This is a genomic window from Amycolatopsis jejuensis (assembly GCF_000717335.1).
Lineage (GTDB): Bacteria > Actinomycetota > Actinomycetes > Mycobacteriales > Pseudonocardiaceae > Amycolatopsis > Amycolatopsis jejuensis.
In genome coordinates this window covers 282,091-339,761 of sequence record NZ_JNYZ01000020.1, presented here as the reverse complement: position 1 = coordinate 339,761, position 57,671 = coordinate 282,091, and the positions used below count along the sequence as shown (strand labels likewise).

At 69.9% G+C, this 57,671-nt stretch carries 48 protein-coding genes (1 of these 48 running past the window's edge); 26 read left to right on the top strand and 22 right to left on the bottom strand.

Annotation, left to right across the window (positions count from 1 at the left end):
* Positions 1 to 475 precede the first annotated feature (475 nt).
* Positions 476 to 1,678, bottom strand: coding sequence for a sensor histidine kinase (locus OO71_RS27600; RefSeq protein ID WP_162186113.1), 1,203 nt, complete (start codon positions 1,676 to 1,678; stop codon positions 476 to 478).
* Between the two features lie 338 nt (positions 1,679 to 2,016).
* Complete coding sequence (locus OO71_RS27595) at positions 2,017 to 2,865, bottom strand: SCO6745 family protein (protein WP_033292759.1); 849 nt, start codon at positions 2,863 to 2,865, stop codon at positions 2,017 to 2,019.
* Between the two features lie 64 nt (positions 2,866 to 2,929).
* Here OO71_RS27595 and OO71_RS27590 point away from each other — a divergent pair, with 64 nt between their 5' ends.
* A complete protein-coding gene (locus OO71_RS27590; protein WP_211260617.1) occupies positions 2,930 to 3,601 on the top strand; it encodes a GntR family transcriptional regulator in 672 nt (223 codons plus the stop codon).
* 141 nt (positions 3,602 to 3,742) lie between these two features.
* On the opposite strand, the gene pgl is transcribed toward OO71_RS27590, so the two are convergent.
* Genes pgl through tkt form a run of 6 tightly spaced genes read right to left on the bottom strand, consistent with a single transcriptional unit; the run spans position 3,743 to position 11,852 of the window.
* A complete protein-coding gene (gene pgl / locus OO71_RS27585) occupies positions 3,743 to 4,516 on the bottom strand; it encodes a 6-phosphogluconolactonase (protein ID WP_033292757.1) in 774 nt (257 codons plus the stop codon).
* Positions 4,513 to 5,466, bottom strand: coding sequence for a glucose-6-phosphate dehydrogenase assembly protein OpcA (opcA, locus tag OO71_RS27580; RefSeq protein ID WP_033292756.1), 954 nt, complete (start codon positions 5,464 to 5,466; stop codon positions 4,513 to 4,515). The genes pgl and opcA overlap by 4 nt, the downstream gene beginning before the upstream one ends.
* Positions 5,463 to 6,989: a glucose-6-phosphate dehydrogenase gene (zwf, locus tag OO71_RS27575; protein ID WP_033292755.1), complete on the bottom strand. Its 1,527-nt coding sequence runs from the start codon at positions 6,987 to 6,989 to the stop codon at positions 5,463 to 5,465. Before zwf ends, opcA begins: the two co-directional genes overlap by 4 nt.
* Positions 6,986 to 8,608 carry a glucose-6-phosphate isomerase gene (locus tag OO71_RS27570; RefSeq protein ID WP_033292754.1) on the bottom strand — a complete coding sequence of 541 codons (1,623 nt, stop codon included), beginning with the start codon at positions 8,606 to 8,608 and terminating at the stop codon, positions 6,986 to 6,988. The genes zwf and OO71_RS27570 overlap by 4 nt, the downstream gene beginning before the upstream one ends.
* Positions 8,609 to 8,618: 10 nt before the next feature.
* Positions 8,619 to 9,743 (bottom strand): transaldolase, encoded by a 1,125-nt coding sequence (tal, locus tag OO71_RS27565; RefSeq protein ID WP_033292753.1) that lies wholly within the window; start codon positions 9,741 to 9,743, stop codon positions 8,619 to 8,621.
* Between the two features lie 12 nt (positions 9,744 to 9,755).
* Complete coding sequence (tkt, locus tag OO71_RS27560) at positions 9,756 to 11,852, bottom strand: transketolase (protein ID WP_033292752.1); 2,097 nt, start codon at positions 11,850 to 11,852, stop codon at positions 9,756 to 9,758.
* Positions 11,853 to 12,212: 360 nt separating this feature from the next.
* Between tkt and OO71_RS27555 the strand changes: the two genes are divergently transcribed.
* Positions 12,213 to 13,193, top strand: a complete 981-nt coding sequence (locus OO71_RS27555; RefSeq protein ID WP_033292751.1) for a heme o synthase — start codon at positions 12,213 to 12,215, stop codon at positions 13,191 to 13,193.
* Between the two features lie 9 nt (positions 13,194 to 13,202).
* Positions 13,203 to 15,437: a HelD family protein gene (locus tag OO71_RS27550; RefSeq protein ID WP_033292750.1), complete on the top strand. Its 2,235-nt coding sequence runs from the start codon at positions 13,203 to 13,205 to the stop codon at positions 15,435 to 15,437.
* Positions 15,438 to 15,533: 96 nt separating this feature from the next.
* On the opposite strand, the gene OO71_RS27545 is transcribed toward OO71_RS27550, so the two are convergent.
* Positions 15,534 to 16,499 (bottom strand): quinone oxidoreductase family protein, encoded by a 966-nt coding sequence (locus OO71_RS27545; protein WP_033292749.1) that lies wholly within the window; start codon positions 16,497 to 16,499, stop codon positions 15,534 to 15,536.
* 121 nt (positions 16,500 to 16,620) lie between these two features.
* Between OO71_RS27545 and OO71_RS27540 the strand changes: the two genes are divergently transcribed.
* Both OO71_RS27540 and OO71_RS27535 read left to right on the top strand, forming a co-directional pair.
* On the top strand, positions 16,621 to 16,896 hold the full coding sequence (locus OO71_RS27540; RefSeq protein WP_211260616.1) for a hypothetical protein: 276 nt from the start codon (positions 16,621 to 16,623) through the stop codon (positions 16,894 to 16,896).
* Positions 16,893 to 17,759 (top strand): ATP-grasp domain-containing protein, encoded by an 867-nt coding sequence (locus tag OO71_RS27535; RefSeq protein ID WP_033292747.1) that lies wholly within the window; start codon positions 16,893 to 16,895, stop codon positions 17,757 to 17,759. The genes OO71_RS27540 and OO71_RS27535 overlap by 4 nt, the downstream gene beginning before the upstream one ends.
* Here the strand turns inward: OO71_RS27535 and OO71_RS27530 are convergent.
* The gene (locus OO71_RS27530) at positions 17,756 to 19,165 is read right to left on the bottom strand and encodes a DHA2 family efflux MFS transporter permease subunit (protein ID WP_051792365.1); all 1,410 of its coding nucleotides are present in this window, start codon (positions 19,163 to 19,165) and stop codon (positions 17,756 to 17,758) included. The genes OO71_RS27535 and OO71_RS27530 overlap by 4 nt on opposite strands.
* 52 nt (positions 19,166 to 19,217) lie before the next feature.
* Between OO71_RS27530 and OO71_RS27525 the strand changes: the two genes are divergently transcribed.
* The gene (locus OO71_RS27525; protein ID WP_033292746.1) at positions 19,218 to 19,916 is read left to right on the top strand and encodes a TetR/AcrR family transcriptional regulator; all 699 of its coding nucleotides are present in this window, start codon (positions 19,218 to 19,220) and stop codon (positions 19,914 to 19,916) included.
* Here the strand turns inward: OO71_RS27525 and OO71_RS27520 are convergent.
* The 6 genes from OO71_RS27520 to mptB form a co-directional block, all read right to left on the bottom strand.
* The gene (locus tag OO71_RS27520; protein ID WP_033292745.1) at positions 19,897 to 20,835 is read right to left on the bottom strand and encodes an acyl-CoA desaturase; all 939 of its coding nucleotides are present in this window, start codon (positions 20,833 to 20,835) and stop codon (positions 19,897 to 19,899) included. The genes OO71_RS27525 and OO71_RS27520 overlap by 20 nt on opposite strands.
* A gap of 96 nt (positions 20,836 to 20,931) precedes the next feature.
* Positions 20,932 to 21,903 (bottom strand): COX15/CtaA family protein, encoded by a 972-nt coding sequence (locus tag OO71_RS27515; RefSeq protein ID WP_033292744.1) that lies wholly within the window; start codon positions 21,901 to 21,903, stop codon positions 20,932 to 20,934.
* Between the two features lie 336 nt (positions 21,904 to 22,239).
* On the bottom strand, positions 22,240 to 23,109 hold the full coding sequence (locus OO71_RS27510) for an isocitrate lyase/PEP mutase family protein (protein WP_033292743.1): 870 nt from the start codon (positions 23,107 to 23,109) through the stop codon (positions 22,240 to 22,242).
* Between the two features lie 377 nt (positions 23,110 to 23,486).
* Positions 23,487 to 24,275, bottom strand: coding sequence for an ABC transporter permease (locus tag OO71_RS27505; RefSeq protein WP_033292742.1), 789 nt, complete (start codon positions 24,273 to 24,275; stop codon positions 23,487 to 23,489).
* Positions 24,272 to 25,198 (bottom strand): ABC transporter ATP-binding protein, encoded by a 927-nt coding sequence (locus tag OO71_RS27500; RefSeq protein ID WP_033292741.1) that lies wholly within the window; start codon positions 25,196 to 25,198, stop codon positions 24,272 to 24,274. Before OO71_RS27500 ends, OO71_RS27505 begins: the two co-directional genes overlap by 4 nt.
* A gap of 6 nt (positions 25,199 to 25,204) precedes the next feature.
* A complete protein-coding gene (mptB, locus tag OO71_RS27495) occupies positions 25,205 to 26,812 on the bottom strand; it encodes a polyprenol phosphomannose-dependent alpha 1,6 mannosyltransferase MptB (RefSeq protein ID WP_033292853.1) in 1,608 nt (535 codons plus the stop codon).
* Positions 26,813 to 27,431: 619 nt separating this feature from the next.
* On the opposite strand from mptB, the gene OO71_RS27490 reads away from it, so the two are divergent.
* The 10 genes from OO71_RS27490 (at position 27,432) to lepB (ending at position 35,623) form a co-directional block, all read left to right on the top strand.
* On the top strand, positions 27,432 to 28,277 hold the full coding sequence (locus OO71_RS27490; RefSeq protein ID WP_033292740.1) for a helix-turn-helix transcriptional regulator: 846 nt from the start codon (positions 27,432 to 27,434) through the stop codon (positions 28,275 to 28,277).
* A complete protein-coding gene (sufB, locus tag OO71_RS27485; protein WP_033292739.1) occupies positions 28,274 to 29,722 on the top strand; it encodes a Fe-S cluster assembly protein SufB in 1,449 nt (482 codons plus the stop codon). The genes OO71_RS27490 and sufB overlap by 4 nt, the downstream gene beginning before the upstream one ends.
* A complete protein-coding gene (sufD, locus tag OO71_RS27480) occupies positions 29,723 to 30,895 on the top strand; it encodes a Fe-S cluster assembly protein SufD (RefSeq protein ID WP_033292738.1) in 1,173 nt (390 codons plus the stop codon).
* Between the two features lie 35 nt (positions 30,896 to 30,930).
* Positions 30,931 to 31,701, top strand: a complete 771-nt coding sequence (gene sufC, locus OO71_RS27475) for a Fe-S cluster assembly ATPase SufC (RefSeq protein ID WP_033292737.1) — start codon at positions 30,931 to 30,933, stop codon at positions 31,699 to 31,701.
* Between the two features lie 45 nt (positions 31,702 to 31,746).
* Positions 31,747 to 33,045, top strand: a complete 1,299-nt coding sequence (locus tag OO71_RS27470; RefSeq protein ID WP_033292736.1) for a cysteine desulfurase — start codon at positions 31,747 to 31,749, stop codon at positions 33,043 to 33,045.
* Positions 33,045 to 33,494, top strand: coding sequence for a Fe-S cluster assembly sulfur transfer protein SufU (gene sufU / locus OO71_RS27465; protein WP_033292735.1), 450 nt, complete (start codon positions 33,045 to 33,047; stop codon positions 33,492 to 33,494). Before OO71_RS27470 ends, sufU begins: the two co-directional genes overlap by 1 nt.
* Positions 33,491 to 33,883, top strand: coding sequence for a metal-sulfur cluster assembly factor (locus OO71_RS27460; RefSeq protein WP_033292734.1), 393 nt, complete (start codon positions 33,491 to 33,493; stop codon positions 33,881 to 33,883). Before sufU ends, OO71_RS27460 begins: the two co-directional genes overlap by 4 nt.
* Before the next feature lie 118 nt (positions 33,884 to 34,001).
* Positions 34,002 to 34,406, top strand: coding sequence for a hypothetical protein (locus OO71_RS27455; protein WP_051792377.1), 405 nt, complete (start codon positions 34,002 to 34,004; stop codon positions 34,404 to 34,406).
* Positions 34,403 to 34,738: a YnfA family protein gene (locus tag OO71_RS27450; RefSeq protein ID WP_033292733.1), complete on the top strand. Its 336-nt coding sequence runs from the start codon at positions 34,403 to 34,405 to the stop codon at positions 34,736 to 34,738. Before OO71_RS27455 ends, OO71_RS27450 begins: the two co-directional genes overlap by 4 nt.
* Positions 34,739 to 34,834: 96 nt before the next feature.
* Positions 34,835 to 35,623: a signal peptidase I gene (lepB, locus tag OO71_RS27445; protein WP_051792363.1), complete on the top strand. Its 789-nt coding sequence runs from the start codon at positions 34,835 to 34,837 to the stop codon at positions 35,621 to 35,623.
* Here the strand turns inward: lepB and OO71_RS27440 are convergent.
* Positions 35,547 to 37,478 carry an ABC1 kinase family protein gene (locus OO71_RS27440; RefSeq protein ID WP_033292850.1) on the bottom strand — a complete coding sequence of 644 codons (1,932 nt, stop codon included), beginning with the start codon at positions 37,476 to 37,478 and terminating at the stop codon, positions 35,547 to 35,549. The genes lepB and OO71_RS27440 overlap by 77 nt on opposite strands.
* A gap of 161 nt (positions 37,479 to 37,639) precedes the next feature.
* On the opposite strand from OO71_RS27440, the gene OO71_RS27435 reads away from it, so the two are divergent.
* Positions 37,640 to 38,170 (top strand): snapalysin family zinc-dependent metalloprotease, encoded by a 531-nt coding sequence (locus tag OO71_RS27435; RefSeq protein WP_033292732.1) that lies wholly within the window; start codon positions 37,640 to 37,642, stop codon positions 38,168 to 38,170.
* Between the two features lie 78 nt (positions 38,171 to 38,248).
* Here OO71_RS27435 and OO71_RS27430 read toward each other — a convergent pair whose 3' ends face one another.
* Entirely contained in the window at positions 38,249 to 39,142 is an 894-nt protein-coding gene (locus OO71_RS27430; RefSeq protein ID WP_033292731.1) for an SDR family oxidoreductase, read from the bottom strand.
* 182 nt (positions 39,143 to 39,324) lie between these two features.
* Here OO71_RS27430 and OO71_RS27425 point away from each other — a divergent pair, with 182 nt between their 5' ends.
* Both OO71_RS27425 and OO71_RS27420 read left to right on the top strand, forming a co-directional pair.
* Positions 39,325 to 40,524 carry a sensor histidine kinase gene (locus tag OO71_RS27425; protein ID WP_033292730.1) on the top strand — a complete coding sequence of 400 codons (1,200 nt, stop codon included), beginning with the start codon at positions 39,325 to 39,327 and terminating at the stop codon, positions 40,522 to 40,524.
* Positions 40,521 to 41,168 carry a response regulator gene (locus tag OO71_RS27420; RefSeq protein ID WP_033292849.1) on the top strand — a complete coding sequence of 216 codons (648 nt, stop codon included), beginning with the start codon at positions 40,521 to 40,523 and terminating at the stop codon, positions 41,166 to 41,168. The genes OO71_RS27425 and OO71_RS27420 overlap by 4 nt, the downstream gene beginning before the upstream one ends.
* On the opposite strand, the gene OO71_RS27415 is transcribed toward OO71_RS27420, so the two are convergent.
* Positions 41,152 to 42,831 (bottom strand): GGDEF domain-containing protein, encoded by a 1,680-nt coding sequence (locus tag OO71_RS27415; protein ID WP_033292729.1) that lies wholly within the window; start codon positions 42,829 to 42,831, stop codon positions 41,152 to 41,154. The genes OO71_RS27420 and OO71_RS27415 overlap by 17 nt on opposite strands.
* A 54-nt stretch (positions 42,832 to 42,885) precedes the next feature.
* Positions 42,886 to 44,028, bottom strand: coding sequence for a lycopene cyclase family protein (locus OO71_RS27410; RefSeq protein WP_084145328.1), 1,143 nt, complete (start codon positions 44,026 to 44,028; stop codon positions 42,886 to 42,888).
* Between the two features lie 38 nt (positions 44,029 to 44,066).
* Between OO71_RS27410 and OO71_RS27405 the strand changes: the two genes are divergently transcribed.
* The 4 genes from OO71_RS27405 (at position 44,067) to OO71_RS27390 (ending at position 51,263) form a co-directional block, all read left to right on the top strand.
* On the top strand, positions 44,067 to 45,629 hold the full coding sequence (locus OO71_RS27405) for a deoxyguanosinetriphosphate triphosphohydrolase family protein (protein ID WP_033292728.1): 1,563 nt from the start codon (positions 44,067 to 44,069) through the stop codon (positions 45,627 to 45,629).
* A 536-nt stretch (positions 45,630 to 46,165) separates the two neighbouring features.
* Positions 46,166 to 48,988 carry a S8 family serine peptidase gene (locus OO71_RS27400; protein WP_033292847.1) on the top strand — a complete coding sequence of 941 codons (2,823 nt, stop codon included), beginning with the start codon at positions 46,166 to 46,168 and terminating at the stop codon, positions 48,986 to 48,988.
* A 258-nt stretch (positions 48,989 to 49,246) separates the two neighbouring features.
* Positions 49,247 to 50,875: an ABC-F family ATP-binding cassette domain-containing protein gene (locus tag OO71_RS27395; RefSeq protein ID WP_033292727.1), complete on the top strand. Its 1,629-nt coding sequence runs from the start codon at positions 49,247 to 49,249 to the stop codon at positions 50,873 to 50,875.
* 178 nt (positions 50,876 to 51,053) lie between these two features.
* Positions 51,054 to 51,263, top strand: coding sequence for a helix-turn-helix domain-containing protein (locus tag OO71_RS27390; protein WP_003071237.1), 210 nt, complete (start codon positions 51,054 to 51,056; stop codon positions 51,261 to 51,263).
* Here OO71_RS27390 and OO71_RS27385 read toward each other — a convergent pair.
* Positions 51,250 to 52,560, bottom strand: a complete 1,311-nt coding sequence (locus OO71_RS27385; protein ID WP_211260614.1) for a glycosyltransferase 87 family protein — start codon at positions 52,558 to 52,560, stop codon at positions 51,250 to 51,252. The two genes, OO71_RS27390 and OO71_RS27385, sit on opposite strands and share 14 nt — an antisense overlap.
* Before the next feature lie 248 nt (positions 52,561 to 52,808).
* Here OO71_RS27385 and OO71_RS27380 point away from each other — a divergent pair, with 248 nt between their 5' ends.
* On the top strand, positions 52,809 to 54,674 hold the full coding sequence (locus OO71_RS27380; protein ID WP_033292725.1) for an ABC transporter ATP-binding protein: 1,866 nt from the start codon (positions 52,809 to 52,811) through the stop codon (positions 54,672 to 54,674).
* Positions 54,675 to 54,842: 168 nt separating this feature from the next.
* On the opposite strand, the gene OO71_RS27375 is transcribed toward OO71_RS27380, so the two are convergent.
* On the bottom strand, positions 54,843 to 55,571 hold the full coding sequence (locus OO71_RS27375) for an SIS domain-containing protein (protein ID WP_033292724.1): 729 nt from the start codon (positions 55,569 to 55,571) through the stop codon (positions 54,843 to 54,845).
* 94 nt (positions 55,572 to 55,665) lie between these two features.
* Between OO71_RS27375 and OO71_RS27370 the strand changes: the two genes are divergently transcribed.
* Both OO71_RS27370 and OO71_RS27365 read left to right on the top strand, forming a co-directional pair.
* Positions 55,666 to 56,367, top strand: a complete 702-nt coding sequence (locus OO71_RS27370; RefSeq protein ID WP_033292846.1) for an alpha/beta hydrolase — start codon at positions 55,666 to 55,668, stop codon at positions 56,365 to 56,367.
* An 89-nt stretch (positions 56,368 to 56,456) separates the two neighbouring features.
* Positions 56,457 to 57,671, top strand: the 5' portion of a protein-coding gene (locus OO71_RS27365) for an SAM-dependent methyltransferase (protein ID WP_033292845.1). The gene runs 39 nt beyond the window's last position; 1,215 of the gene's 1,254 nt are visible here — the first part of the coding sequence; the start codon lies at positions 56,457 to 56,459; its stop codon lies off the right edge, out of view.

The following is a 57,671-nucleotide window of genomic DNA, read 5'->3' as shown; positions in this document are numbered from 1 at the left end:
GTGCGGAGGGTTTGGGCCTGGCGCGAGCGGGGGAGGGGCTGGGTGGGTGAATCGGTGTCGCGGAGCTGGTCTGGACCTTTGTGCCGGTGGGGCAGTCGTGGAGTTCGGCGGGGCGGGTGGAGCGGCTGGGCGAGACGGTGCCGCGCAGCTGGTGCTGGCCGGGGAGGCAAGGTGCAGGTGTAACGGTGTCGCGGATCTGGTCTGGACCTATTCGGATGGGGATATTCCAGACGGAATGGCCCGGAGCTGACGGGTCGTCCCATCGGCCGGAAACCGCGGCCGTGCCGGGAAACCCTCAAGACCGGGAAAATCCCCGGAGGCCGGGAAACCCCCAAAGACCGCGGAGATCCCCGGACGCCGGGAAAAGTCCCTGGAAGCCGGGAGAATCCCTGGAGGCTGGGAAGGTCCCTGGAGGCCGCGGAGATCCCCAGCGGCCGGGAAATCCCCGGCGGCCAAGGGAAATACCCAAGAACAGTCAGCGATCCAGTGGATACCGAGCCCGCACGCGGAAGCCGCCGTCTTTTGTGCCGGAGGTTTCGAAGCTTCCGCCCAGGAGGCGGGCTCTCTCGGCCAGTCCGGTGAGTCCGTGGCCGCCTGACGGGAGCGCTTCGGCGGTGCGGCAGGCGCGGGCGTTTTCCACCTCGATGTCCAACGCGCCGCTCGTTGCGTGGATGCGGATGGTCGCCGTGGCGCCTGGGGCGTGTTTGTGGACGTTCGTCAGGCATTCCTGCACCGTGCGGTAGGCCGCGGCGGAGACCTTGCTCGGCAGGGTGTCCGGGAGGTGGTCGACGGTGAGCTGGACCGGGACGTCGGACGTGCGGATCAGGTGGTCCAGCTCGCCGATTCCGGGGCGTGGGCCGTCGTCTTCCGCGCCTGAGCGCAGGACGCTCACCAGTGAGCGCAGTTCCTCCAGCGTTCGCGTCGACAGCTGGCGGATGACCTGCGCCGTCTCCAGCGCCGGACCCTCCTTTGCTTGCGCCTGCAGTGCGCCGGCCTGCATGGCGATCAGCGTGATCTGGTGGGACACCACGTCGTGCATTTCGCGGGCCAGCCGTGCGCGTTCCTCGGCTCGGACGGCGTCTGCGTGGAAACGGCGTTCCCGGTCGCGGCTCGTCGCCAGTTCGCGGAGCTTCGCCGACACCTCGGCACGCGCCCCGACCAGCAGCGCGATCGCGATCGGCATGCCGGCGACCAGGACGCCGTAAATGCCGTCCAGTACGTGTTCGCGCCAGCTGAGCTCGGCGAACTCCGTCAGCGGCCACCGCACGAACCGGGAGGCGAACACCAGCGCCGCGCCGACCCACGTCTGCCAGCTCAGCTGCCTCCGGGTGGCGAGCATGCCGAGAGTGATCATCGACGCGAGCTGTGCCCAGCCTGCCAGGAACCCGGGCACCGCCACGAGCATGGCCAGGAACGGGAACCGCCGCCGCACCACGACCGCGAGGCAGGCGGCGGCCGACAGGTACAGCGAATAGGGCTGCGCTTTCGGCGGGACGACGAGCCAGACGTCCAACACCACCAGCAGCAGGACGACCGCTTCGACGGCGACCGTCGCGACGACCGGCTTGCGGAACACGGAGAACATCCCGGTCAGGCTGAACCGCCTGGCCCGGCGGGCGGTTCCGGTACCGGAGCCGCCCATCGAGATGCCTGGAATCGAGAGTCCCTGAGTGCTCATCGCGGCGACCCCATTCGTCTTGTGGACTTGATGATGAGATGCGCCGGCCACCCGATCGGGACGCGCGGCGGTGAACAAATGTGCGGATGCTAACGAGAACGTGTGTGTTGACAGTAAGTTTCGCCCATGGACGCTTTTCTGGTGTCCTGATCTCCGCAATTACTCCATGTGAGTGACTGGCTGACCAGTGGCATCACCATGTGTCGATCACATCACCTTACGTTCACCATACGGCGGTTCCCACATCCTGGTGAGCCGCTCTTCGGCGCAGTCGACGTTGCTCCGTTTGCCGGACCACTCGGACAGGGGAGACATCACCCGAGCGGGTGGGTCGTCGATCAGTGCAGCCGGTACGTTCCGGCGGCGGCGAACGCCTCGCCGATCGGCTTGATGAGCGACGTGACCCGGCGTGTTCCGGCCTCGCCGATCGGTGCCCACAGGGGCGCGCACCGTTCGTCGGTCTCCGTTTCGATGTCCTCACGGGCTTGTGCGCCCAGGTCGGTCAGGACGCCATCGGGGGTCAGCCAGCCGCGGGTGGCCAGGCGGTTCGTTGCCGCGGCCCATTCGTCGTCGGTCCACATCCGGGTCCGGCGGGCGAGCGGGACCGGCAGGCGGCCCGTCGCGGTGTGGAGGACCAGGCAGTCGCACGGTCCGAGGCGGTGGTCGGCAAGGACGGGAAGGTGCGCGTCGCCGCGCCATTCGCGGATCACGGTGATCTGCTGCCACAGGGCGACCAGCGGGTCCGCCGGGAGCGGGACCGCCGCGTTCGCTGCTGCCAAAGGCTTTCCGGCGTAGTCGGCGTTCGCGACGACCGGGTCCAGCAGCGATCGTGCCTCGGCGATCCGTTCGGCCGGGAGGTGGACCCCGACGCGGTCCATCGCGCGTTCCACTGACGTGAACCGGGCGGCTTGCCATTGCCCGGGCGGCGCGATGTCCCACGCCCCGGCCATGGTCTGGACCGCTCGCGGGCTGAAGTTGTAGAAGGTCGCGAGCACGACCTGCCACGGCACCGCGCCCATCGGAGCCGCCCGGAGGGCGAAGTAGGCGGGCGGGCGCTCGGGGACGCCCAGCCGGGCGGCTTCCTCCGCGGTTTCCGGGACCAGGTAGGTGAAGAGGTGTGCCGCGCTGATGGCGTCGGCTGCCTCGCGGACGGCGGTGACGGCGATGGTTCCAGGGTAATCGGTCATACATCGACGATAGCAAAGATAATCGATGATTTGTCAAATCGTCTATGATGGTGCCATGAAGCAGATGCTGTCCGAGCAGGTCTACGACCAGGTGCGGGACGCGATCATGCGCGGCGAGGTCGAACCGGGGCAGGCGCTCAAGCCGCAGGAGCTGGCGACGCGGTACGAGGTGAGCCTCGCGGTGGTGCGGGAGGCGCTGGTGCGGCTGGTCGGGGAGGGGCTGGCGGAACGGCTGACGAACCGTGGCTTCGCCGTGCCCGCGTTCGCCGACCGGCGGTGGCAGGAGATCATCGAGGCGCGCCGGACGGTCGAGCCTGCGGTGCTGCGGCTGTCGGTCACGCGCGGGGACCTGGAGTGGGAGACGCGGGTCCGCGCGGCCGGGCACCGGCTGGCGCGTACGCCGATGTATGCCCCGGAGGAGGGCACGTACTACTCAGCGGCGTGGGCCGAGGCGCATCGGATGTTCCACCGGACGCTGCTGGACGGGTGCGGGAACCCGGTCCTGCTGGAGACGTTCGACCGGATGTGGGTGGCCAGCGAGGTGGCGCGGCGGTGGTCGGTGCATCCGGCGCATCGGGTGGCCGAGGGGGAGGTGGTCGCCCGGCACCGCGAGCTGGAGGAAGGGGTGCTGGGACGGGATCCGGAGGTGGCGGCGGGGTTGCTGAAGGGGCATTTGGGGGAGACGGCGGCGTTGCTCACTAGTGGTGGCGTGGGTGGGCAGCACCCCGAAGCTTGATTGTGACGACGGTCTGGCTGGGCTTGTCAAGGCGGGAAAGATGCCTTGACAAGCCCAGCCAGACCGTGTGAGGGCTTCGGATCGGGGTGCAGGGCCAGGGCTGGGTGCTGGGTCCGGTGGGTGGCCGGGTCCGGCAAGGGCCTACTCAGCCGGTGGCTGGTAAACCTTGGTCAGCTTGCCTGCGGCATCGCGGTCCAGTAGCCAAAGGGTGCGGCGGTACCCGCGGGCGCCGCTGACCGGGATCTGGGTTTCCGGGGCTCCGGCCAGAGCCTGTGCGACGGCGTCGGCCTTGGCGGTGCCTGCGGTCATCAGCCAGACTTCCCTTGCCCGCCGGATCGCTGGCAGCGTAAGGGAAATCCGCGTCGCCGGGGGTTTGATGCAGTCTCGGACCGCTACCACCGAGCGCTCTTTCTCCTGCACCTCAGCGGTTTCCGGGAAGAGCGACGCGGTGTGGCCCTCGCCGCCGAGGCCCAGCAGCATGATGTCGAACTCCGGTACCTCGGCGCCGGGGCCTGCCGCGTCCGACAGCACCTTTGCATACGCCTCGGCTGCCGCGTCGACGTCGTTGCCGAATTCGCCGTCGGACGCGGGCATTGCGTGCACTCGCTCCGGCGCCAGCGGGACGTGGTCCAGCAGGGCCTCGCGCGCGCCCTTTTCGTTGCGCTCGTCCGAGTCTGCCGGGACGAAACGCTCGTCGCCCCAGTACAAATCCAGCCGGGACCAGTCGATGGCGTCGCGGGCACTCGACGCGCGCAGTTCCTCCAGCACGGCGATTCCGGTGCCGCCGCCGGTGAGGACCACCGACGCCGACCCGCGGGCTGCCTGCACGTCGACGATCCGGGTGACCAGCCGGGCTGCCGCGGCGGCCGCCAGCAGGTCCGGGTTCTCGTAGACGACCACCTCGGTCCGGCTCATGCCTTGCTCTTTTCCGTCGTCTTGCGAGCCGGAGAAGCAGCGATCTTGTGCAGACCGTGCAGCGCCGCCTCGTACACCTCGTCCGGGTCGAGCCTGCGCAGCTCCTCCACGAGACACTCCGGATTGCTGCGCCGCTGCAACGCGATCCGCCGCGTCGGCTGGCCCGGCTGGGTCAGCGTGCCGACCCGCCCGTCCGGCCGCGTCAGCTCCACCGCACCCGAGCGCCGCTCCAGTTTCACCGAGATGATGCCCTGCGCACTCGAACTCTTGACCCGGTGCACCGGCGCCTTCAGGTACTCCGCGAGCCAGCCCGCGAGCAGCTCGGTGGACGGCGAATCGGCCTCCCCGGTCACCGTCGCGCCGGTGATTTTCTCGTGCGGCGGCAGGTCCAGCGCCGACACCAGCTGTGCCCGCCAGCGGGTGAGCCGGGTCCAGGCCAGGTCGGTGTCACCCTCCACATAGGACTTCGCGCGCGTGGTGAGCGCCCGTACCGGGTTCTTCTCGGCCGCCGAATCGGTGATCCGCCGTTGTGCCAGCTGACCCAGTGGGTCCTCCGCGGGCGCCTTCGGGCCGATCCCGGGCCACCAGGTGACGATCGGCGCGTCCGGCAGCAGCAGCGGGACCACCGCGCTCTGCCCTTGCGCTGCCAGCGGACCGTACAGCCGCAGCACGATGACCTCGCTTGCACCGGCGTCACCGCCGACGCGGATCTGGCCGTCGATGCGCGGGGCGGCCGTGCGCGCGCCCTTCGCCACCACGATCACCCGCGACGGGTGCTCGCGGCTCGCGTCGTTCGCGGCCTCGATGGCCTCTTCGAGCTTGGCGTCGTCGTCCGCGACGATCACCAGCGTGAGCACGCGGCCCAGCGCGACCTGGCCGCCCTGCTCGCGGATCTCCACCAGTTTCTTGTTCAACGCCGACGTCGTGGTGGACGGCAGGTCGATGATCACGGACGCCTCCAGTGCCTGCCGGTCCGTTCCAGCATCTCGTCGGCCGACTTGGGACCCCAGCTACCCGGCGGATACTGCTCCGGCGCGGTCCCGAGTTTGGCCCAATGGTTGAGCACCGGGTCGAGGATTTCCCACGACAGCTCGACTTCCTCGTTCACCGGGAACAGCGACGGCTCGCCGAGGAGCACGTCCAGGATCAGCCGCTCGTACGCCTCCGGTGAGGATTCCGTGAACGCGTGGCCGTACCCGAAGTCCATCGTGACGTCGCGGACCTCCATCGTGGTCCCCGGCACCTTCGACCCGAACCGCAGCGTGATGCCCTCGTCCGGCTGCACGCGGATGACCAGCGCGTTCTGGCCCAGCTCCTCGGTGGAGGTGGAGTCGAACGGCAAGTGCGGCGCCCGCTTGAACACCACTGCGATCTCGGTGACCCGGCGGCCCAGCCGTTTGCCGGTGCGCAGGTAGAACGGCACCCCGGCCCAGCGGCGGTTCTGCACCTCCAGCGTCACCGCGGCGTACGTCTCCGTGCGCGAGTCCTTCGCGAAGCCCGCTTCCTGCAACAGGCCCGGCACCTTCGTTCCGCCCTGCCAGCCGCCGTCGTACTGCCCGCGCGCGGTGGTCTGGTCGAACGGCTTGACCGGCTGGGTCGCCGCCAGCACCTTCGCCTTCTCCGACCGCAGCGCCTTCGGCTCGAACGACAGCGGCTCGTCCATCGCGGTGAAGGCAAGCAGCTGGAGCAGGTGGTTCTGGATGACGTCGCGGGCGGCGCCGATCCCGTCGTAGTACCCCGCGCGGCCGCCGAGGCCGATGTCCTCGGCCATGGTGATCTGCACGTGGTCGATGAAGTTCGCGTTCCAGATCGGCTCGAAGAGCTGGTTCGCGAACCGCAGCGCCAGGATGTTCTGCACCGTCTCCTTGCCGAGGTAGTGGTCGATGCGGAACACCGACTCCTCGGGGAAGACGTCGTTCACGATCGCGTTCAGCTCGCGCGCGCTCTTCAGATCGTGGCCGAACGGCTTCTCGATCACCACGCGCCGCCACGTGTTCTCGTCCGCCTGCGCGAGGCCCGACCGCGCCAGCTGCTTCGTGACCACCGGGAACGCGCCGGGCGGGATCGAGAGGTAGAACGCGGTGTTGCCGCCGGTGCCGCGTTCCTCGTCGAGCTCGCGCACGGTCTGCGCGAGCCGGTCGAACGCGGCGTCGTCGTCGAAAGTGCCCTGCACGAACCGGATGCCCTCGGCGAGCCGGTTCCACACCGACTCCTTGAACGGCGTCCGCGCGTGGTCGCGGACCGAATCGTGCACCAGCTCGCCGAAGTCCTCGTGCTCCCAGTCCCGGCGAGCGAACCCGACCAGGGAGAACCCGGCGGGCAGCAGCCCGCGGTGCGCGAGGTCGTAGATGGCGGGCATCAGCTTCTTGCGCGCCAGGTCGCCGGTGACGCCGAAGATCACCAGGCTCGACGGTCCCGCGATCCGGGGCAGCCGCTTGTCCCGCTCGTCGCGGAGCGGGTTGCGCCAGGTCACCGGCCGGCCTCCTGCACTGCCCGCACGAGCTCGGCGAGCCCGGCGGCACGGTCGGTGAGGTGCAGCCGCAGTACCGGACGTCCGTGCTCGGCGAGCACCTGGCCGTCACCGAGCGCCTGCGCGTGCTGGAGCTGCCCCAGCGTGTACGGGCGGTCGGGCACCGCGAGATCGCTCTCGACCGCGCCGGTGATCTGCAGGAAGCTACCGTTCTGGTGGCCGCCCTTGTGGTACTGCCCGGTGGAATGCAGGAACCGCGGGCCCCAGCCGAAGGTGGTCTGCCGCCCGGTCCGCTTGGCGATTTCGCCGCGCAGCAAGGAGGTGGACGCGTCGTCGAGCCGGTCGAGGTACGCCTGCACGGCGAGGTACCCCTTGGCGTCGGCCGCTTCGAAGAACGCGCGCAGCACGTCGGCGAGCTTGCCTTCGGTGGAAACGCCGGCGCTGCCGAAGATTTCGACCGCACCGTCCACAGTGGCCGGTGCCTCGCCGCCCTTCAGCTTCTCCGGGTCATCCAGCAACGCCCGTGCGGCCTTCTTCGCGGCCTCGACGTCCGGCTGGTCGAACGGGTTGATCCCGAGCAGCCGCCCGACGAGCGCGGTTGCGTACTCCCACAAGAGGAACTGCGCACCCAGCGGCCCGGTGACCGAGATCTGCGCGGCCCCGGCCGGTGCACCGATCGCGACCGCCGTGGCGTCACTCCCGTGGTCGGCGAACCCGGGCGCTTCCGTGCTCTCGACCGCTACCGGCAGCAGGCCGGTGCCCAGCTTGCCGGTGGACTCCGCGATCAGCTGCTCGGCCCAGTCCGGGAAACCCTTGATCCCGGACCCGGTGTCGGCCAGCACGACCTTCTCCGCTCCAGCCTCGTGCGCGGCGCCCCAAGCTGCGGCCAGCTGGATGGCCGGGTTGTCCGGGGCGTCCGCGGCGAGCGTGTCCGCCACCGCAGCGGCCTGGTCGAGCAGCCGGGCGACGTCCGCGCCCGCCAGCCCGGCCGGGACGAGCCCGAACGCGGTGAGTGCCGAGTACCGGCCGCCGACGTGCGGGTCGGCGAGGAAGGTCTTGCGGTAGCCCTCCTTCTCCGCCAGCTCGGAGAACGGCGACCCGGGGTCGGTGACGACCACGATCCGCCGTGCCGCGTCGATCCCCGCGTCCGCGAACGCCTTGGCGAAGATCCGCCGGTGGCTGTCGGTCTCCACGGTGCCGCCGGACTTCGACGACACCACGATCACCGTGCGCTCGAGGTCACCCGCGAGCGCGTCGGCCACCTGGCCCGGGTCGGTGGTGTCGAGCACGGTGAGCGGGACTCCGGTGGTGGCCGTGATGACCTCCGGCGCGAGCGACGAACCGCCCATCCCGGCGAGCACCACCCGGTCCACGCCCTCGCTGCGCAGTTCCGCGCGCAGCGCCTCGATCTCCCCGATCAGCGGGCGCGACGACTTGTGCAAGGTCGTCCAGGACAGCCGGATCGACGCTTCGGGCTCGGCGTCCGAGCCCCACAGGGCAGGATCCTGCGCCGCGAGCCTGCCTGCCGCCCCGTCTGCCGCCAGCCGCTCGGCCAGCGGTGCCGCCTTGCCTGCCAGTTCGGCGTCGACGATCGCGACGCCGGTCTCGTCCCCTGTGGTCATGGTGTGCGGTTCAGCCCTTCGCCTTGTCCGATCGAGCGTTGTCCAGCTGCCCGGTGACCGTGTCCAGCAGCTCCTGCCAGGACTTCTCGAACTTCTCGACGCCCTCGGTCTCGAGCGTGACGAACACGTCCGGCACGTCGATGCCCGCCGCGCTCAGTTTGCCGAAGATCGCCTGCGCCCGCTCGCCGCGGCCGGTGACCGTGTCGCCGGACAGCTCCGCGTGGTCGGCGACCGCGTCCATGGTCTTCTCCGGCATCGTGTTCACGACGTCCTTGACCACGAGCTGGTCGACGTAGCGCGTGTCGGAGTACGCCGGGTCCTTCACGCCCGTGGAGGCCCACAGCGGACGCTGCGCGTTGGCTCCTGCCTCCGCGAGCGTCTTCCAGCGGTCCGTGGCGAACAGGTCCTCGAAAGCCGCGTACGCGAGCCACGCGTTGGCGATGGCCGCTTCGCCGAGCAGCGCCTTGGCCTCATCGGTGCCCAGCGCGTTCAGCCGCTTGTCGACCTCGGTGTCCACGCGCGACACGAAGAACGACGCGACCGAGTGGATGCCCTTGAGGTCGTGGCCGTTGGCCTTCGCCTGCTCCAGCCCGGCGAAGAACGCATCGATGACCGCCTTGTACCGCTCCACCGAGAAGATCAGCGTGACGTTGACGCTGATGCCCTCGGCCAGCGTCGCGGTGATCGCGGGCAGACCCTCTTCGGTGGCCGGGATCTTGATCATCACGTTCGGCCGGTCGACGGTCTTCCACAGGTCCTTGGCCTCGGCCACCGTCTTGTCGGTGTCCTTCGCCAGGCGCGGGTCCACCTCGATGGACACGCGGCCGTCGACGCCGTTGGTCGCGTTGTAGACGTCGCGGAACAGGTCCGCGGCGTTGCGCACGTCGGTGGTGGTGAGCTCCCGGACGGTGCCGTCCAGGTCCGCTCCGCGGTCGGCCAGCTCCTTCACCTGCGCGTCGTAGGCCTCACCGGCCGACAGCGCGTTGGCGAAGATCGTCGGGTTCGTGGTGACGCCGACGACGTGCTTGTCCCGGATGAGCCCGGCGAGGTTGCCCGAGTTCAGGCGGTCGCGGGAAAGGTCGTCCAGCCAGATCGAGACGCCTGCCTCGGAAAGCTGCTTGAGCCGATCAGTCATGATGATCCCCTTTCACTTCGTGTTCGCGAGCGAACGGCGGGCGGCGTCGACGACGGCCTCGGCGGTGAAGCCGAACTCACGGAACAGTGTGGCCGCGTCGGCCGAAGCGCCGTAGTGCTCGATCGAAACGTTCACCCCGGCGTCACCCGTGAACCGGTGCCACGGCATCGCGATCCCGGCCTCGACCGACACTCGCGCCTTCACCGACGGCGGCAGCACGGCGTCGCGGTACGACTGGTCCTGCGCGTCGAACCACTCGACACACGGCATCGACACGACGCTGGTGGGCACGCCGTCGGCTTCGAGCGTCTTACGAGCCTCGACGGCCAGCTGTACCTCGGAACCGGTCGCGATCAGGATGACCTCCGGCGCGCCGTTGGACGCCTCGGCCAGCACGTAGCCGCCCTTCTTGACGCCCTCGGCGTTCGTGCCTTCCAGCACCGGCACGTTCTGCCGGGTGAGCGCGAAACCGGACGGGTGGTGCACGTCCTCCAGGACGGCCTTCCACGCGTACGCGGTCTCGTTCGCGTCCGCCGGGCGGACCACGTTGAGGCCCGGGATCGCCCGCAGCGCCGCGACCTGCTCGATCGGCTGGTGCGTGGGACCGTCCTCGCCGAGACCGATGGAGTCGTGCGTCCACACGTAGATGACCGGCGCCTGCATCAGCGCGGCCAGCCGGACCGGCGGGCGCATGTAGTCGGAGAAGGTGAGGAAGGTGGCGCCGTACGGACGGGTGCCGCCGTGCAGCGCGATGCCGTTGAGGATCGAGCCCATCGCGTGCTCACGGATGCCGAAGTGCAGCGTGCGGCCGTACGGGTTGGTGCGCCACATGTCGGTGGCGGCCTTCTCCGGGCCGAACGAGTCCGCACCCTTCATGGTGGTGTTGTTGCTCTCCGCGAGGTCCGCGGACCCGCCCCACAGCTCGGGCAGCGGCTCGGCCAGCGCGTTCAGTACCTCGCCGGAAGCTTTGCGGGTGGCGACCCCCTTGGCGTCCGGCTCCCAGGTGGGCAGGTTGTCCGCGAAGCCCTCGGGCAGCTCGCGGGCGGCCAGCCGGTCGGCGAGCTTCTTGCGCTCCGGGTTCGCCGCGGCCCACGCGTCGAAGCGCTCCTGCCACTCGGCGCGCTCTTTCTTGCCGCGCTCCAGCAGCTCACGGGTGTGCGCGAGGACCTCGTCCTCCACCACGAAGTTCTGGTCCGGGTCGAAGCCGAGCGCCTTCTTGACCCCGGCGACCTCGTCTGCCCCGAGCGCGGCACCGTGCGCCTTGCCGGTGTTCATCTTGGTGGGCGCGGGGTAGCCGATGATGGTGCGCAGGACGATGATCGACGGGCGCTCGGTCTCGGCCTGCGCGGCCTTGATGGCCTCCTCGATCGCGACGACGTCCTCGCCGCCCTCGACGGTCTGCACGTGCCAGCCGTACGCCTCGTACCGCTTCGCGACGTCCTCGGACAGCGCGATGTTGGTGTCGTCCTCGATCGAGATCTTGTTGTCGTCGTAGAAGAGGATCAGGTTGCCGAGCTCCTGGCGGCCCGCGATGGACGACGCCTCCGACGTGACGCCCTCCTCGATGTCCCCATCGGAGGCGATCACGTAGATCCGGTGGTCGAAGATGCTCTCGCCGGGCGCGGCGTCCGGGTCGAGCAGGCCGCGCTCGCGGCGGGCGGCCATCGCCATGCCGACCGCGTTCGCCAGTCCCTGCCCGAGCGGGCCGGTGGTGGTCTCGACGCCCTTGGTGTGCCGGTACTCCGGGTGGCCGGGGGTCTTCGAACCCCAGCGGCGCAGCTGCTCGAGGTCTTCCAGCTCGAGGCCGAACCCGGCGAGGAAGAGCTGGATGTACAGCGTCAGGCTGGAGTGCCCGGCGGACAGCACGAACCGGTCGCGGGCGGGCCACTCCGGGTCGGCCGGGTCGTGCCGCATGGTGCGCTGGAACAGGGTGTACGCCAGCGGGGCCAGGCTCATCGCGGTGCCCGGATGCCCGCTGCCGCAGTGCTCGACGGCGTCCGCGGCCAGTACGCGGGCGGTGTCGACGGCGCGGGTGTCGGTGTCGGTCCAGTCGGCCGGGACGTTCCGGCGGAGCAAGGGGCTGGTCTCGCTGCGAGAGATTTCGGACACTGAAATCGAACTCCTGCGTCGGTGAAGTGGTGGCTGGTTTCCCTGTGGTTTGCCCGTGTGCGCCGTCAGTGATCTCAATCGATCCCGAAGGCACGATATTCCAGCTGACGGCACTGTGCAGGCAGACCTCGGGGCCCGTCGGCTGCAGCCTAGTGTGTGCACTCGTGCGGGTGGCGTGATCCTGCCCGCTCGGTGCGCGCGCGGGACGTGACCGAGGAAACAGTGCCTGGCGTGTCCCGGACCCGCAGGCAGTCGCCGCGGATGCCACGGCTACCATCGATCCCGGGCCAGGCACGGAAGTTTCCCCGGAGCACCACCTCTCTTCCGGGCCGCAGCCCACGGACTGACTCAGGGAGTGAAATGTCGTTGGTGAACGCTGCGCACGGACGCAGTGAGGACACCAGCGCCGTACCCCCCGACGGTGGACGACCGCGCGGGGCCCGGCGAAGCTTCCGCCAGGTGGTCGGCGCCTACGCCGCCCTCGCCAAACCGCGCGTGATCGAGCTCCTCCTGGTCACCACGATCCCGGCGATGTTCCTCGCCGGGCGCGAGGTGCCCGCCCCGTGGCTGGTCGTGGCCACGCTGCTGGGCGGCACGATGGCCGCGGGCAGCGCGAACGCGCTCAACTGCGTGATCGACGCCGACATCGACAAGGTGATGAACCGCACCAAGCGGCGTCCGCTGGTGAAGGACTCGGTGCCGCGGCGCAACGCGCTGATCTTCGGCCTCGTGCTCGGTGCCGCGTCGTTCGTGATGCTGTACTTCACGGTCAACCTGCTGTCGGCGATCCTCGCGATCGCGACGATCCTGTTCTACATCTTCGTGTACACCCTCGGCCTCAAGCGGCGGACGTCGCAGAACGTGGTCTGGGGCGGCGCGGCGGGCTGCATGCCGGTGGTGATCGGCTGGGCGGCGGTCACCGGCACCGTGGAGTGGCCCGCGTTCGTGATGTTCGGCGTGATCTTCTTCTGGACCCCGCCGCACACCTGGGCACTCGGCATGAAGTACCGCGACGACTACGAGCGCGCCGGGGTCCCGATGCTGCCGGTCGTGGCGACGGCCGAGCACGTGGCGCGCCAGATCGTCATCTACTCGTGGGTGATGGTCGCCTGGACGCTGCTGCTGCTCCCGGTCACCAGCTGGCTGTACGGCACCTTCGCGATCCTCGCGGGCGGCTGGTTCCTCTTCTACGCGCACCGGCTGCAGGCCGCCGTGCACCGTGGCGTGGAAACCAAGCCGATGGCGCTGTTCCACCGGTCGAACACGTACCTGATGATCGTGTTCGTCGCGCTGGCGGTCGACTCGGCGATCGGGCTGCCGGTCCTCGGCCTGCCGTTCTGATCCCTGCCGGTGCCTCCCGAACTGGACTACGACGCTGAACTGCGCCGTGAACAGGGATATGTCGACACGCTGTACGCGAAACTCGACTCCGAACGGGTGCAGACCCAGCGCCGCCTCGACGAAACCCTGCAGCTCACCGGTGGCACGCCGCAGGCGCGCGCCGAACGCGACGCCGCCACCACGCTGCACAGCGACCGGCTCGCGCAGCTCGGGTCGGTGGAGCAGGGGTTGTGCTTCGGGCGGCTGGATTTCGTGCCCGGCAGCGACGAGGAGATCGCGTACATCGGGCGGCTCGGGCTGTTCGACGAGGACGACGAGTACCGTCCGCTGCTGATCGACTGGCGCGCGCCGGTCGCGCGGCCGTTCTACCTGGCCACGGCCGCGTCGCCGGACGGCGTGCGCCGTCGCCGGCATCTGCGGTCGCTGAGCCGCCGGGTCACCGGGTTCGACGACGAGATCCTCGACCTCACCGCTGCCGACCAGGGCCAGGACCTCGGGCTGGCCGGGGAAGCGGCACTGCTGGCGGCCTTGGAACGGCGGCGGACCGGCGAGATGGGCGACATCGTCGCCACCATCCAGGCCGAACAGGACCGGATCATCCGTGCCCCGCTCGGTGGCGTGCTGGTGGTGCAGGGCGCGCCGGGTACCGGCAAAACTGCTGTTGCGCTGCACCGGGCCGCGTATCTGCTGTACACCCACCGCCAGCAGCTCACCACACGCGGCGTGCTCGTGGTCGGTCCGAACTCGACGTTCCTGCGCTACATCGGCCAGGTGCTGCCTTCGCTCGGCGAGACCGGCGTGCTGCTCGCGACCATCGGGCAGCTCTGGCCGGGCCTGGACGCCGACGGGGTCGACTCACCGGAGGCGGCCGAGGTCAAGGGCCGGTTGGTGATGGCCGACGTGCTCGCGCAGGCGGTGCGCGACCGGCAGCGGGTACCCGATCCGGTGCTGGAGATTTCGCACGAACGCGAGATTTTGAAGCTCGACCGGAAGACGTGCACGCAGGCCCGCACTCGGGCACGGCGTTCGCGACGGCCGCACAACCTGGCGCGGCGGCTGTTCGTGTCCGACCTCCTCGACGCGCTCACCCGGCAGGCCGCCCGCGCGCTGGGAGAAGACCTGCTCGACGCGCAGGACGTCCAGGACATTCGTGCCGAGCTGACGGCGAGCCCGGCGGTCGCGGCTGCGGTGCAGGAGCTGTGGCCGAAACTGACCCCGGCGGGGCTCTTGGACGACCTGTTCGCCGACCGCGAACACCTCGACCGCGCGGCCGGTGAGCTGCTGTCCGAGGCTGATCGGAAGCATCTGGAGAGCGGCCGCGACGCGAAATGGACCCCCGCCGACGTGCCCCTGCTCGACGAGCTGGCCGAGCTGCTGGGTACCGACGACACCGAGGAACAGGCCGACCTGGCCCGCCGGGACCGGGTCGAGCGGGCGTATGCCGAGGGCGTGCTGCACATCCTCGAACAGGACGAGGAAATCCAGGACGAGGAAATCCTGCGGGTGTCCGACGTGCTGGACGCGGAGCTGTTCGCCGAACGGCAGCAAGCGCGTAGCGAGCTCACCGCTGCGCAGCGGGCTGCGCAGGACCGGACGTGGACGTTCGGGCACGTGATCGTGGACGAGGCACAGGAACTGTCCGCGATGGACTGGCGGCTGCTGATGCGCCGCACGCCGAACCGGTCGATGACCTTGGTCGGCGACGTCGCGCAGACCGGGACGGCCGGGGGAGCGCGCACGTGGGACGAGGTGCTGTCGCCGTACGTCGCCGACCGCTGGCGCCTGGAGGAGCTGACGGTGAACTACCGGACCCCGGCTGAGATCATGACGGTCGCGGCGGGCGTCCTGGCGGAACTCGACGTGGACCTGACCGCGCCTGCTTCGGTGCGCGAGACCGGGGTACCGCCGTGGGGCCGGTTTGTGTCTTCGCTCGCTGAGCTGCCTGCCTTGGTACGCGCTGAACTGTCCACTGTGGATGGTGGGACGGTGGCGGTGCTCGTGCCGTCCGCCCGGCTGGCCGAGGTCGCGGAGCTGCTCGGCGAGCACGAACGGCTGAGCGTGCTGACCGTCGACCGCGCGAAGGGGCTGGAGTTCGACGCGGTCGTGCTGGTGTCGCCGGACGAGATCGTGGCGGGCTCGCCGCGGGGCCTCAACGACCTGTACGTGGCCTTGACCCGCGCGACCCAGCGGCTGGGCGTGATCCGGACCGGCCCGCCGGTCGCCGCTTTGCGCGGGCTCGGCTGAGGGTCAAGTCCGTGAAGGGAACCATCACGGACTCAGATTCCCTCATGGTTCCCTTCACGGACTCAGATTCCGTGAAGGTGGCCTTCACGGACCCGGTCACGGGAGCAGCAGCAGTTTTCCGGTGGTCCGGCGGCCCTGCAGGTCTTCGTGCGCCTGACGGGCGTCGGCGAGCGGGTACCGGCCGCCGATGCGCACGTCGAGGGAACCGTCCTGCACAGCGGCGAACAGCTCGCCCGCGCGCCACTCCAGCTCGTCGCGGGTGCGGAGGTAATGCCAGAGTGAGGGGCGGGTCAGGTAGAGCGAGCCGCCGGAGTTGAGGCGTTGCGGGTCCAGCGGCGGGACCGGGCCGCTCGCCGCGCCGAACAACGCCAGCGTGCCGCGGATCTTCAGGCTCGCGAGACTGCCGTCGATGGTGTCCTTGCCGACGCCGTCGTAGACCGCAGCTACCCCCTGACCATCGGTGAGGTCGCGGGTGGCGGCGGCGAAATCGTCGTACCCGAGCACGTGGTCCGCACCGGCGCCGCGGGCGAGCTCGGCCTTTTCGTCGGTGGACACCGTGCACAGGACACGGGCACCACGGGACTTCGCCAGCTGCACCAGGAGCAAACCGACGCCGCCCGCTGCCGCGTGCACGAGGATGTCGTCGCCCGGCTGCACTTCGTAGGTGGAGCGCACCAGGTAATGCGCCGTGAGGCCCTGCAGCAACACAGCCGCGGCGATCTCGTCGGACACGCCGTCGGGCACCTTCACCGCACTGCCTGCGGGAACCACCGCGCGCTGGGCGTAGCTGCCCATGACGCCCTGCCACGCGATCCGGTCACCCGGCGCGAAAGCCGTGACGCCGTCGCCGACCGCGGTGACCGTGCCCGCGCCTTCCTGGCCGAGGACGAACGGGAGGTCCAGCGGATAGATGCCCTGACGCTGGTAGGTGTCGATGTAGTTCACCCCCGCGGCGGCGACGTCGACCGCGAGCTCGCCCGCGCCGGGCGGTCCGGGCTCGACGTCCGCGAGCTCCAGTACCTCCGGGCCGCCGGTCCGGCTGACCTGCACTGCGGTCGGCATGCGTCCTCCTCGAAGGGTGCGGGATCCGCATCCACTATGGCCGAGGACACGTCGGACCGCGGCGCTGGGGGTCTCGGGTTAAGCTCCGGAGGTGGCCGAGGAGATCGAAAACCCACCGCAGATGCCCACCACGCGCCAGCTCGCCGCCGCCCGCGGGTTCGTGGCCAAGCACGGTGCGCCCTCGCGAGCTGTGGTCGAGAACATCGGCCTCGCCGGGGCCCGGGTCGTGCTCGTGGGTCCGGACGGCGCGATGGGGGACGTGCTCGTGGCCGGGACCGACGCAGGGGCCGCGCTGGTCGACGCGGTCGAGGACCTCGAAGCCGCGGAATGGGACAGCGAAACGGTGAAGACGGTCAAGATCGGCGCCGCGCACCGGCGCAAGATGGCTGGCCGGTGACGCGCGCCGCGATTTTCGCCGGTTGCCCCGTACTGCCCGAAGGAGACGGTGACGAGGCGGCCGTGCTGCCTGCGCTCGCCGACCTCGGGTTCACCGTGCGCTGGGCCGCGTGGGACGACCCGGACACCGACTTCGGCTCGGCCGACCTCGTGGTGCTGCGCGCCACCTGGGACTACCCGGACCGCCGCGACGAATTCCTAGCCTGGTGCGAAACCGTTCCCGCGCTGAGCAACCCGGCCCCGGTCGTCCGCTGGAACACCGACAAGGTCTACCTCGCCGAGCTGCACGACGCGGGGGTGCCCACGGTGCCCGTCGACGTCGTGCAGCCGGGGGAGAAGGCCACCTGGCCGAAGGTGCCGTTCGTGGTGAAACCTTCGGTGGGCGCAGGATCCCGGGGTGTCGTACGGTTTGCCGCCGCGGGTCCCGAGGCGGAGAAGCACCTGAAGTCCTTGCACGACGACGGGCGGACCGCGCTGGTACAGCCCTATCAGTCCAGTGTGGACACTCAGGGTGAGATCGCGGTCGTGTTCTTCGGCGGCGTTTACTCCCACGCCTTCACGAAATCCACCATGCTCGGCACCGGAACCGACGCTTCCGGGCTGTACCACGAAGAGCAGCTGGCCGCCGCGGTCCCGGCCCCAGAGGTGCGCGCCGCGGCAGAGGACGTGCTGGACGCCGCGTGCGGGTTGCTCGGCATCCTGCGGGCGGAACTCCTTTACGCCCGAGCGGATCTGGTCCGCGGGGACGACGGCCGTCCGCTGATGCTGGAGCTCGAGCTGATCGAACCGACGCTGGGCTTCCGGCACGCGGACGCCGGTGCGCCCTTGCGGTTCGCCTCCGCGGTGCGGCAGCAGCTGGCCTAGCGCTTGGGCAGCAGCCGGACCAGGAGCACCAGCAGCAGGTAAACCCCGGCGCAGAGGCCGAAAACCAGCTCGGCGGCGGCGAAATACGATGCGGTGGACGGGGTCCCGACGCGCGCGAAGAACACGGTACCCAGCGCGGCGACGCCGACGGCGTTGGCGAACTGCTGCGTGGCGTTGAGCATTCCGGATCCGGTGCCGACCTCCTCGGGAGTGGCGTCGCCGAGGATGAAGTCGAACAGCGGGATGAACAACAGACCGGAACCGGCGCCGGTCAAGAACAACGCCAAGGTCAAGGGCCAGCCGGTGGCCCCGGTTGCGGTGGTCCACCACAGGGCGAGCAGTCCGGCGGCGGCAATGGACAGTCCTAAGTGGATACTCGCGCGGCCGAGCTTTTCGGCGAGCACGGCGCCGGACAGCAGGGTCGCGATCGCGGTCCCGGCCGCCCAGGGGATCAGCGCGAGCCCGGACTGCAGTGGCGTCCAGCCGAGTCCTGACTGCAGCAGCAGGTTGATCACCAGGACGAAGGCGCTCAGGCAGGCGTAGAACCCGCCGACCAGAAGCAGCCCGACCACGAAGCCGCGCTTGCCGAACAACGTCGGCGCGATGACCGGGTGCCGGCTGCGCCGTTCGGACACCACGAACAGGCCGAACGCCACCACCGCGGCGGCGATCATCACGTACGTCCACAGCGGCCAGCCCAGCTCACGGCCCTGGATGAGCGGCACGATCAGCAGCGCCGACCCCGCGGTGAGCAGGCCGATGCCGGTCAGGTCGAGCCGGGCGCTGCGGTCCTCGCCGCTGTCCCGCGGCAGCACGAACCACGCGAGCACGCCGGCCAGGACGCCGAACGGGACGTTGATCAGGAAGATCGACCGCCATTGGCTGCCGAACAGGTCCAGCTGCAGCAGCCACCCGGCGAGGATCGGCCCGGCGACCGTCGCCAGCCCCATGATCGGGCCGAACGGCATCAGCGCTTTGCGCAGGTGCTCGGGCGGGAAGACGACCTTCACCAGAGCCATGCCCTGGGGGATCATCACCGCCCCGAACAGGCCCTGCGCCACGCGCGCGACGATCAGGAACGCCGGGGACGGTGCGAGGCCGCAGGCCAGCGACGCGAGCGTGAAACCGGCCATCCCCAGGAGGAACAACCGGCGGCGGCCGAGCAGGTCGCCGAGCCTGCCGGACGTGACGAGACCGAGCGCGAACGCGGCGGTGTAGGCGGACAGGACCCACTGCAGGGTCATCGGCCCGCCGCCGAGCCCGGCCCGGATGGACGGACCGGCGAGGGTGGCGACGCTGGTGTCGACGAGGTCCATGAGGTCGGCGACCACGACGACCACCAGGACCAGCCAAGCCTGGCGGAGGGGGAGGGTGCGTCTCGTTGACGAACTAAGTTCGATGCTCACGAACTAAGTTCTAGATGACGAACTAAGTTCGTGTCAAGGTAGAGTGACCGGCATGCCTGCCACGCCCCGAGAGCGCCGCGCCGCGCGGCACGCCGCGTCCCCTGCGGAATCCCCGACGCCGCGCAAGACGCCGATCACGGCCGACCGGATCACCGACGCCGCGCTGGAAGTGGTCGCCACCGAGGGCTACGACGCGCTCACCATCCGGCGGGTCGCGGCCTTGCTCGGCACCGGGCCGTCGTCGCTGTACGCGCACATCGTGAACAAGGAAGATCTCGACGACCTGCTCGTCGGCCGTCTCTGCGCGGAAATCCGGCTGCCCGAACCGGACCCGGAGTCGTGGCGGGACCAAGTGCTCGACGTGTACGGCCAGCTCCGGGACCAATACCTGAAATACCCGGGAATTCCGCGGGCCGCGCTGGCGATGGTCCCCACGCATCTCGAGGCTTTGCGGGTCAGGGAAGGGATTCTGGGCATCCTGCTGGCCGGTGGGGTCGAACCGCAGACCGCCGCGTGGGCGCTCGATGCGCTCACGCTGTACGTCGGCGCTTATGCCCTGGAACGCTCACTGGTCCGGCAACGTGGGCACGACGACTGGGTGCTCAGCCAGGACGAGCTCGTGTCACGGTTCAGTGCACTGCCCGAGGACCGGTTCCCGCTGACCCGGCGGCATGCGGTTCAGCTGACCTCGGGGACCGGGCACGAGCGGTTCGAGTTCACGCTCGGCCTGATCATCCGGAATCTCGGCTGACCCGCTTGGCCGCGAGGCGGTCCGGGCGCGGCCAGCGGACGTCGGTGGCCCAGCCGACGCGTTCGAAGAACCAGATCACCCGCGCCGACACGTCCACCTGCCCGCGCAGCACGCCGTGCCGGGCGCAGGTGGGGTCGGCGTGGTGGGAGTTGTGCCACGACTCGCCCATGGACAGCAGCGCCAGCGGCCAGAAGTTCGCCGCACGGTCGCGGCTCGCGAACGGACGGTCGCCGATCAGGTGGCACACCGAGTTCACCGACCACGTCACGTGGTGCAGGAACGCGATCCGCACGAGCCCGGCCCAGAAGAACGCCGTGAGCGCGCCTTGCCAGCTGCCGCTGAGCGCCCAGCCGAGCACCGCGGGCAGACCGAGGCTGAGCGTGATCCACAGCCAGAAGAACCGGTTCACCATGCGCAGGTCGCGGTCGCTGACGAGGTCCGGGGCGAAACGGTCGGCGTTGGTGACCTCGCGGCCGAACATCCAGCCCATGTGCGCGTGCCAGAACCCGCGCAGCAGCGCGGCCGGTGAGGTACCGAAGAGCCACGGCGAATGCGGGTCGCCCTCGCGGTCGGAGAAGGCATGGTGGCGGCGATGGCTCGCGACCCAGAAGATCACCGACCCCTGCACGGCCATGCTGCCCGCGATGGCGAGCGCGATCCGCAGCGGGCGGCCGGCTTTGAACGCGCCGTGGGTGAAGTAGCGGTGGTAGCCGACGGTCACGCCGAGCGTGGCGAGCACGTAGAAGACCGTGGCGAGGATGACGTCGATCCACCCGATGCCCCAGCCCCACAGCAGGGGTACGGCGGCGATCAGCGCGGCGAACGGTACGAGCAAGAACGTTTTGAGCACGATCATCTCGGCCGGTCCGCGTCGTCCGGAGACGAGCGGTTTGGCGGGACGGGCAGGGGCGGACGTCATTGCGTCACCTCGGGCGCTTCGGGCTCGTCGGACAGCTGAGACGGTAGGCGCCCGAGCTGTCCGCCGGGCCGACGTGCAGTTACGTCCGGATGGCCGTCAGCCCGCGGTGGCGAGTTCCCGGTCCGGTGCCGGTTCCAGTGAGGTGACCGGCCCGCGGTCGCGGGTGCCGGTCCACAGGACGGCGGTGCCGATGATGACGAGTGCGGAGCCGAGCACGTGGAAGGACACCATCGCCTCGGGGACCCCGAGGGCGTACTGCACAGTGCCCAGAACCCCTTGTGCGAGCGCGATTCCCCACACCCAGCCGTAGCGCTGCCACACGCTCTTCGCCGCGCCTGCGCGCATCAGCGTGAGGCCGAAAACGGCGAGCACCACCAGGTACGCGATCAGCAGTCCGCTGTGTACGCGGGTGAGCTGTTCGATCGGGGCGTCGAGCCGGTGGGTGTTGACGTCGCCGCCGTGCGGGCCCGCGCCGGTGACGGTGGTGCCCGCAATGAGCACGGCCCACATCAGCACCGTGAGCAGGACCAGCAGCTGCCTGCCGAGCTTCGGCACGAGCGGGCGCGCCGGTTCGTCGCCCTCGCGGAACGCCTTGAGCAGCAGCACGGCCAGCCACACGAGCGGCGTCGAGGCGAGGAAGTGGATCGCGACCGTCCACCACTCGAGCTTCGCGAGCACGGTGAGCCCGCCGAGGACGGCCTGCAGCACCACGCCGCCGGGCATTGCCCACGCGATCTTCACGAGGCGTTTGCGCTCCGGATGGTCGATCTGGATGCGCCACGCGGTGAGCACGGCGAGCGCGGCCACGACGATCACGACGCCGGTGAGCATCCGGTTGGAGAACTCGATCCACTGGGTGACCGCGTCGATACCCGGGTGCTGCGTGGGCACCAGGCTGCCCGCGACGCACTGCGGCCAGGTGGGGCATCCGAGCCCGGACCCGGTCACCCGCACCACGGACCCGGTGACACCGATCCCGGCCTGCGTGATCACTGCCGCGATCCCGACCCCCCGCTGCACCGCAGCGGACGGATAAGGCAGGCGGGAGATCAAACTGCGAAGGGACACGAGGTCACGATACCCGCCGGTGGCCGGGCGGTTTCCCGGCGGGCACGGACGATGAGCCAGGGCGGTGGAACCGGACCACCAGTCCGGCGTTCCGCCCGGGGGACAGCCGCCATGGGCAGCACCGGGCCGGGCAGCTGCCAGGCGGGCAGAATGGAGCTGCGGTGCACCGGGTAAAGAAATTCCGAATGGGGTGACCGGGCTGCCGCAGGAATCTGTCGGCCGCGCCGGTTTCCGTTATCCCGAGAAAAAGGGGCGACCAGCCCCAGCCGTCGAATTCGGGCTTGGCGCGCGGCACGCACCGAGGTACGTGCCGCGTGCCGTACGGGTGGGCCCGGATCAGACCTGCGCCGTCGTGCGGACGGTCCGGTCCTGGTGGTGCCGGCTGATATTGCGTTCCAGCAGTTCGATGGACGCCGCGACGCCGACGCTGCCGGGCCGGGTCTCGGGCAGCCTGCCGTCGTTCGCGCGCAGCTCGGCGAGGGCGGTGTCGATCGCCTCCTGCGCGGCGAACAGGCACGGCGTGCTGTAGATGGCCACGTCAACGCCGAGCTCCTGCAGCTCCGGCAGCGAGAGCCGCGGGGACTTGCCGCCGGCGATCTGGTTGAACAGCAACGGCTTTGCGCCGATGACCTCGCGGACCCGGTGGATCCAGTCGACGCTGCGCACCCCGTCGACCAGGATGACGTCGGCGTCGGTCTTCGCGAGCGCCTCGGCGCGGCGCAGGATCTCGTCCTCCTCGGTGGCGTCGGTGCGGGCCACCACGACGAGGTCTTCACGGGTCTGCAGGACGAGCTCCAGCTTCTCCAGATACTCCGCGAGCGGCAGGATCTGCTTGCCGTCCACGTGGCCGCACCGGCGGGGCCGCTTCTGGTCCTCGAGGATGACCCCGGAGGCACCGATCCGCTCCAGATGCTCGATCACGTGCGCGGCGACTTCGGGGTCCACGTACCCGTCGTCGATGTCCACCAGCAGATGCTGCTGCGGAAACGCCAGCCGGAGCCGCTGGACGAAATTCACGATGTCCGGCCAGGCGATGAATCCGATGTCGGGCAGTCCGTAATGCGAGGCGGCAAAACCGAATCCGGAGATGAACATGCCATTGTAGTGCTGGGCGGCGACCGACGCGGAAAACATGTCGAAAACGCCGATCAGAGGCGTGATTTGCGCATTGGTGACTTCGTTACGGAGTGCGCTTCCGTACGTCATGACGTCCTTTCCGGGGCTGGTGAATTTCGGCGAACACACGAATGTGCGTGGGATCGGGACAGGATTGCGTCCCGCTGCGGTCGAAGTTATCGAAGGACGGGGGTGCCGCCATCGGCCAAGCAGGTCACGGAGGACAACCTGGACATAACGGATGGTAGTGAATCCGGGCCTGGCCGGGCTCGGCGGGCACGGCCGGGAACGGGCCGCCGAAGCGGCTGATCATGCTGTGCGGCAAAGGTTCCCGTCGTCCGGTGCGGGCGCGGCGGAAGGTGCGGCGAACGGGTGATCATCTTCCCGGGTCGCGGAGGTACTGGTGCGGCCGGGGAAACCGGTCCATAGCCGACCTCGTCTGGGGAAAATCCCAGACCTGGGGGACCTCAGGTGAGTTTCGTGGTGCGCGTGGCGAGCACACCGGCCACTGCGGCCCATCCGGCGAGCACCAGCATCGGGCCTGCCGGGAACTGCCCGTCGACGAGTGCGGCGCGCATTCCCTCCGCCAGAGCACCCGACGGGAGTAGCTCCACGACCACCCCGATGCCGCCGGGCAGCGCGGACGGCGCCAGCAGGATTCCGCCTGCCAGCAGCAAAACGAACCACACGATGTTGGCCAGCGCGAGCACTGCCTCGGCCCGGAGAGCACCGCCCAGCAGTACTCCGAGCGCGCCGAACGCCAGCGTGCCCAGCACCAGCAACACGATCGCCGCACCCAGTCCTGCCGCGGAAGGAGACCAGCCGAGGAAAGCTGCCACCACACCGATCACCACGGATTGGAGCAGTACCACCACCAACGCGGCCGCCACTCGTCCGGCCACGAGCAGCCAGCGGGGCAGCGCGGTGGCGGAAAGCCGCTTGAGCACGCCGTACCGGCGGTCGAAGCCGAGGGCGATGGCCTGTCCGGTGAAGGCCGACGACATCACGGCCAGCGCGAGGATGCGCGGCGTCATCCAGTCCACTTTGGACGACGAGCCGAGCTGGCTCGCGGGAAGGATGTCCAGCAGGCTCAGGCCGATGAGAAGGGCGAGCGGGATGATGAGCGTGAGCAGGAGCTGTTCGCCGTGCCGCAGGGTGAGCGCCGCCTCCACGCGGGCGTGCGTGCGCAGCATCCGGCCGAGCGAGCCGCGGCCCGGCGCCGGGGTGAAAGTGCCTGCGGGGAAAGGGGAACTCATGCGCGCAGCTCCCGTCCGGTGAGCTCGAGGAAGACTTCTTCGAGCGTCCGCCGCCCGACTTGCAGCTGTTCGGGCAGCACGCCCTGTTGCGCACACCACGCCGTGACGGTGGACACCACCTGCGGATCGACCGCGCCTGCCACCAGGTACGAACCGGGCGCGGACTCGCTGACCTGGTACCCCTCCGGCAGCGCGGCGGCGAGCAGTGTGGTGTCGAGCCGGGTGCGCGCGCGGAAGCGCAGCTGGGCGGCCTCACCGGCTTCCAGCGTGAGTGCGTGCGGCGTGCCTTCCACCACGACCTTGCCGTGGTCCACGATCACCACCTGGTCGGCCAGTGCTTCGGCTTCCTCCATGAGGTGAGTGGTGAGGAGCACACTCACGCCGTCCGCGCGCAGGGCCGCGAGGAGGTCCCACACGAGGCGCCGGGCCTGTGGGTCCATCCCGGCGGTGGGCTCGTCGAGGAACACCAGCTCCGGACGGCCGATCAGCGCGCACGCGAGGGAAAGCCGTTGCTGCTGGCCGCCGGAGAGGCGTTTGAACGGGGTCCGCTTCGCACCCGACAGGCCGAGCACGTCGAGCAGCCACGCCGGGTCGTGCGGTTTCGCGGCGCAGGAAGCCACCAGCCGCAGCATTTCCTCGGCGCGCACACCCGGATAGGCGCCACCGCCTTGCGGCATGATGCCGACCCGCGGGCGGAGCCGGGCGCTGTCGGCGGACGGGTCGAGGCCCAGCACGCGGACCTGGCCCGCGTCAGGTCTGCGGAACCCTTCGCAGATCTCGACGGTGGTGGTCTTCCCGGCGCCGTTCGGCCCGAGCAAAGCCAGCAGTGAGCCACGCTCCATGCGCAAGTCGAGCCCGTCGACCGCGGTGGTGGAGCCGTAACTTTTCACCAGGCCGGTGATCTCGACGGCGGGGTTGTCCACAACGGCTCACGATACGACGTCGGCAGGCGTGCGCGGTGCCGGGGACGGCGGACGTGTTCTCGACAACAGCAGCGGCGAAAGCCGGTGCACGATCGCGAGCCCGCCGAACGTGACGACCGCGGCCGCGCCGTAGGCCCACGGGAGGATGTACGCGCGCCCGTCGAACGTGCCGCCGGTGGGCGGCAGCAGGAACGGCAGACCGGCGCTGATGACCGTCGCGGCGACGCGGAACCGCGACGTCCCGGCGGCCGCGGCGAGCGGGATCACCGCCCACAGCAGGTACCACGGCTGGAGGCTGATCTGCAGGATCATCGCCGCGCCGAGAGACACGCCCAGCCCGATGATCGGCCGGTACTGCCACTTGAAGCTGGCCCACAGGAACTTCAGCGTGACGGCCGCGGTGATCAGGTTGCCCAGCGCGCCGAAGATCGGCACGAGCGAGTCGGTGTGGTTGCCGAGCCCGAGCGCGATGCCGAGCACCCCGGCGAGGTTCGCGGACTCCGCGGTGGGGGAGATCCACGACCGCACGAGGCCCGGGGTGCTGAGCGTGGTCCCGACCCAGCCGAAGCCGAGGCCGGTGCCGTAGCAGACCGCGACCAGCACGACCCCGAACAGCACGGCCATCGGCGCACCCGCCCGGAACAGATCCTTGAGCCGCCCGTGCCAGCGGCGCGCCACCATCACCGAGAGGAACGGCAACGCGAGCACGGCGGGGACCTTCACGGTGGCGCCGACCGTGATGATCACCACCCCGAGCGCGATGAAGAGCAGCTCGCCCTTCGCCAGCGGCGGCGGACTGTCACCCTTCACCCGCACCGGCAGCCGCCGGATGCCGATCTCCAGCCCGGCCACCATGAGCCCGATGGCCAGCGCGTCGTTGTGCGCCCCCGCGACGAAATGGAAGATCAGCAGCGGATTGGCCGCCCCGAGCCACAACGCGGTGGCCGGCTGCACCCCGAACCGCCGCGCGAGCCGCGGCACCGCCCAGACGATGAGCACCACGCCGACGAGCGCGAGCCCGCGTTGAAGCAGCACCCCGGCGACGATGTTGTTGCCACCGAGCGGCGCCAGCCAGCCGCCGAGCCGCAGCAGCAGCGGACCGTACGGGGCAGGTGTTTCCCGCCAGATGTTGGTGACGCCGGCGGTGAGCGGATCGGCCACCCCGAGCGCCTGCGCGGGCCCGAGCTGGTAGGGATCCATGCCCCGGTGCACGATCTCGCTCTGCGCGAGGTAGCTGTACACGTCCCGCGAGAACAGCGGCGGGATCAGCAGCAACGGCGCAATCCACATGGCAATGGTGCGGGCGAGCTGGCCGCTGCTGGCCAGCCGTGCACTGGCCGGCCGCGCGAACCGGCCGAGCATGAGCCAGCTGAGCACGAGAATGCCCATCCCGGCGAACGCGATCGCGAGCGAGACGGTCGGAATCCGGGTGAAGAGCCGCAACACGGGCAAGTCCTGCACCGGATTGATGACCGGCGCAGCCCCGGCCCCGAGCGACCCGAGCGCGAGAAACAGCGAACCGACGGTGCCGAACCGGCGGACCACATCGAGCCCACGGTGCTCCGCCGGATCGAGCGGATCGGTACGCCGAGGCCCGAGCGGAAAGGGCGGGATGGGGGCGACTGCAGTCGCTGTGGCCGAGGTTGCTGAGGCGGTTGACGTGGCGGATGTGGCTGAGGTTGCAGAAGTTGCTGCCCTGGCGGAGGTGGCCGATGTGGCTGCCCTAGCGGCGGCTGACCTGGCCGAAGCACCCGATGCATCCGAGATTCGTGCGCCCGCGGATGTGTTCCCCACTACTGGCGAGACTGAGGTGGCGGATGGGGCTGAGGTGCTCGTCGGGCCCAGCGGGCCTGATGTGGCCGAGCTGCTCGATGTGGCCGGAGCTCCCGGGCCTGCGGGTGCGTTCCCTGTGCCGGAAGTGGGAGCCGTGGCAGCGTTGGCGGGAGCGGCTGATGTGACGGAAGTGGCCGAGCCCGCGGGTGTGTTCCCAGGGGCTGATGTGGCAGCCGTGGTTGATGTGGCCACAGCGTCCCGGATCTCCCGAGAGTCCGCAGTGCCCTCAATACCCCCAGCGCCCCCAATACCCCCGGATCCACCAGGTTCCGGTGCCCGCTCTTCGGGGTGCTCGCCGACTGCCACGACCGCAGCGTATCGAGTCGCCTTCGGGGTGACTCGGGTCACTGCGGATGACCCTGCCTTTGCCCGCTGGACGGAAATAAGACACACTTGTGTTGTGAAAAAGAACGGGAGCACCGGCGAGGAGCGTGGCGACCGGCCGCGCGCCGCGGTCGTTGGCGTTCCCGTGCAGGTCAGCGCGGTGAACGTGGCCGAGGGGCGGACCCGGCATGAGGTGGCCCGCCTGTTGCTCGAGCAGGGGCCGATGACCGCCGTCGTGGTTGCGGAGCAGCTTGGCATCAGTCCGGCTGCCGTGCGCAGGCACCTCGATGCGTTGCTGGCCGACGGCGAGGCCGAGACCCGCGAAGCCCCGCGCCGGGGTCCGCGCGGGCGGGGGCGTCCCGCTCGATTCTTCTTGCTCACCGAGTCCGGCCGCGCGCGCTTTGGGCATGCCTACGACGACCTGGCCGTCTCCGCCATCCGGTTCCTCGCCGAGCATGCCGGGCCGGACGCCGTGCGCGCGTTCGCCGAGCGACGGGTCGAAGGGCTCGTCGGGCCGCATCGGCAGGCGATCACCGGATCCGCGGACCCCGTCGAGCGGGCCGAGGCCCTTGCCGCCGCGCTCACCAGGGAGGGCTACGCTGCCTCGACCCGCCAGGTCGGCGCGGGAGCCCCGGGCGCGAACGTCGGCGCGCAGCTGTGCCAGCACCACTGCCCGGTCGCGCACGTCGCCGCGGAGTTCCCGCAGCTGTGCGAGGCCGAGACGGAGGCCTTCGCCGAGCTGCTGGGCACCCACGTCCAGCGCCTCGCCACCATTGCACGCGGCGACAACGCGTGCACCACCCACGTACCCGCCCAACCGGCGGGTATCCCGGCCCATCCCGAGCCGGATCGCACGACGCCCCGCCCGGCCTCGCCGGAGGGGCACCCCGCACGGATCCCGAATGGAGGGAAACCCGCATGACTGCCGCTGCCGAGCAGCGCACTCCCACCACCGAGCCGTTGAGCCAGGAAGAGACCATCGCGTCCCTTGGCAAGTACGCCTTCGGCTGGGCGGACTCCGACGAGGCGGGCGCCAGCGCGCGCCGTGGCCTCAACGAGGATGTCGTCCTCGACATCTCCGGCAAGAAGTCCGAGCCCGAGTGGATGCGCGACGCCCGATTGAAGGCGCTCAAGCTGTTCGACCTCAAGCCGATGCCGAACTGGGGTGCCGACCTGTCGGGGATCGACTTCGACAACATCAAGTACTTCGTGCGGTCCACCGAGAAGCAGGCCGCCAGCTGGGAAGACCTGCCCGAGGACATCAAGAACACCTACGACAGGCTGGGCATCCCCGAGGCGGAGAAGCAGCGCCTCGTGGCCGGGGTCGCCGCGCAGTACGAGTCGGAGGTCGTCTACCACCAGATCCGCGAGGACCTGGAGGAGCAGGGCGTCGTCTTCCTCGACACCGACACCGCGCTGAAGGAGCACCCGGAGCTCTTCCGCGAGTACTTCGGCTCCGTGATCCCGGCCGGGGACAACAAGTTCTCCGCGCTGAACACCGCGGTGTGGTCCGGCGGCTCGTTCATCTACGTGCCGAAGGGCGTGCACGTCGAGATCCCGCTGCAGGCCTACTTCCGGATCAACACCGAGAACATGGGCCAGTTCGAGCGCACGCTGATCATCGTCGACGAGGATGCCTACGTGCACTACGTCGAGGGCTGCACGGCGCCGATCTACCAGTCCGACTCGCTGCACTCCGCGGTCGTCGAGATCATCGTGAAGAAGGGCGCCCGCTGCCGCTACACGACGATCCAGAACTGGTCGAACAACGTGTACAACCTGGTCACCAAGCGCGCCAAGTGCGAAGAGGGCGCCACCATGGAGTGGGTCGACGGCAACATCGGCTCCAAGGTGACCATGAAGTACCCGTCGGTCTTCCTCATGGGCGAGCACGCCAAGGGCGAGGTCCTGTCGGTCGCGTTCGCGGGCGAGGGCCAGCACCAGGACGCGGGCGCCAAGATGGAGCACCTCGCGCCGCACACGTCGTCCACGATCGTGTCGAAGTCGGTGGCGCGCGGCGGCGGCCGGACGTCCTACCGCGGCCTGGTCAAGGTCGCGAAGCGGGCGCACCACTCGCGGTCCAGCGTGGTCTGCGACGCGCTGCTGGTGGACACCATCTCGCGGTCGGACACGTATCCGTACGTGGACATCCGCAACGACGAGGTGTCCATGGGCCACGAGGCCACCGTGTCCAAGGTCAGCGAAGAGCAGCTCTTCTACCTGATGTCCCGCGGCCTTGCCGAGGACGAGGCCATGGCGATGATCGTGCGCGGGTTCGTCGAGCCGATCGCGCGCGAGCTTCCGATGGAGTACGCGCTCGAGCTGAACCGCCTGATCGAGCTCCAGATGGAAGGGTCCGTCGGCTAAATGTCGGTCACTGAGAACAACGTCGCCGAGTCGTTGCGGGAGGGCGCCGTCATTCCGGCGGCCTCCCGCGCGGAGCGGTTCACCTCCTACGACGTCGCGGCCTTCGAGGTTCCCGGCGGTCGTGAGGAGAACTGGCGCTTCACACCGATGAAGCGCCTGCGCGGCCTGCACGACGGCAGCGCGGTGGCCTCCGGCGAGATCACGCTGGAGACCGAAGCCGCGCCGGAGCTGAAGATCGAGACCGTCGACCGTGCCGACGCGCGGCTCGGCGAGGCAGGCGTACCCAGCGATCGCATTGCGGCGCAGGCGTATTCGTCCTTCACGAAGGCCACGGTCGTCACCGTGCCGAAGGAGGCGCAGGCGTCGAAGCCGTCAGTGCTGCGGGTACACGGTCCTGGCGAGGGCAAGGTCGCGTACGGCCACCTGCAGGTGCGCGCGGAAGCGTTCGCCGAAGCGGTGATCGTGCTCGACCACGTCGGGTCCGGCACGTACGCGGACAACGTCGAGTTCGTCATCGGCGACTCGGCCAGGATCACCGTGGTCAGCGTGCAGGACTGGGCCGATGACGCGGTACACGTGTCCGAGCAGCACCTGCGGCTGGGCCGCGACGCGACGCTGAAGCACACCGTGGTCACCCTGGGCGGCGACCTGGTGCGCGTGTCGCCCACGGCGACTTTCGCGGACCGCGGCGGCGACGTCGAGATGCTCGGCCTGTACTTCGCCGACGCGGGGCAGCACCAGGAACACCGGCTGTTCGTGGACCACGCGGTGCCCAACTGCAAGTCCAACGTGATGTACAAGGGCGCGCTGCAGGGCAACGACGCGCACACGGTGTGGATCGGCGACGTGCTGATCCGGGCGGCCGCCGAGGCCACCGACACCTACGAGCTCAACCGCAACCTCGTGCTCACGCCGGGCGCGCGCGCCGACTCGGTGCCGAACCTCGAGATCGAGACCGGTGAGATCGAAGGCGCGGGCCACGCGAGCGCCACGGGAAGGTTCGACGACGAGCAGTTGTTCTACCTTCAGTCGCGCGGGATCGGCGAGGAGGCTGCGCGGCGCTTGGTCGTGCGCGGGTTCTTCCACGAGATCCTGGTCCGCATCGGCGTTCCCGAGGTGCGTTCGCGCCTCGAGGCCGCGATCGAGGCCGAGCTCCAAGCCGTGGGCGTCTGAGCCCGCCCGTCCACATCAGACATAGGAAACGCAGAATGGCTACCCTGGAAATCAAGGACCTGCACGCTTCGGTCACCACCGAGGACGGCGCCAAGGAGATCCTGAAGGGCGTGAACCTGACCATCCGGTCGGGCGAGACGCACGCGATCATGGGCCCCAACGGCTCCGGCAAGTCCACCCTGTCCTACGCGATCGCCGGGCACCCGAAGTACCAGGTCACCTCCGGTGAGGTGCTGCTGGACGGCGAGAACGTGCTCGAGATGAGCGTCGACGAGCGGGCTCGCGCCGGCCTCTTCCTCGCCATGCAGTACCCGGTCGAGGTCCCCGGCGTTTCGATGTCCAACTTCCTGCGCACCGCGGCCACCGCGGTCCGGGGCGAGGCTCCCAAGCTGCGCCACTGGGTCAAGGAGGTCAAGGACGAGATGGGCAAGCTCGGCATCTCGCAGGAGTTCGCCGAGCGGTCGGTGAACGAGGGCTTCTCCGGCGGCGAGAAGAAGCGCCACGAGATCCTTCAGCTGGCGCTGCTCAAGCCGAAGTTCGCGATCCTCGACGAGACCGACTCGGGCCTCGACGTCGACGCGCTGCGCGTGGTGTCCGAGGGCGTGAACGAGTACAAGGCGACCAGCGAGGTCGGCGTCATGCTGATCACGCACTACACCCGGATCCTGCGGCACATCACGCCGGACTTCGTGCACGTGTTCGCCGACGGCCGCATCGTCGAGTCGGGTGGCCGCGAGCTGGCCGACGAGCTGGAGGAGAACGGCTACGTCAAGTACGTCGGCTCCGCCGAGCCCGCGAAGGCCTGATACGCGCGTACCGAGTTCCCGACTACACCGAGAGGAGTTGGCTCGATGACCACCACGGCTTCGAACAGCCCGACCAGCTCTGTTCCCCTTGACGTGGCGGCACTGCGTGCCGATTTCCCCATCCTGTCGCGCACCGTGCGCGACGGGAAACCCTTGGTGTACCTGGATTCCGGAGCGACGTCGCAGCGGCCGGTGCAGGTGCTCGATGCCGAGCGGCAGTACGTGGTCACCTCCAACTCGGCTGTGCACCGAGGTGCGCACCAGCTGTCCGAAGAGGCCACTGACGCCTACGAGTCCGCTCGGGCGAAGACCGCGGAGTTCGTCGGCGCAGACCCGGAAGAGCTGGTGTTCACCAAGAACGCCACCGAGGGCATCAACCTCGTGGCGTACGCGATGAGCAATGCCGCCACCGCCGGTCCGGAAGCTTCGCGGTTCCGGATCGGTCCCGGTGACGAAATCGTCATCACGGAGATGGAGCACCACGCGAACCTGGTGCCGTGGCAGCAGTTGTGCGAGCGCACCGGCGCGACGCTGAAGTGGTTCAAGGTCACCTCCGGCGGCAGGCTTGATCTGTCCGATGTGGACGAACTCATCACGCCGCGCACCAAGGTCGTCGCGTTCGTGCACCAGTCCAACGTGCTCGGCACGGTGAACCCGGTGGAAACGCTGGTGGCCAAGGCGAAAGCGGTCGGCGCGCTGACCGTGCTCGACGCGTGCCAGTCGGTGCCGCATTTCGCGGTGGACTTCCGCGCGCTCGACGTCGATTTCGCGGTGTTCTCCGGGCACAAGATGCTCGCGCCGTCCGGGATCGGGGTGCTGTACGGCCGGTCGGAGCTGCTCGCGGCGATGCCGCCGTTCCTCACCGGCGGATCGATGATCGAGCTGGTCACGATGGAGCGCACCACGTTCGCGCCGCCGCCGCAGCGGTTCGAGGCCGGGGTGCCGATGACGTCGCAGGCCATCGGCCTCGGCGCGGCGATCGACTACCTGCAGGCCGTCGGGATGGACCGCATCGCGGCGCACGAGCACGAGCTGGCCGCCGCCGCGATCGCGGGCATCAGCGCGATCCCGGGCGTGCGGATCGTCGGGCCCACCGACCTGGAGGACCGCGGCGCCACCGTCGCGTTCGTGATCGACGGCTTGCACCCGCACGACGCCGGGCAGGTGCTCGACAGCCTCGGCATCGCGGTCCGGGTGGGGCACCACTGCGCGTGGCCGCTGCACCGGGCGTGTTCGGTGCCGGCCACCGTGCGGGCGAGCTTCTACCTGTACAACACGCTGTCCGAAGTGGACGCTCTGGTCGCCGGGATCCGCGAGGCGCAGAAGTTCTTCGGGGTTTCCTGATGAACCTCGAGAGCATGTACCAGGAAATCATCCTGGACCACTACAAGAACCCGCACGGGCGCGGCCTGCGCGACCCGTTCGACGCCGAGTCGTTCCAGGTCAACCCGACCTGCGGCGACGAGGTGACGTTGCGGGTGAAGGTGACCGACGGGAAGGTCGCGGACGTGTCGTACGAGGGGCAGGGCTGCTCGATCAGCCAGGCCTCCACGTCGGTGCTCACGGACCTCGTCGTCGGCCACACCGTGGACGAGGCGTTCACCACCATGGATGCCTTCGTGGAACTGATGCAGGGCAAGGGCAAAGTCGAACCGGACGAGGACGTGCTGGAAGACGGCATCGCCTTCGCCGGGGTCGCGAAGTACCCGGCGCGCGTGAAGTGCGCCCTGCTCGGCTGGATGGCGTTCAAGGATGCCGTTTCCCGCACCACCACAGGAGCTGAGAAGGCATGAGCGAAGAGACTGCCACGCGTGAAGGCCGGACGGCCGCGGACTTGCCGTCGCAGGCGTCTGCAGTGCCCGCGGATGTCGCGAAGATCGAGGACATCGAGGAGGCGATGCGGGACGTCGTCGACCCGGAGCTCGGCATCAACGTCGTGGACCTCGGCCTGGTGTACGACATCCGGGTGGAGAACGACAACACCGCGACGCTGGACATGACGCTCACGTCGGCGGCCTGCCCGCTCACCGACGTGATCGAAGACCAGACCTCGGCGGCGCTGACGTCCGGCGGCCTGGTGAGCGACTTCCGCATCAACTGGGTCTGGATGCCCCCGTGGGGCCCGGAAAAAATCACCGACGACGGCCGCGAGCAGCTGCGAGCACTCGGTTTCACGGTCTGAGTTCTCCCGTCCAGGAAGGCCACTCCCGTTCTCTCGGGGGGTGGCCTTTCTTGTATAACGGCCTATACGGCTCGGCTCGGAACCGGAAATTGTCGGTGCCGGGGGCTATAACTGGATGATGATCGAATCCGAGGAAAGACCCGGCCGCGGCCTGGCCATCGCGGCGATGGCGGTGGCCGCGGTGAGTTTCGTGCTGGCGGTGTCGACGTGGATGGCCTGGCTGCTGGTACGGCCGAAGCTGCTGTCCGGAGCGGTGTACCCGATCGTCACTCAGGTTTTCCTGCTGGTGCTCGGTGCGCTGTGGTTCGTGGCGCTGCTGGCCGGGGTGCTGGCGGTGGTGTTCGGCCTTGTCGGAGGTGCCCGTAGCCGTAGTGGCGATCTGGCCCGCGGTGGCGCATTGCTGGGTGCGCTCACCTGCTTGGTCGCACTGATCGGCGCAGTCACGTTCGCGCTCAGCCCGACGTGGGCACCACTGCAGCTCAACTATGACCCTGGCAGTTACAGCGGACAGTTCGGGCGATGACGGTCGCGCGATCCATCCTGCTTTTCCTCGCCGCCGCGGTGCTCGAGATCGGCGGGGCGTGGCTGATCTGGCAGGGCGTCCGCGAGTACCGGGGCTGGATCTGGGTCGGGGCGGGAATCTTTGCGCTGGGCTTGTACGGCTTCGTGGCCACCCTTCAGCCCGACGCGAACTTCGGCCGCATCCTGGCCGCGTATGGCGGGGTGTTCGTCGCGGGGTCGCTTGCCTGGGGGATGGTCGCCGATGGTTACCGGCCGGATCGGTACGACGTTCTCGGCGCGGTCGTGTGTCTCGTCGGGGTGGGCATCATCATGTACGCACCGCGAGGGGGGTGAGGCGGCTGTCCAGGGTGGACGGACATAGCGGACGGACATAGCGGACAGACAGTGGATACTGCGTAACGGATCCGTGGTACTGGCCGATTTCCGGTCGTGATCAACGAGTTCCCGGCTCCGCCGCCGGTTTCCCGGGTGCCGCGCCGGTTTTCGGTGGTTTTGGCGGTCTTTGCCGTGCTCCTCGCGAGTGGCGTCGGGGGCGCGGGGTACGGGTTTGCCAAGGTGGTCAGCTACCGCTCGGACCGGGTGCCGGTGAACTGGATGGAGCCGGCGGTGCCGCAGGGCATCAGGATCGTCTACGGCAAGCAGGACGGTCAGGTCTACCACCGCGGTGACGTGCTCCTCGCCCGGATTCCCCCGCAGCCGGACGAGCCCGAGTCGCTCCTGATCGGCCGGGTGATCGGCGTCGGGGGTGACGACGTGCTCTGCTGCGACGAGCGGCACCGGATCGTGGTCGACGGCAAGGCGGTCGACGAACCCTACGCCAGCGGGGACGGGCCGGTGTTCCACGCCGTGCTCCCGAAGGACACCGTGTTCCTGGCCGGTGACCGCCGTGACGTGTCGTGGGATTCGCGGCAGCTCGAGAACATCCGCCAGATCGAACACTACGGAACCGGGGGCGCCATCCCGCTGTCCGATGTGTACGGAGTCGTGCTCGCCACCGGCGGTACCGAGTGGTGGGTCCGCCCGTTGCCCGCGACCACGGCGTTCACCGACGCGGGCTTGCCGGGGGCGCCGGAGGTCGACGGCGGGCCGTTGGCCGGGCGGGTGCTCGTCGTCGCGGGGGCGGGCATGTTCCTGATCGGGTTCATCGGCGTGCTCGTGATCGTCGTCCGGTCCGGCGGAAGACGACGAAGAGCAGCCGCAGGCCCGCCAGTGCGCTGATCATCAGCAGGTTGTAGCCGAATACCTGGTGCAGCGTCAGCCCGGGCAGCAGCTGCGGGCCGCTTGAACTCGCCAGCAGCAGCACGGCCATCAGGCCGGTCGCGATGCCGACGAGAGCCAGCAGCACCTCGTGCACCAGGCCGGTCACCAGGTCGCGGTCGCGTTCGTCGGAGAACAGCCGGACGTTCACCGAAAGGCGGCCTTCTTCCAGCGCTGCGCCGATCCGGTCGACACGGCGGGGCAGCCGGCGCAGTACCGGCAGCAGAGCGGCGAACTCGTCGGTTGCGGTGCGGCGCAAGGTTTCCGGGCGCAGGCCGATGCGTTCGGTGGCGAACGTGCGGGATTCGGCGACCACGTCGAAGCTCGGCGCCAGCGTCGCGAGCGTGCCCTCCATCGTCGCCAGCGCGCGGAACACCGCGGCGATCGGCGGTGGTACGGCCAGCCGGAAGTCGGCGACCACGCGGAACAGCCCGGTGAACAGGTCGAGACCCGGGGTGCGGCCCGGTCCGAAATGCCGCATCAGCAAGGCGCCGAGGGCCCGTTCGAGACGTTGCTCGTCGAGGTCGTCCGGGCGGTCGACGATCTCCAGGAGGCCGTCGCGGACCCCGGCCGGGTCGCCGCGGTCGATGGCCGGAAGCAGGGCCTGGAGCCCGGCGCGCAACCCGGTGTCGAGGCGGCCGACGGAGCCGAAGTCGAGCAGGCCGAGGGTGCCGTCGTCGAGCAGGAGGACGTTGCCCGGGTGCGGATCGGCGTGGAACACCCCGCCGAGGAGCACCTGGTCGAGCAGCCCGTGCAGGAAGGTGCGGGCGAGTTTTTCGCGTTCGCCGACCGGAACTGTCCCGGCGGCAAGCGGTTTTCCCGGCAGCCGCCGCATCACGAGTACCCGCTCGGTGGACAGTGCTTTGTAGACAGTCGGAAGCGTGACCCCGGGTACCGGCTGGGCGGCGATCGCGTCGATGTTCGCGGCCTCGGTACGGAAATCCAGTTCCTCCTCCAGCGCGGCGGCGAATCCGTCGGCCAGGTCGAGGACGCCGAGCGACCGCGCCCAGGCCGCGCGTTCGTGCAGGACCGACGCGAGCCGGCGGACGATGTCGATGTCGCGTTCCACCTGCTCCCGGATACCCGGCCGCTGCACCTTCACCACCACCTCCGCGCCGGACCGCAGCCGCGCGCCGTAAACCTGCGCGATCGACGCGGCGGCAAGGGGTTCGTCGTCGAACTGCGCGAATGCCGTGTCGAGGTCGATTTCCTTGCGCAGCAAGGCGCGGACGGCGTCTTCCGGCGCGGGCGGGACCTGGTCGTGCAAGCGGCTGAGCTCGCGGATGAACACCGGCGGGAGCAGGTCGGCGCGCGTCGACAGGAGCTGCCCGAGCTTGACGAACGTGACGCCCGCTTCCTCCAGCGCCTGCCGGAGCGAGCGCGCGAGCTTCGCCGAACCGTCCGGACCCGCGGTGCGGCGTCCGGTGAGGAACGACCCGAGGCCGTGCCGGATCGCGATGCGCATGATCCGCGAGTACCGGCGGGCCCGCGCCGCGCGCGACCGCAGCGACCGCACTCGGGCGAGCACGCCGGGTCCGCCGGACGGGACGGCGAGTTCGGCGACGAACAGGACCAGGAGCGTCACCGCGAGCGCGCAACCGGCCAGCGGGATCAGCAACCCGATCGCGACGCCCGGGTGGGTGAGGACGGCGAACGGGAGCGTCTGCACGACGGTCCCCGCCACGACCCAGCCCGCCACCGCCGCACCCAGCGCCCGCACCAGCCCGACGCGGACCCCGAGCACCCGGCGCGCCGCGGCGACGAGCGGCCACAACACCACGACGTAAGCCAGGACCCCGACCAGCACTGTTTGCATGCCATCGAGCACACCATCGCGTGGACCTGCGCGGATCCAGCCGCGGCGGGACGGGCCTCCCTCCGCGGAGGGAGCCTACTTTCGGCCGTGGCCCCGCCGGAGGTGAACTTCTAACGTGTTCGAGCGGACGAGGGTTGCCGCTTCCCACTACGGAGGACACCATGCAGGCACGAGGGTTCGCGCGGATCGCCGCGATGGCCATGGCCGTTGCCGCGCCACTGGCGATCGCCCCGGCGGCGACCGCGGCCGCCACGGCGACGGTGTACTACAGCTCCGCCGGTGCCCCCGACTACCTCGCGCAGATCGACCAGGGTGCGGCGAACTGGAACGCGGCCGTCACGGACGTGAAGCTGGTGAAGAACGACGGCAGCGCCACGGTGGTGTTCCACGAGGTAAACAGCGGCGGCTCGTACACGCAAACCGACGGCCACGGCAACGGCGACGTGTACCTCGACACGAGCCAGGTCGCCGAAGGCTACGACCCGACCCGCATCGCCGCCCACGAACTCGGCCACAACCTCGGCCTGCCCGACCACTATGAGGGCCCGTGCACGGAGCTGATGTCCGGCCACGGCCCGGGAACGTCGTGCAGGAACGCCAACCCGGATTCCGCGGAGGCGGCGAAAGTGCAGCAGCTGTGGGAAAACGGGTTCCGCGTGGAAGGCACCCGGGTTACTACGACGGTCTACTGACCGGAGAACGCGCGACACCCGGGTCACCGCGACGGTCTACCGACCGGCGAGAACGCGCGCCGCAGGCGACGCCCGGGTTCAGCTTCGGTACGCGCCCATCCGGATGTCCTCCAGCAGTCCCGGTCCGAGGGGCTTCCAGCTGAGCAGCGCGCGGGTCCGGTCGTTCGAGCCGGTCATCGTGTCGGCGAAGAAGCTGCCTACGAAACCGAAGTGTTCCGTGGCGTTTTCGGGGGCGATGGAGGTCACCGGGAGGTCGAGGCTGTCCGCGATGGCGTTCGCGATGTCGCGGGTGGACACGGCTTGCTCGGCGACCGCGTGCAGCCGCGCGCCGGCGGGTGCCTTCTCGATCCCCAGCCGGACCAGTCGCGCGGCGTCGCGGCGGTGCACGGCGGACCATTGTGCCGAGCCGTCGCCGAGGTAGCCGGAAACTCCGCGTTCGCGGGCGGCTTGCGTGAGGAAGTTGACGAACCCCCAGTCGCCCGCGCCGTGGACTGACGGTGCGAACCGGATTGCCAGTGAGTGCACGCCTTTCTCGGCATAACCGAGCACGAGGTTCTCGCTGCCGCCGCGGTCCGCGTCGGGACCGATGGCCGGGGACGCGTCGGTCTCGAGCGCGGGACGGCCTTCGACCAGCCCGGACAGGCCGTTGGCCACCATGAACGCCCGGCCGGTTCCGGCCAGTACGTCCAGCATGGCCTGCACTGCGGCCCGCTCGGCGCGGTCGGATTCCGCGGGGTTGCCCCAGTCGTGCTTGTTCGCCAGGTGGATGACCGCTTCGGCCTGTCCGGCGCCGGACCGCAGCGCGGCCAGGTCGTCGAGATCGCCCGGCAGCACTTCCGCGCCAAGGGCTTTGACCTTCGCCGCCGACTCGGCCGACCGTGCGAGCCCGAGCACACTGTGTCCGTTCGCGACCAGTTCCTCGACCACTGCCGAGCCGATCCATCCGCTCGCGCCGGTCACGAAAATCTGCATGGCACTGCTTCCTTCTCTTCCCGGAACGGGGAGGCGATCTTGATCCATACCCCGAGTCTGGCCAGCTTCTCGATTGCTGTCCACTGCAACTTTCGCAAGGCAGACTTGCGCTACGTGCAAGTTCGGCATGGTTCCCGCCCTGGCGGGAGGCGCCGGGCCGGACCGCCTGCCAGGATCGGGGCGTGCGTGTTCTCCGGCCGCTGGTCAGCGGGGTCACTTACCGCCGATGGGTCTACCTGATCCTCGGCGGTGCGCTCAGCGTGCCGTACCTGCTGTTCGCCGCGATCGCGATGCCCGCGCTGACGCCGTTCGCCGGAACGCGGGACTGGGCGAGTGTCGCCGGGGCGGTCGCGACCGTCGTGGTGCTGGCTGCGACCGCGTTTCTGCCCGCGGTACGGGTGCTCGAAGCCGCTGCGGTACGGGAGTTGCTTGCGCAGGCCGCGCCCGGACGCGGTCGGCTGCGCTGTGCCGCGATGTTCGTGCTGCACGTCGTTTCCGGCGCGCTGATCGGAATCGCGACGCTCGCCTTGCCGGTCGGATTCGGGTTTTCGGTGAACGCGGTCTTCACCGGGAAACTTGTCGACAGTACGGAATTCAGCCTGAGCGTCCCGCGTGGCTGGGGTTCCGCGTGGCTGCCTGCGGTGTTCGCCGCCGGTTTCGTGGCGCTGATCTACGTCGTGTGGGGCGTCGGCGGGCTGCTGCGGCGGACCGCGGCGCGGCTGCTCGGCTGGTCGGCAGGCGAGCGCATCGCGCAGCTCGAACGGCGCACCGAACAGCTCGCCGAACGTACCCGGCTCGCCCGTGAGCTGCACGATTCCGTGGGCCACGCGCTGTCGGTGGTCACCGTGCAAGCCGGGGCCGCGCGCCGGACGCTGCACACCGACCCCGGGTTCACCGAGGACGCACTCACCGCGATCGAGGAATCCGCCCGCACCGCGCTCGACGACCTCGACCACGTGCTCGGCCTCCTGCGCGACGAAACACGCGACCGGTCCCCGCACGCCGGGCTCGCCGACCTGCCCGCGCTCGTCACCGCGACCCGCCAGGCCGGTACCGAATGCCGGGTGGACGTACGGGGCGAGATTGCCGCGGTACCCGCTGTGGTGTCGCGCGAGGTTTACCGGATTCTGCAGGAATGCCTCACCAACGCCGTGCGGTACGCGGGACACGTGCCGGTGGAGGTCGTACTCGACATCGCCGACGGGCGGCTGCGGGCTGCGGTCACGAACCCGCTCGGCTCGGCGCGGCCGTCGCGAGCGCGCGGCGGGCGCGGGTTGCGGGGGATGGCGGAGCGGGCGGAGCTGCTCGGTGGCAAGCTGTCGGCGGGACCGGTGGACGAGACCTGGGAGGTCGTGGTGACGGTGCCGTGGGGGAGCCGGTGAACATCCGCGTGCTGCTCGTCGACGACGAGCGGCTGATCCGCGCCGGATTGCGGGCGATCGTCGACAGCGAACCGGACCTCACCGTGGTCGGCGAGGCAGCCGACGGCGCCGAAGTTCCCGGTCTGGTCACGCAGCTGCGGCCGGACGTGGTGCTGATGGACGTGCGGATGCCCGCGGTGGACGGTATTCGCGCGACCGGGCATCTGATGTCCACAATGGACGATCCGCCGAAGGTGATCGTGGTGACCACCTTCGAAAACGACGACTACGTGTACGACGCATTGCTCGCCGGGGCGAGCGGATTCCTGCTGAAACGGGCGCGCCCGGAGGAAATCATCGCCGGGATCCGCACTGTGATGGTGGGGGATTCGATCCTGTTCCCGGCAGCGATCCGCGGGATGGCCGCGCGCCGATCCGGCACCGGTCAAGAGCCGCCGTTGGAATTCCTCACCGAACGCGAGCGGGAAGTACTGCGCCTGATGGCCGCCGGACTGTCCAATGGGGAGATTGCGACCGAGCTGTACCTGGGGGTGCAGACGGTGAAAACCCACGTGGGCAACGTGCTGGCGAAGCTGGGGGCGCGTGATCGCACGCAGGCGGTGATCCGGGCTTACGAGTCGGGGTTTGTCACGCCGAGCGGCTGACGGCGACGTCACGGCCGATGCCGCGGAGTACTTCGACGCGGTCGGTTCCGGGGCGGCTGAGCACCCAGCTTGACCCGGGTACTTCTTTCGCGCGCTTCTTGAGCGGAGCCAGCAGCCGGGAAGCGTCGCGGTACGACGGGATCGTGCCGCTTCCGCACACCAGCGTCGCCAGGGAAACCGTCACCGGCATGCCCTCGGCCGACCAGTGCGTGTCCAGCAGCGCCCCCGCGACCGTGCCGATTTCGTCGACGTCGCACACGATCAGGAAATCGTCGCCGCCGACGTGGCTCACCCGCATCCTCGGCAGCCGCCGGGTGAGGCGCGTCAGGGTTTCGCCCAGTGCGCGGATGAGGTCGTCGCCCGCGGCGAAACCGGCGTTGTCGTTGACCGACTTGAACGAGTCGACGTCCAGCCAGGCCGCCACGAACTGCTCGCCGATGCCGATCCGGCGTTCGACGTCACGCGCCACCGCCTCGCTGCCCGGCAGCCGGGTGAGCGGGCTGAGCGTGACCGCCTCCTCGACCTTCGCCTCGGCGACCCCGCGCACGACCTCGGTCACCAGCACGACGCCGAGGCACCGCCCGGCCGGGTCGACCACCACGACGTCGTCGCCGGTCCGGCCCCAGTCCGCGTCGGTGACCAGTTCCAGGAATTCGAGCGCACTCGCGCCCGCGTCGATGGTGTGCGGTTTGTCCGCCAGCCGCGCGGCAGGGCGCTTCGCGTGCAGGGCATGGCCGTACGGACCCGTTACGGCCACGAGGAAACGCGTCCGGTCGACTGACCATTGTGGACGGTTTGCCGGATCGACGCCCACCACGCCACTGGGTGCGTCGGCGGCGGCGAGCACCTCGCGGACGTCGTCACAGGTCGCGTCCACCGGCAAAGTGGTGGCCGGGCGCAGGAAATCGCCGACGCGCGGGGCCTGCGGCGGTGCCGGGTTGCGGCGGTCGTCGGCGACGACCACGCCGCTGGGCGGTGCGGACCGGTGCGCGGCGGGCGGCGCGAGCAGGTTGCCCTGTGCGATCCGGACACCGAGGCTCTGCGCCGCGTCGAGCTGCGGGCCGGTCTCGATCCCGGTCGCGACGAGCCGGATGTTCGTGCGCGTCGTGTAGTGCAGCAGCGCCTCGACCACAGCTACCGACGCCGGGTCGCCGGGCAGCCCGCGCAACACGCTCCGGTCGAGTTTCACCAGGTCGACCGGTGCCTGGGCAAGCAGCGCGAGGGGCAGATCGCCGCGGCCGAGACCGTCGAGCGCGAGCCGGAAACCCAGCTCGTTGAGCGCGCGCATCCCGGCGAGCAGCCGGTCGGTGGGCAGGTGCGTGAACGGCGGTCCGACCTCCAGCACGACGTCGCGCGTGCGGCGGCCGGCTGCGCCGAGCTCGGCGACCAGCTGGTCGAACGCCGCGGGGGCGGACGCGAGCGTGCGCGCGGAGAGGTTCAGATGCAAGGGCAGTGCGCTGGGCCGCTCGGACTCCTGGCGCACCGCGGCCGTGGCCAGTCCGAGGTCGACCTGGGTGAGCCGGCCGGCGCGGCGGGCCTCGGCGAGCAGTTCGTGCGCCGTGCCGCGGCCCGGCCGGGCGAGTGCTTCGTACGCGACGACGCCGCCGGTGTGCAAGCTGTACATCGGCTGGAAGGCGAAGCGGACCGCACGGGGCGTCGTCACGCACCCGATCGTCGCATCGGCGATGGCGTAAAGGAAACCGTTGTCAGCTGATGTTCATCGGCGTGGCACCTGGGTTCCCTGGAATGGAGTAACGGCGCCCATTCCTGTTGCACTACGGAAATTGCGGGCAGTGACCAGCTTCCGGCGCAGGTCCGCCGGGGCCGCGCGGAACAGGTTTGCCATGGTGGCGGCCGTACCCGCCAGGTCGGTGCGGCCCGACGTGAAGGCCCGCTGGGCGGCGATCGGGAGGCCGAAGAACAGATCGAAAAATTGCGCCGACTGAGCAGGTGACATTCCGCACAATGCACGGAGCCCGTGCCGGCGCAAGGCGTGGACGGCGCGGGCTTCGGGTGGCCACAAGGCCTTCCGCGCGGCTGCCGCGGCCGTCGCTGGACCTGCGTCGAACGCGTCCACGAGAGCGTCGGCGACCTGGGGCGCGAGCTGGAGCGAGGTGGCGAGGCTGTAACCGGTCGCCGGGTGGACGAGTCCGGCCGCGACACCGAACGGCACCGTCCGGCCGCGGCGCGGGAGGGGGACGTCCAGGACGATCCGCACCCGTTCGGCCCGTCCTTCCGGGCGAATTCCCGCCGCGGCGAGCCGGGCGTGCAGGCGGCGGGCCAGTTCGGGGATCGGCACGCCGGGCCGCTGGGCCAGCGAGGTCTCCTCGACCAGCATGGAGCCGTCGCCGAGGGGGAGCTGGTAGCGGAAGCTTCCGATGCTGTCGCGCCAGTCCATGAAAACGAGCTCGTCCGATGCAGGCACGACGAGGCCGTACGCCGTCTGTTCCGCGCGCGGCCCGCGGAGACCTCGGGGTACGCCGGACGCGTCGACGAACACCGCGGTGGCGAGGCGGCGGCCGTCGGCGAGGTGGACGGTCGAGCCGTGCGGGCCGTGTTCGACGCCGGTGACCTTGCCGGGGACGACCTCCGGCACGGCAAGCCACTCGCGCAGGCCGGCGTTGTCGACCACCAGGTACGCACGGTCGAGGCGGTGCTCGCGGGTGCCGTATGCGAGTGTGGTGGGGGAGATCGCCTTCGCCGGAAGGCCGGGAACCTCGTCCGCCCACACTCCGTACGTGTTCGGCCACTTTCGGTGCGGATCGGGGTCGACGACGGTGACGCTCAGCCCCCGCCGGGCACAGGCGGACGCGAGCGCGTGTCCGGCCGGGCCGCCGCCGGCCACCAGCACGTCGGTCATCCCGCGATCCTGCCGCACCGGCCGATACGGTGTGACACATGGATGAGACCGACCCGAGGGCACTGCGCCGCGACCCGGCGAGCGCGGCCGGCGGGTTCACCGACCTGGCGACGAGCCCGTACCGCGTCGACCGCGACCGGATCACCGCGTCGCCGTTCTTCGCGCGGCTCGGCGGGGTCACGCAGGTGGTCAGTGCGGGTGGCGCGGGGCTGCTGCACAACCGGCTCACGCACAGCCTCAAGGTCGCGCAGGTCGCGCGTGCCATCGCGGAGCGGATCACCGGGGCGAGCGAATCGGCCGAGCTGGCGATGAAGCTCGGCGGCTGCGACCCGGACGCGTGCGAGGCCGCCGCGCTCGCGCACGACCTCGGGCATCCGCCGTTCGGGCATCTCGGCGAGCAGACGCTGGACCGGATCGCGCGGCACCGCTTCGGCCTTGCCGACGGTTTCGAGGGCAACGCGCAGAGCTTCCGGATCATCACCACCACCGACGTGCGCGGGCCGTCGTCGATCGGGCTCGACCTCACCGCGGCGGTGCGCGCGGCAGTGCTGAAGTACCCGTGGGCGCGGCTGCACCGCCCGGATCCGCACCCGACGGCGATGCCGCAGCCGCCGCGGGGCGCCGCCGAACCGGACGACGCACCCGGTACCGGCGCGAGCAAGTTCTCCGCCTACGTCACCGAGCTGGACGATTTCACCCAGGCGCGGGCGCCGTTCGCGGCCCGGATCGAGACGTGGCAGCAGACCGTCGAAGCGTCCGTAATGGACACTGCCGACGACATCGCGTACGCCATCCACGATCTTCAGGACTTCCACCGCATCGGCGTGCTGCAGCACGCGCCGGTGGCGGCCGAACTGGGGGAGTGGCTGGCGCACGCGGTCGAGCTGGCGGGGATGGACGATTCCCGGCTGGCCGCCGAAATCCGCCGCCCCGGCCGTTCCCTGGAACGGATGCGGCGGCGAATGCACGTGAAAGACAGCTGGATCGTGGACGACGACGCGTTCGCCGCAGCCGTCGCCCGCGTGCGTCACGAACTGGTCGACGGTTTGCTGGCCAACGGTTTCGACGGTTCGACCGAGTCGGAACAGGCGACCGCCGCGTTCTCCGCGAACTGGACGTCACGACTGGTGGACGGGGTGTTCGTGCTGTCGTCGCCGTCGACGCGGTCCGGGCACGTTTCGCTGCGCCCGGCGCAGTGGCACGAGGTGCAGGTGCTGAAGTTCGTGCACCGCCGGTTCGTGTTGCTGCGCCCCGATCTCGCGCTGCACCAACGCGGACAGGCCAGCCTGGTCACGACGCTCGTCGACGCGCTCGACGCCTGGCTCCTCGACCGCGACGAGGAATCCCGCCTGCCGCGGCGGTTGCACGATCTGATGGAACTGGCGCATGGCGAGTACGCCGCCTTGGCCCGGTCGGAACCGGAGCTGCTGGTGGGTGCTACCGGCGAGCGGATCGAGGGTGCGGATGCCGTGCGGGGGCTGGCGAGGGGGCGGGCGGTGGTGGACTTCGTGGCTTCGCTGACGGACAAGCAGGCGGTGACCCTGCTCGACGCGCTGTCGGGCCGTTCCGGGCAGCCGTGGTCGGATTCGTTCGTGCTGTAACGAATTCGCCGCCGTTCGGTGGGACCCGATCGCCCCAATGTGGCATTGGGTGCATGCGATGCAACCAATGCCACATTGGGGTGCGTGGGATGCAGCGAATGCCGCATTGGGGTGCGTGGGATGCAGCGAATGCCGCATTGGGTGCGTGGGATGCAGCGAATGCCGCATTGGGTGCGTGGGATGCAACCAATGCCACATTGGGGCGATCGGCGGGCTCGGAGTCGCGCGGGTGCGGCGCCCGGGTCAGGGCGATGGGACACTCTCCCGTGGTTCGTCCCGCGTGCTCGGCAGGTTCCGGAACCCCGGCGGCCGAACGGCCTACGACTTCCGGCGGGGGCGCGAAATTCCCTGCCCAACGTCACCCTAACGGCTGTTTTTCCCCGGCTACGCGCGGTACTTAGCTTGATCCAGCCGGTGATCACCGGCGTTGGCCAGCGTGAGTCGGGGCACGCGGTGCGAGATCGGAGGCGCACGTGCGTCGAAGCCGTTCCACGAGAGCCACCAGAGACCCGAGAGACACCAGAAGACGGGCAGCCATCCTCGCCGCCGGAGCCGCGGTGCTGTTCGGGGTGGCCGCCCCGCCCGCAACCGCTGCACCGTCCACTTCGGACACCTTCGGGACCAACGCGGCGAACCAGATCGCCGCCCTGCAAGCCGTCAAGACAGCACAGACCCCGGCAGAGTCCAAATTGGACAGCAAACTCCTCGTCTCGGAGAAGATGCGCACGCGGAACCTGAGTGCATCCGCATTGCCGGGACTGCAATCCACCGGCCAGACCGCGCTCGTCGACATCCGGGCGACGAAGGTCAGCGACGGGCTCGTCAACGATTTGCGCAAGGCAGGCGTTGCGGTGCGGGCGATTTCGGAGCGTACGGCGAGTATCCGGGCGGAAGCCCCGGTCGCCGCATTACGGGACATCGCCGCGCGCAGCGACGTGAAGCACGTCGAAACCGCGGACCAGGCGATCACCGCACGGCAGCGGGAAAACACCGACCACAAGACGGAAACCAAGCAGCAGAAGGCCGACCGCCTCGACCGGCAGCTGAAGCAGGCCGTCCGCGCGCAGGAAACCATCACCAGCGCGGGCGACCGGGCACACAACGCCGACGGCGCGCGGCAGCAGTTCGGCGTCACCGGCACCGGGGTGAAGGCGTGCGCGCTGTCCGACGGCGTCGACTCGCTGGAGGCGTCGCGCGCGAAGGGCGAGCTGCCTGAGGTCGACGTGCTCACCGGACAAGCCGGGGATGGCGACGAAGGTACCGCGATGCTCGAGATCATCCACGACCTCGCACCCAATGCGAAGCTCGGTTTCGCCACGGCGTTCACTTCCGACGCCAGTTTCGCCGACAACATTCGCAAGCTGCGGTTCGAAGCGCATTGCGACGTGATCGTCGACGACGTCATCTACTTCAAGGAATCCCCGTTCCAGGACTGGATCATCGCGCAGGCGGTGAACGACGTGACCGCCGACGGCGCGCTCTATTTCTCGTCCGCGGGAAACGAAGGCAACATCGCCGACGGTACGGCCGCGCACTGGGAAGGCGATTTCGTCGATTCCGGGAAATCGATCGGGAAATTCGCCGGAACCGCGCACAATTTCGCCGGAGCGGCCGGAAACCAGGTGTTCGAACCGATTTCCGACGCGTCGTCCGCCGGGGTCCCGGTGACGCTGCACTGGTCCGACCCGGTCGGCGCCTCCGCCGACGACTACGACCTCTACCTGCTCGACGCCCGCGGCAACGTGGTGAACTTCAGCCAGAACGTGCAAAACGGCACGCAGGACCCGTACGAGCAGCTCGCCACCCCGATCTTCGGCGGCAGCGGCTTGCGGCTCGCCGTGGTGAAGTTCTCCGGCGCCGCCCGTTACCTGTCGCTGACCGCGTTCGGCAGCCGGTTCCGCGATTCCGCGGACGGGCTCAAGGCCTACTCGACGCCCGGCGCGGTGGTCGGGCATGCCGCCGCCCGCAACGCTTTCGCGGTCGCCGCCGCACCGGCCGCCGCTCCCTTCGGCAGGCCGCTCGAACCGGGCGACCCGGCGAACCCGGCCGGTCCGTACCCGGGCGTGTACTCCGCGGCCAGCAAGGCCGAGCGGTTCAGCTCGGACGGTCCGCGCCGCGTGTTCTACGAGGCCGACGGCAGGCCGATCACGCCGGGCAACGTGTCGGCGACCGGCGGGGAAGTCCGGCAGAAGCCGGAAATCACCGCAGCTGACGGCGTCCGCACCTCGGTCGGCGGCTTCGACCCGTTCTTCGGCACCTCGGCCGCTGCCCCGCATGCGGCCGCCATCGCGAGCCTCGTGCTGTCCGGCAACCCCGGACTGTCCACTTCGGACGTTCGCGACGCACTGCTCAAGACCGCCGTCGACATCGAGGCCCCGGGCTGGGACAACCTCACCGGCGCCGGGATCGTGCTCGCGGACAAGGTGCTGGCCTACACCGGAGCCAGCCCGCAGCCGTACGCGGAAGCGCAAAAGCCCACGGTCACCCCGGCCGACGGCGGCACCGCGCTCGACCCCGGGGACACCGCGAACGTCGCACTGCCGGTGAAGAACATCGGTGACGGCACGGCGGTGTCCACCAGCGTCGTGCTCACCTCGCCGACGCCGGGCGTCACGATCTCGCCGCGGGCCAAGTCGTACGGCACGATCAGCCCCGGGCAGACCGGCGTCAACGACTTCACCGTCACGGTTCCGGCGAACCAGCAGCTCGGCGCGCCGGTCGTGCTCAATGCCAAGGTGACCTTCGCCGGTGCGTTGTCGCCGCGGACCAGCACGTTCTCGCTGCCGGTCGGCACCCCGTCGCCGGTGTCGAAGACGTTCGCCTACACCGGACCGGCGATCCCGATCCCGGACAACTCGCAGCTCGGCGCCTCGGTGCCGCTCGTGGTGAGCGGGGTCGGCCCGGCCGCGAAGGTGTCGCTGTCGATCGACGGCACCACCTGCACCGACACCGAGAAAGCGACCACCGTCGGCATCGACCACACGTATGTCGGCGACCTGGTGGGCACGCTGACCTCGCCGTCGGGCGCCACCGCAACGCTCTTCCAGCGCGGCGGCGGAGGTGGCAACAACGTGTGCCAGGTCGTGTTCGACGATTCCGCGGCCAAGCAGTTCAGCGCTGCCTCGGCCGGGGACGCGCCGTTCACCGGCACCTATCGCCCGGTGACGCCGCAGACGCAGGCCGGCGCCTCGGCGGACGGGACGTGGACGTTCAAGGTGGCGGACATCGCCAGCGGTGACACCGGTTCGCTCCGCAGCGTTTCGCTGCACGTGAACGGGTATGTCGCGGGCTCGGCGGGGCAGCCCGCGATCGTGCACAAGACGGTGACGGCGGGGCCGGTACACCCGGCGATTGCTTGATCTACTGCTTGATCTATCGCCTGATCGGGAGCGGGTTCGGGGCCGTCGCGCACCGCGGCGGCCCCGGACCCTGCCGCACCGGCGGGAAGTGAATCCGGACACGGCCGGGGAAAACGGCTCGACCCCGCCCCGTACACTGGGTGCGTGGTCATCAGGGCGTTCGTGCGGATCCAGAGAGAGTAACCGCCTGCCCGGCATCGTGCGCGGTGCCGGGGCGCTCCAGCACGTCCTCGTCCACCCCCGTCTCCGGGAGTTCTCTTGATCACGGCCACCGGCCTCGAGTTGCGCGCGGGTTCGCGCATCCTGCTCGACGGCGCCACCCTGCGCATCCAGTCCGGCGACCGCATCGGTCTCGTCGGCCGCAACGGCGCGGGCAAGACCACGTCGCTGAAAGTCCTCGCGGGCGAGGGCGAACCGCACGCCGGTGACGTCCGGCGCAGCGGCGAGCTCGGCTACCTGCCGCAGGATCCGCGCGAAGGCGACCTTTCCGTCACCGCGAAGGACCGCGTGCTGTCCGCGCGCGGCCTCGACACCCTGCTGCGCGACATGGAAAAGGCCCAGACCGCGATGTCCGAGCTGGTGGACGACCGGCAGCGGGACAAGGCGATCAACCGCTACGCGCGGCTCGAGGAGCGGTTCTCGTCGCTCGGCGGGTACGCCGCGGAAAGCGAGGCGGCGCGGATCTGCTCGAACCTCGGGCTGGCCGACCGCGTGCTCGCGCAGACGCTGGGCACGCTGTCCGGCGGGCAGCGCCGCCGGGTCGAGCTCGCGCGCATCCTGTTCGCCGCCGCCGAAGCGGGTGCAGGCGGGAAATCCGAGACGATCCTGCTGCTCGACGAGCCCACCAACCACCTCGACGCCGACTCGGTCACCTGGCTGCGCGGTTTCCTCAAGCAGCACGACGGCGGTCTCGTGGTGATCAGCCACGACGTCGAGCTGCTCGGCGACGTCGTGAACAAGGTGTGGTTCCTCGACGCCACGCGCGGCGAGCTCGACATCTACAACATGGGCTGGCAGCGCTATCTCGACGCGCGCGCCACCGACGAGAAGCGCCGCCGCCGCGAGCGGGCCAACGCCGAGAAGAAGGCGTCCGCATTGCAGGCACAGGCGGCGAAACTCGGCGCGAAAGCGACAAAGGCCGTGGCGGCCAAGAACATGGCGCGCCGCGCCGAGCAGATGCTGGCCTCGCTCGACGAGACGCGGCAGGCGGACAAGGTCGCGCGGATCAAGTTCCCGGAGCCGGCACCGTGCGGCCGCACGCCGCTCACCGCCGACGGACTGTCCAAGTCGTACGGATCGCTCGAAATCTTCACCGGGGTCGATCTCGCCGTCGACCGCGGTTCGAAAGTCGTGGTGCTCGGATTGAACGGCGCCGGAAAGACGACTTTGCTCCGATTGCTCGGCGGAATGGAAACTCCGGACACCGGATCGGTGGAACCGGGTCACGGATTGCGTTTGGGCTATTACGCACAGGAACACGAAACTCTCGACCATGAAGCGACGGTGTGGGAAAACATCCGTCATCTCGCCCCGGACACCGGCGCACAGGAGCTGCGGAACCTGCTCGGCTCGTTCCTCTTCACCGGCGAACAGCTCGATCAGCAGGCCGGCACGCTGTCCGGCGGCGAAAAAACGCGGCTGGCGCTGGCCGGGCTCGTGTCGAGTGCGGCGAACGTCCTGCTGCTCGACGAGCCGACGAACAACCTCGATCCGGCCAGCCGGGCCCAGGTACTGGACGCATTGCGCAGTTTCGCCGGTGCCGTGGTGCTCGTGACGCACGACCCGGGCGCGGTGGAGGCACTCGAGCCCGAACGCGTGATCCTCCTTCCGGACGGCACCGAGGATCACTGGTCGGCAGATTATCTGGAATTGGTCCAGCTCGCCTGACGGAGTGCGTCCGTCCGGGTGCCCGCCGTGTCCGGCAAGCACTGGAATGGCCCAATGTGATCGCGGTTTCGGTTGATTTCCGGTTGTCGTCTGGCATTCCGGCGCCGAGTGTTCGATCATTGCCCCGGCAGGGGCCGTGAAGGGCCCGCAACATCCACTCGGCGGGAAGGCGATCGACGTGGCTGATCTCAAGAAAGGCGCGCGGATCACCGGCAATACGCGCGACAAGCTGGCCGCTGACCTCAAGAAGAAATACGAGAAGGGCTCCAGCATCCGGGCTCTTGCGGAGTCCACCGGACGGTCCTACGGGTTCGTCCACCGGGTTCTCTCGGAGTCCGGGGTCCAGCTGCGGGGGCGCGGCGGGGCCACGCGGGTCAAGAAGAAGTAGCTCTACCTTGGCCACTGCGCGGGGGGCGCAGGGCCGTTTCGGCGCACCGGAAGGTGAGCGCGGCACCGAGGAGTACCAGCGGGTACACCAGATAGCCGTACCGGGTCGCCGGAGTCAGCAGGATCAACGCGCCGAGTCCGACGGCGATCCGCGTGAGCGCAGCGGATCCCGTCGCGGGGGGCCGGCGCGCCAGCCAGATCAGCATCGCCACCGCGGCGATACCCACCAGTAGCAGGGAAATCACCGTACCGGCCGGGCCGGTCTGGGCGATCAGGTGCCCGGGCAGCGGGCTCGCCGCGGGCGAGCGCACCAGGCCCATGCCGAGCGGAAAACGGATCACGTGTTCGGTGAACGCGACCGGATCCGCCAGGTACACCGGAAGATGGAGCACGACCGTCGTACTGACCAAAGTGGTCAGAAACCGGGCTGTTGCCACGCCGGGATTTGCCGCGCGGGCACGGTAGTACACGAACACCACGAGCACCGCGGCTGCCGGTGCCGCGATGAGTTTCGCGCTGATCACCAGCGCGAGCACGAATCCGGTCCAGCCTGCCCGGCCCGACGCGGCGAGCGCGCACGCCAGCACGAGCAGCCCGGCGATGGCGAGGTCCGGACCGGCCACCGCCCAGGTCAGCGCGGTGAGCGGGCACGCGATCGCGATCTGTGCGGCGAACACCGGGACGCGCGGCCGGTTCATCAGCCGCCAAGCGCCGTAAGCGCAAGCGACGGCAGCGATCGCGAACATCCACCGTGCGTCGGTGAGCGCGTCGAGAACCGGGCTGCCGCCGAAAAGTGCCCGCGGCAGGCCGAAGATCGTCATCACCGGACCGTACGGCGTGTAGTCGTTCACTTCCGGAGCGCGCCCGAGCGCGGAAAGATCGACGTACGGGGTTCCGTGCTGCAGCAACAGATCCGCGCTGCGCTCGATCACCCACACCTCGGGCTGCGCGGCCCACGACCACGGCGTGATCAGCCAGTCGACCCCGGTCAGGCGGCGGATCACCAACATGATCAACGGCGCGCACATCGCCACCAAGATCACTGTGGCGATACCGATCCACCGCAACCCGAATTTGCCGTGCGCTTGCTTTCCGCGGCGCGCAGTCCACAGTAGCCACCCGCTGTGCGCGGCGGCGAGCCCGTAACCCGCGACGGCGAAGGTGCCCCAGATCCGGTAGCCGTAGAATTCCGATGCCAGCGCGGTGCCGAGCGCGAAGGCGAAGCAGCCGAGGTAGAAGACCAGGTCCCAGGTGAACACGCGGGCGGCGGGCGGGCCTTCGGCGCGGGCAGGCGCCATCAGCAGGTGCACCGCTGTTCCCTCCCCGGTTCGCCGACCCCGAGGCGCCAGGCTACCGAGCCCTGCCCGGCCACCCGCCCCGCGCCCCCTCCCGGAAGTCCGTGAAGGGAACCATGAGGGAATCTGAGTCCGTGATGGTTCCCTTCACGGACGGCCGGGAAGAATGCCGGGCATCCCGGTGTTGTGCAGGGCATCTCCGGAAAAAAGTTAAGGTAATGTAGAGGTTTTTGCGAGCTGGGGGACACTCCATGGACAACACCTGGGCGCTGCTCGGCTCCGCGATGCGGGCGGGCGACGCACCGAAGGCGCTCACCCGCGGCACCGTCCGCCGCGTTGCGCGGTTCGCGCGGCCGCACTGGCGGCGGTTGCTGATCTTCCTCGTGCTCACCGTGATCTCCGCGGTGCTGGCAGTGACCACGCCGGTGCTGGCGGGCAAGGTCGTCGACGCGATCGTCGGCGGGCACAACCTCAGCGTGGTCGTCTGGCTTGCGGTGCTGATCGCCGTGCTGGCGATCCTCGACGCCGGGCTGGGGCTCGCCGAACGCTGGCAGTCCTCGCGGATCGGCGAGGGCATCATCCTCGACCTGCGGGTAGCGGTGTTCGAGCACGTGCAGAAACTGCCCATCGCGTTCTTCACCCGCACGCGCACCGGAGCGCTGGTCAGCCGCCTCAACAACGACGTGATCGGGGCGCAGCGCACGTTCACCGCGACGTTGTCCGGGCTGGTCACCAACGTGATCCAGCTGGTGCTGTCGCTCGTGGTGATGGTGACCCTGTCGTGGCAGGTCACGCTCGTCGCGCTGGTGCTGCTGCCGATCTTCGTGCTGCCCGCGCGCCGGCTCGGCCGCCGGATGGCCGGGCTGCAGCGCGAGGCCGCGCAGCTCAACGCCGGGATGACCACCCAGATGACCGAGCGGTTCTCCGCGCCCGGCGCCACGCTGGTGAAGCTTTTCGGACGGCCGCGGCAGGAAGTCGCGGAATTCGGCGTCCGGGCCGGGCGCGTGCGCGATATCGGCGTGCGCACGGCAATGCTCACCCGCTGGTTCATGACCAGCCTGACGCTGGTGTCCGCGCTCGCGCAGGCGCTGGTGTACGGCCTCGGCGGCTACCTGGCGCTCACCGGGCGGCTCGAACCCGGCACCGTGGTGGCGCTGGCGTTGCTGCTGACCCGGCTGTACACGCCGCTGACCGCGCTGGCGAACGTGCGCGTGGACGTGATGACCGCGCTGGTGTCGTTCGAGCGTGTCTTCGAGGTGCTCGACCTGGAACCGATGATCAAGGAGCCCGCCGCGCCCGGGAAACTGCCTGCGGGCGGGGTTTCGGTGGAGTTCGAGGACGTCCGCTTCGGTTACCCGGCGGCGGACAAGTTCTCGCTCGCGTCGCTGGAGGATGTGGCCACTTTGGACGGCCGCGGCGGCGAAGAGGTGCTGCACGGCGTGAGTTTCCGCGCTGAAGCAGGGCAGATGGTGGCGCTCGTCGGGCCGTCCGGGGCGGGGAAGTCGACGATCGCGTCGCTGCTGCCGCGGCTGTACGACGTCGATGCCGGTGCGGTGCGGCTGTCCGATGTGGACGTCAAGGACCTGGATTTCGCCACGCTGCGCCGGACGGTCGGCGTCGTGACGCAGGACGGGCACCTGTTCCACGACACGATCCGCGCCAACCTGGCCTACGCGCGCCCGGACGTCACCGACGACGAGATCTGGGCCGCGCTGGAGCAAGCCCGGCTCGCCGATCTGGTGCACACGCTGCCGGACGGCCTCGACACCACGGTCGGCGAACGCGGCTACCGCCTCTCCGGCGGCGAACGGCAACGGCTCACCATCGCGCGGCTCCTGCTGGCCCAGCCCAAGGTCGTGGTCCTCGACGAGGCGACCGCGCACCTGGACTCGGAGTCCGAAGCCGCGGTCGGCGAAGCCCTCACCGGCGCGCTCGAAGGCCGCACGGCGCTGGTGATCGCGCACCGGCTGTCCACCGTGCGGGCCGCGAATCTGATCCTGGTGGTGGAAAACGGCGAGATCGTGGAACGCGGCACGCACGAGGAACTGCTGGCCCGCGAAGGCCGTTACGCGGAGCTGTACCACACGCAGTTCGACGAGGAGACCGCCGCTGCATGACCTCGGCCGAGATCGCCCCAATGTGGCATTGGGTGCGTGTGATGCGCCGAATGCCGCATTGGGTGCGTGGGATGCGCCGAATGCCGCATTGGGTGCGTGGGATGCGCCGAATGCCGCATTGGGTGCGTGGGATGCACCCAATGCCACATTGGGGTCGTGCGGACGGGATCAGCGAAGGGCGGGCACCCGCGGTCCGTACTTCGCCAGCAGGGCCACGTTCGCCTCGTCGCCACCCTCCACATTGGAGCTTCGCCAGAGCGGGACGGCGAGGCCTTCGATCGCACCGCGGTCGAGGACCTCGGCCAGGATCAGGTTCCACAGGAACGCATTGACCACAGTGGACAGTGGTGCGGTGCGTGGCGCTTCGGCGGGATGGCTGGCGTCGCCGGGGATCACGAGCGAATCGAGGACCACCGTGCCTTCCTCGGCGAGCGTGGTGGCGGAGCGGCGGGGCGCGGCGGCCACGCAGGCCCGCGACGTCACCGCGATCACCGACGCACCCCGGCGGCGTGCACCCGCGGCCAGTTCCACCGGGTACGGGTTCACGCCGGACGTTGAGAACACCACGAGGACGTCCTGCGGACCGGGAGCGCGTTCGGCCAGCACCTCCTCGGCGAGGCCGGACCGGCGCTCGGTCTGCGTGCTGTGCTGCGCGCCGTGCAGGGGGAGCAGTTCCGGGTGGTAGAGCGGGTACACGCAGGCGAGCCCGCCCGCGCGGTAGAACGTCTCGGCGACCGCGGCCAGCGAATGCCCGGCTCCCGCGGTGAACACCAGCGCGTCGGCCCGGATCACCCCCAGCAGCAGGTCCGCGGCGGCGGACACCTGCGCGGCATTGGCCTCGGCCGCCGCCGCAAGTTTCTCCGAGGTGTTCTTCACGAGGTCCGTGGCGCTCACCACACCTGCCCTTCTTCGCGGGTTCGGGCGCCGAATGTAGCGCGTGGGCACACTCGGTGGTGGATTACCGTGAGAGTTGATCGAAAAGGGGGTGCCGGTGAGCGGGAACCTGGCGGAACCAGTGGTACGCGTCCGGCGGGCGCGCGGGCAGACCAGGGCGGTGGCGCTCGTGCTGCACGGCGGGGCCGAGCACAGCACTGTCCCGGTGGGCTGGTGGCGTCTGGCGTACCTGCGGATGGTGCCGCTGGCGCGTTCCCTGCACCGCGCCGGACGCCCGCACGGGCTCGAGGTCCGGCTGCTGCGCAACCGTGTGTACGGCTGGAATGCGCCCGCCGAAAGCCCCATCCCGGACGCTCGCTGGGCACTGGAGCGGATCCGCGCCGAGCATCCCGGGCTGCCGGTGGTCATGGTCGGCCATTCGATGGGCGGCCGGGTCGCGCTGCGGGTCGCCGACGATCCGGCGGTGACCGGGGTTTGTGCGCTCGCCCCGTGGACGCCGCCGGGGGAGCCGGTCGACGCCGTTGCCGGGCGCGCGGTCCTGATCGTGCACGGCACCCGCGACCGGATGACGTCGCCCGCGGAGTCGTACACCTTCGCTGAGCGTGCCCGTGCGGTCGCAGCCCGCGTCGCGCGGTTCGAGATCGCGGGGGAGGGGCATTCGATGCTCCGCCGTCCCGGGGTCTGGACCCGGCTGATGTGTGCTTTCACACTGGAGCAGATCGCGCCGGGCGGGAAGGACGAGACTTTGCGGGATGCCTGGACCCGGCCGGACGCCGACCGGCTGCGCATTCCGGCATGACCGGTACGCACGGCCAGGTCAGCGGCGCGCGGCGGCCGGTGCGGGAATATCATGGGGAAGGGCCGCAGAGCCCGGTCGGAGGGAGTGTCTTGTCCACGTCACGAGTCGATCCGGCGGCGGTTTCGCAGCCGGTACCCGGCGAATCCCGGTGGCCCGGCCTGGCCACCCCGCCGCATTCGCCGCTGCGGGCCCGCGCGGCCGAGGCGCTCTTCCGGCACGCGGTGAAATCGCTCGCCCTGCGCGTCACCTTCCCGGACGGGACGGTGCTCGGCGCCGGCGGCCCGGACGCCCCGGAAATGCGTATCCACCGGCCGGCGGCGTTCTTCCACCGCCTCGGCGCCGATGCCAAGATCGGCTTCGGCGAGGCGTACCTGGTGGGCGACTGGACGGCCGAGGACCTCCCCGGCGTCCTCACCCCGTTCGCCGAAAAGATGTCCACCCTCGTCCCGCCGTTCCTGCAGCGGTTCCGCCGGCTCGCCGAGCGCACCCAGCCGGCCGCCGAGGAGAACACGATCGAGGGTTCCCGGTCCAACATCCACCGGCACTACGACCTGTCGAACGACCTGTTCAGCACGTTCCTCGACGAGTCGATGATGTACTCCTCGGCGCTTTTCGGGCCGGGGGACACGCTCACCCAGGCACAGCACCGCAAGCTCGACAGCGTGCTCGACTACGCCGGGGTCCGCGAGGGCAGCGAGGTGCTGGAGATCGGCACCGGATGGGGCGAGCTGTCGATCCGCGCGGCCGCGCGGGGCGCCAAGGTCACGTCGCTCACCATCTCGGAGGAGCAGAAGGTGCTCGCCGACGCCCGGATCGCCGAGGCGGGCTTCTCCGACCGCATCGACGTGCGGCTGTGCGACTACCGCGAGGCCACCGGCGAGTACGACGCGGTGGTGAGCGTCGAGATGATCGAGGCGGTGGGTGCGTCGTACTGGCCGACGTTCTTCTCCACCATCGGCAAGCGGCTGCGGCCGGGCGGACGGTTCGGGCTCCAGGCGATCACGATGGACCACGAGCGGATGGTGGCCGCGGCGCGGTCGTACACGTGGATCCACAAGTACATCTTCCCCGGCGGCATCATCCCGTCGGTGCAGGCGATCGAGGAGGGCATGCGCGAGAACACCCGGCTGAGGCTGGCCGGGATGCGCGAGTTCGGCCAGGACTACGCGCGCACGCTCAAGCTGTGGCGGGAGAAGTTCCAGCAGCGCTGGGACGACATCCGCGGCTTCGGCTTCGACGACGTGTTCCGCCGCATGTGGGAGTTCTACCTCGCTTACTCCGAGGCGGGCTTCCGCGCCGAGTAC

Coding starts and splice junctions, on each gene's coding strand:
- OO71_RS27430 (WP_033292731.1), bottom strand. CDS start 39,142: ATGCAGATTTTCGTGACCGGCGCGAGCGGATGGATCGGCTCGGCAGTG.
- OO71_RS27510 (WP_033292743.1), bottom strand. CDS start 23,109: ATGACGTACGGAAGCGCACTCCGTAACGAAGTCACCAATGCGCAAATC.
- OO71_RS27450 (WP_033292733.1), top strand. CDS start 34,403: ATGACGGTCGCGCGATCCATCCTGCTTTTCCTCGCCGCCGCGGTGCTC.
- OO71_RS27590 (WP_211260617.1), top strand. CDS start 2,930: ATGCTGTCCGAGCAGGTCTACGACCAGGTGCGGGACGCGATCATGCGC.
- OO71_RS27455 (WP_051792377.1), top strand. CDS start 34,002: ATGATCGAATCCGAGGAAAGACCCGGCCGCGGCCTGGCCATCGCGGCG.
- OO71_RS27460 (WP_033292734.1), top strand. CDS start 33,491: ATGAGCGAAGAGACTGCCACGCGTGAAGGCCGGACGGCCGCGGACTTG.
- sufC (WP_033292737.1), top strand. CDS start 30,931: ATGGCTACCCTGGAAATCAAGGACCTGCACGCTTCGGTCACCACCGAG.
- sufD (WP_033292738.1), top strand. CDS start 29,723: ATGTCGGTCACTGAGAACAACGTCGCCGAGTCGTTGCGGGAGGGCGCC.
- OO71_RS27545 (WP_033292749.1), bottom strand. CDS start 16,499: ATGCCGACCGCAGTGCAGGTCAGCCGGACCGGCGGCCCGGAGGTACTG.
- OO71_RS27600 (WP_162186113.1), bottom strand. CDS start 1,678: ATGAGCACTCAGGGACTCTCGATTCCAGGCATCTCGATGGGCGGCTCC.
- sufB (WP_033292739.1), top strand. CDS start 28,274: ATGACTGCCGCTGCCGAGCAGCGCACTCCCACCACCGAGCCGTTGAGC.
- OO71_RS27440 (WP_033292850.1), bottom strand. CDS start 37,478: ATGCAAACAGTGCTGGTCGGGGTCCTGGCTTACGTCGTGGTGTTGTGG.
- OO71_RS27540 (WP_211260616.1), top strand. CDS start 16,621: ATGCCCACCACGCGCCAGCTCGCCGCCGCCCGCGGGTTCGTGGCCAAG.
- OO71_RS27555 (WP_033292751.1), top strand. CDS start 12,213: ATGTCGTTGGTGAACGCTGCGCACGGACGCAGTGAGGACACCAGCGCC.
- OO71_RS27520 (WP_033292745.1), bottom strand. CDS start 20,835: ATGACGTCCGCCCCTGCCCGTCCCGCCAAACCGCTCGTCTCCGGACGA.
- OO71_RS27410 (WP_084145328.1), bottom strand. CDS start 44,028: ATGACCGACGTGCTGGTGGCCGGCGGCGGCCCGGCCGGACACGCGCTC.
- pgl (WP_033292757.1), bottom strand. CDS start 4,516: ATGAGCCGGACCGAGGTGGTCGTCTACGAGAACCCGGACCTGCTGGCG.
- OO71_RS27570 (WP_033292754.1), bottom strand. CDS start 8,608: ATGACCACAGGGGACGAGACCGGCGTCGCGATCGTCGACGCCGAACTG.
- OO71_RS27525 (WP_033292746.1), top strand. CDS start 19,218: ATGCCTGCCACGCCCCGAGAGCGCCGCGCCGCGCGGCACGCCGCGTCC.
- OO71_RS27435 (WP_033292732.1), top strand. CDS start 37,640: ATGCAGGCACGAGGGTTCGCGCGGATCGCCGCGATGGCCATGGCCGTT.
- sufU (WP_033292735.1), top strand. CDS start 33,045: ATGAACCTCGAGAGCATGTACCAGGAAATCATCCTGGACCACTACAAG.
- OO71_RS27380 (WP_033292725.1), top strand. CDS start 52,809: ATGGACAACACCTGGGCGCTGCTCGGCTCCGCGATGCGGGCGGGCGAC.
- OO71_RS27505 (WP_033292742.1), bottom strand. CDS start 24,275: ATGAGTTCCCCTTTCCCCGCAGGCACTTTCACCCCGGCGCCGGGCCGC.
- tal (WP_033292753.1), bottom strand. CDS start 9,743: ATGACTGATCGGCTCAAGCAGCTTTCCGAGGCAGGCGTCTCGATCTGG.
- OO71_RS27385 (WP_211260614.1), bottom strand. CDS start 52,560: ATGGCGCCTGCCCGCGCCGAAGGCCCGCCCGCCGCCCGCGTGTTCACC.
- OO71_RS27405 (WP_033292728.1), top strand. CDS start 44,067: ATGGATGAGACCGACCCGAGGGCACTGCGCCGCGACCCGGCGAGCGCG.
- OO71_RS27595 (WP_033292759.1), bottom strand. CDS start 2,865: ATGACCGATTACCCTGGAACCATCGCCGTCACCGCCGTCCGCGAGGCA.
- OO71_RS27470 (WP_033292736.1), top strand. CDS start 31,747: ATGACCACCACGGCTTCGAACAGCCCGACCAGCTCTGTTCCCCTTGAC.